General features: G+C 70.4%; 48 protein-coding genes and 1 riboswitch. Of the genes, 32 read left to right on the top strand and 16 right to left on the bottom strand.

Going from position 1 to position 57,671, the window contains the following annotated elements; translation table 11 throughout:
• The coding region (locus ADK86_RS17545; protein WP_234345906.1) for an Ig-like domain-containing protein at positions 1 to 591 on the bottom strand (591 nt) is incomplete at its 3' end.
• Between the two features lie 308 nt (positions 592 to 899).
• Here ADK86_RS17545 and ADK86_RS17550 point away from each other — a divergent pair.
• The gene (locus ADK86_RS17550; RefSeq protein WP_107088497.1) at positions 900 to 1,811 is read left to right on the top strand and encodes a glycoside hydrolase family 19 protein; all 912 of its coding nucleotides are present in this window, start codon (positions 900 to 902) and stop codon (positions 1,809 to 1,811) included.
• A 134-nt stretch (positions 1,812 to 1,945) separates the two neighbouring features.
• On the opposite strand, the gene ADK86_RS17555 is transcribed toward ADK86_RS17550, so the two are convergent.
• A complete protein-coding gene (locus ADK86_RS17555) occupies positions 1,946 to 2,845 on the bottom strand; it encodes an aminoglycoside phosphotransferase family protein (RefSeq protein WP_053697418.1) in 900 nt (299 codons plus the stop codon).
• A gap of 212 nt (positions 2,846 to 3,057) precedes the next feature.
• Between ADK86_RS17555 and ADK86_RS17560 the strand changes: the two genes are divergently transcribed.
• The 7 genes from ADK86_RS17560 (at position 3,058) to ADK86_RS17590 (ending at position 13,495) form a co-directional block, all read left to right on the top strand.
• The gene (locus ADK86_RS17560) at positions 3,058 to 5,286 is read left to right on the top strand and encodes an ATP-binding protein (RefSeq protein ID WP_053697466.1); all 2,229 of its coding nucleotides are present in this window, start codon (positions 3,058 to 3,060) and stop codon (positions 5,284 to 5,286) included.
• A gap of 470 nt (positions 5,287 to 5,756) precedes the next feature.
• Complete coding sequence (sbnA, locus tag ADK86_RS17565) at positions 5,757 to 6,722, top strand: 2,3-diaminopropionate biosynthesis protein SbnA (protein ID WP_199834428.1); 966 nt, start codon at positions 5,757 to 5,759, stop codon at positions 6,720 to 6,722.
• A gap of 16 nt (positions 6,723 to 6,738) precedes the next feature.
• Entirely contained in the window at positions 6,739 to 7,740 is a 1,002-nt protein-coding gene (sbnB, locus tag ADK86_RS17570) for a 2,3-diaminopropionate biosynthesis protein SbnB (RefSeq protein WP_053697419.1), read from the top strand.
• Positions 7,737 to 9,608, top strand: coding sequence for an FAD/NAD(P)-binding protein (locus ADK86_RS17575; protein WP_234345908.1), 1,872 nt, complete (start codon positions 7,737 to 7,739; stop codon positions 9,606 to 9,608). The genes sbnB and ADK86_RS17575 overlap by 4 nt, the downstream gene beginning before the upstream one ends.
• Positions 9,608 to 10,822: a trans-sulfuration enzyme family protein gene (locus ADK86_RS17580; RefSeq protein ID WP_053697421.1), complete on the top strand. Its 1,215-nt coding sequence runs from the start codon at positions 9,608 to 9,610 to the stop codon at positions 10,820 to 10,822. The genes ADK86_RS17575 and ADK86_RS17580 overlap by 1 nt, the downstream gene beginning before the upstream one ends.
• On the top strand, positions 10,819 to 12,141 hold the full coding sequence (locus ADK86_RS17585) for a benzoate/H(+) symporter BenE family transporter (protein ID WP_053697422.1): 1,323 nt from the start codon (positions 10,819 to 10,821) through the stop codon (positions 12,139 to 12,141). Before ADK86_RS17580 ends, ADK86_RS17585 begins: the two co-directional genes overlap by 4 nt.
• Before the next feature lie 145 nt (positions 12,142 to 12,286).
• Positions 12,287 to 13,495 (top strand): M20 metallopeptidase family protein, encoded by a 1,209-nt coding sequence (locus ADK86_RS17590; RefSeq protein ID WP_234345909.1) that lies wholly within the window; start codon positions 12,287 to 12,289, stop codon positions 13,493 to 13,495.
• Positions 13,496 to 13,591: 96 nt separating this feature from the next.
• Here ADK86_RS17590 and ADK86_RS17595 read toward each other — a convergent pair whose 3' ends face one another.
• A complete protein-coding gene (locus ADK86_RS17595; protein WP_107088501.1) occupies positions 13,592 to 14,170 on the bottom strand; it encodes a TetR/AcrR family transcriptional regulator in 579 nt (192 codons plus the stop codon).
• A 204-nt stretch (positions 14,171 to 14,374) separates the two neighbouring features.
• Between ADK86_RS17595 and ADK86_RS17600 the strand changes: the two genes are divergently transcribed.
• The 6 genes from ADK86_RS17600 (at position 14,375) to ADK86_RS17625 (ending at position 18,607) form a co-directional block, all read left to right on the top strand.
• On the top strand, positions 14,375 to 14,839 hold the full coding sequence (locus ADK86_RS17600; RefSeq protein ID WP_053697425.1) for a nuclear transport factor 2 family protein: 465 nt from the start codon (positions 14,375 to 14,377) through the stop codon (positions 14,837 to 14,839).
• An 11-nt stretch (positions 14,840 to 14,850) separates the two neighbouring features.
• Positions 14,851 to 15,759, top strand: a complete 909-nt coding sequence (locus tag ADK86_RS17605; protein WP_053697426.1) for an NmrA family NAD(P)-binding protein — start codon at positions 14,851 to 14,853, stop codon at positions 15,757 to 15,759.
• 95 nt (positions 15,760 to 15,854) lie between these two features.
• Positions 15,855 to 16,409, top strand: a complete 555-nt coding sequence (locus ADK86_RS17610) for a GNAT family N-acetyltransferase (protein WP_053697427.1) — start codon at positions 15,855 to 15,857, stop codon at positions 16,407 to 16,409.
• 370 nt (positions 16,410 to 16,779) lie between these two features.
• Entirely contained in the window at positions 16,780 to 17,517 is a 738-nt protein-coding gene (locus tag ADK86_RS17615) for a dienelactone hydrolase family protein (RefSeq protein ID WP_053697428.1), read from the top strand.
• Positions 17,518 to 17,974: 457 nt separating this feature from the next.
• Positions 17,975 to 18,166 (top strand): hypothetical protein, encoded by a 192-nt coding sequence (locus ADK86_RS42345; protein WP_107088498.1) that lies wholly within the window; start codon positions 17,975 to 17,977, stop codon positions 18,164 to 18,166.
• 138 nt (positions 18,167 to 18,304) lie between these two features.
• Positions 18,305 to 18,607 carry a hypothetical protein gene (locus tag ADK86_RS17625; protein WP_107088499.1) on the top strand — a complete coding sequence of 101 codons (303 nt, stop codon included), beginning with the start codon at positions 18,305 to 18,307 and terminating at the stop codon, positions 18,605 to 18,607.
• A gap of 703 nt (positions 18,608 to 19,310) precedes the next feature.
• Here ADK86_RS17625 and ADK86_RS40945 read toward each other — a convergent pair.
• Both ADK86_RS40945 and ADK86_RS17630 read right to left on the bottom strand, forming a co-directional pair.
• A protein-coding gene (locus ADK86_RS40945) for an IS5 family transposase (protein ID WP_107088500.1) occupies positions 19,311 to 20,191 on the bottom strand; the annotation gives its coding sequence in 2 pieces (ribosomal slippage) (positions 19,311 to 19,723 and positions 19,723 to 20,191; 882 coding nt in all).
• 195 nt (positions 20,192 to 20,386) lie between these two features.
• Positions 20,387 to 21,250: a helix-turn-helix domain-containing protein gene (locus tag ADK86_RS17630; protein WP_053697430.1), complete on the bottom strand. Its 864-nt coding sequence runs from the start codon at positions 21,248 to 21,250 to the stop codon at positions 20,387 to 20,389.
• Positions 21,251 to 21,447: 197 nt separating this feature from the next.
• On the opposite strand from ADK86_RS17630, the gene ADK86_RS17635 reads away from it, so the two are divergent.
• Entirely contained in the window at positions 21,448 to 22,347 is a 900-nt protein-coding gene (locus ADK86_RS17635; RefSeq protein ID WP_053697431.1) for an alpha/beta hydrolase, read from the top strand.
• A 125-nt stretch (positions 22,348 to 22,472) separates the two neighbouring features.
• Here ADK86_RS17635 and ADK86_RS17640 read toward each other — a convergent pair whose 3' ends face one another.
• Complete coding sequence (locus ADK86_RS17640) at positions 22,473 to 23,783, bottom strand: S1 family peptidase (protein WP_234345910.1); 1,311 nt, start codon at positions 23,781 to 23,783, stop codon at positions 22,473 to 22,475.
• Between the two features lie 234 nt (positions 23,784 to 24,017).
• Positions 24,018 to 24,716 (bottom strand): alpha/beta fold hydrolase, encoded by a 699-nt coding sequence (locus tag ADK86_RS17645; RefSeq protein WP_053697433.1) that lies wholly within the window; start codon positions 24,714 to 24,716, stop codon positions 24,018 to 24,020.
• A 90-nt stretch (positions 24,717 to 24,806) separates the two neighbouring features.
• Between ADK86_RS17645 and ADK86_RS17650 the strand changes: the two genes are divergently transcribed.
• Entirely contained in the window at positions 24,807 to 25,706 is a 900-nt protein-coding gene (locus ADK86_RS17650) for an alpha/beta fold hydrolase (RefSeq protein WP_420718859.1), read from the top strand.
• A gap of 36 nt (positions 25,707 to 25,742) precedes the next feature.
• On the opposite strand, the gene ADK86_RS17655 is transcribed toward ADK86_RS17650, so the two are convergent.
• The 3 genes from ADK86_RS17655 to ADK86_RS17665 all read right to left on the bottom strand — a co-directional run bounded on the left by ADK86_RS17655 (position 25,743) and on the right by ADK86_RS17665 (position 28,295).
• The gene (locus ADK86_RS17655) at positions 25,743 to 26,171 is read right to left on the bottom strand and encodes a nuclear transport factor 2 family protein (protein WP_053697435.1); all 429 of its coding nucleotides are present in this window, start codon (positions 26,169 to 26,171) and stop codon (positions 25,743 to 25,745) included.
• A gap of 168 nt (positions 26,172 to 26,339) precedes the next feature.
• Positions 26,340 to 26,996: a maleylpyruvate isomerase N-terminal domain-containing protein gene (locus ADK86_RS17660; protein WP_053697436.1), complete on the bottom strand. Its 657-nt coding sequence runs from the start codon at positions 26,994 to 26,996 to the stop codon at positions 26,340 to 26,342.
• Between the two features lie 174 nt (positions 26,997 to 27,170).
• A complete protein-coding gene (locus ADK86_RS17665) occupies positions 27,171 to 28,295 on the bottom strand; it encodes a DUF5954 family protein (protein WP_053697437.1) in 1,125 nt (374 codons plus the stop codon).
• A gap of 772 nt (positions 28,296 to 29,067) precedes the next feature.
• Here ADK86_RS17665 and ADK86_RS17670 point away from each other — a divergent pair.
• The 3 genes from ADK86_RS17670 (at position 29,068) to ADK86_RS17680 (ending at position 34,471) form a co-directional block, all read left to right on the top strand.
• The gene (locus tag ADK86_RS17670; RefSeq protein WP_053697438.1) at positions 29,068 to 30,624 is read left to right on the top strand and encodes a hypothetical protein; all 1,557 of its coding nucleotides are present in this window, start codon (positions 29,068 to 29,070) and stop codon (positions 30,622 to 30,624) included.
• 131 nt (positions 30,625 to 30,755) lie between these two features.
• Positions 30,756 to 30,983: riboswitch (cobalamin riboswitch) on the top strand.
• A gap of 189 nt (positions 30,984 to 31,172) precedes the next feature.
• Positions 31,173 to 33,491: a 5-methyltetrahydropteroyltriglutamate--homocysteine S-methyltransferase gene (gene metE / locus ADK86_RS17675; RefSeq protein WP_053697439.1), complete on the top strand. Its 2,319-nt coding sequence runs from the start codon at positions 31,173 to 31,175 to the stop codon at positions 33,489 to 33,491.
• Between the two features lie 272 nt (positions 33,492 to 33,763).
• Positions 33,764 to 34,471, top strand: coding sequence for a lysophospholipid acyltransferase family protein (locus tag ADK86_RS17680; protein WP_053697440.1), 708 nt, complete (start codon positions 33,764 to 33,766; stop codon positions 34,469 to 34,471).
• 170 nt (positions 34,472 to 34,641) lie between these two features.
• Here ADK86_RS17680 and ADK86_RS17685 read toward each other — a convergent pair whose 3' ends face one another.
• Entirely contained in the window at positions 34,642 to 37,575 is a 2,934-nt protein-coding gene (locus ADK86_RS17685; protein ID WP_053697441.1) for an AfsR/SARP family transcriptional regulator, read from the bottom strand.
• A gap of 794 nt (positions 37,576 to 38,369) precedes the next feature.
• Here ADK86_RS17685 and ADK86_RS17690 point away from each other — a divergent pair.
• The 8 genes from ADK86_RS17690 to ADK86_RS17725 all read left to right on the top strand — a co-directional run bounded on the left by ADK86_RS17690 (position 38,370) and on the right by ADK86_RS17725 (position 47,366).
• Positions 38,370 to 39,782 (top strand): aldehyde dehydrogenase family protein, encoded by a 1,413-nt coding sequence (locus ADK86_RS17690; RefSeq protein WP_234345911.1) that lies wholly within the window; start codon positions 38,370 to 38,372, stop codon positions 39,780 to 39,782.
• 64 nt (positions 39,783 to 39,846) lie between these two features.
• Positions 39,847 to 40,863, top strand: coding sequence for a C-terminal binding protein (locus ADK86_RS17695; RefSeq protein WP_053697442.1), 1,017 nt, complete (start codon positions 39,847 to 39,849; stop codon positions 40,861 to 40,863).
• Between the two features lie 26 nt (positions 40,864 to 40,889).
• Entirely contained in the window at positions 40,890 to 42,155 is a 1,266-nt protein-coding gene (locus ADK86_RS17700) for a phosphonoacetaldehyde reductase (protein WP_053697443.1), read from the top strand.
• 82 nt (positions 42,156 to 42,237) lie between these two features.
• A complete protein-coding gene (locus ADK86_RS17705) occupies positions 42,238 to 43,596 on the top strand; it encodes a histidine kinase (RefSeq protein WP_234345912.1) in 1,359 nt (452 codons plus the stop codon).
• 48 nt (positions 43,597 to 43,644) lie between these two features.
• Complete coding sequence (gene aepX / locus ADK86_RS17710; protein WP_078952095.1) at positions 43,645 to 44,616, top strand: phosphoenolpyruvate mutase; 972 nt, start codon at positions 43,645 to 43,647, stop codon at positions 44,614 to 44,616.
• The gene (gene aepY / locus ADK86_RS17715) at positions 44,613 to 45,761 is read left to right on the top strand and encodes a phosphonopyruvate decarboxylase (RefSeq protein WP_053697444.1); all 1,149 of its coding nucleotides are present in this window, start codon (positions 44,613 to 44,615) and stop codon (positions 45,759 to 45,761) included. The genes aepX and aepY overlap by 4 nt, the downstream gene beginning before the upstream one ends.
• Positions 45,761 to 46,585, top strand: coding sequence for a sulfite exporter TauE/SafE family protein (locus tag ADK86_RS17720; RefSeq protein ID WP_053697445.1), 825 nt, complete (start codon positions 45,761 to 45,763; stop codon positions 46,583 to 46,585). Before aepY ends, ADK86_RS17720 begins: the two co-directional genes overlap by 1 nt.
• A gap of 121 nt (positions 46,586 to 46,706) precedes the next feature.
• Positions 46,707 to 47,366, top strand: coding sequence for an NADPH-dependent FMN reductase (locus ADK86_RS17725; RefSeq protein ID WP_053697446.1), 660 nt, complete (start codon positions 46,707 to 46,709; stop codon positions 47,364 to 47,366).
• 77 nt (positions 47,367 to 47,443) lie between these two features.
• On the opposite strand, the gene ADK86_RS17730 is transcribed toward ADK86_RS17725, so the two are convergent.
• Both ADK86_RS17730 and ADK86_RS17735 read right to left on the bottom strand, forming a co-directional pair.
• Positions 47,444 to 48,769, bottom strand: coding sequence for a S1 family peptidase (locus ADK86_RS17730; RefSeq protein ID WP_234345913.1), 1,326 nt, complete (start codon positions 48,767 to 48,769; stop codon positions 47,444 to 47,446).
• A gap of 320 nt (positions 48,770 to 49,089) precedes the next feature.
• Entirely contained in the window at positions 49,090 to 49,710 is a 621-nt protein-coding gene (locus ADK86_RS17735; protein ID WP_053697448.1) for a DUF7691 family protein, read from the bottom strand.
• 146 nt (positions 49,711 to 49,856) lie between these two features.
• Here ADK86_RS17735 and ADK86_RS17740 point away from each other — a divergent pair, with 146 nt between their 5' ends.
• Complete coding sequence (locus ADK86_RS17740) at positions 49,857 to 50,306, top strand: hypothetical protein (RefSeq protein WP_324611397.1); 450 nt, start codon at positions 49,857 to 49,859, stop codon at positions 50,304 to 50,306.
• Positions 50,307 to 50,406: 100 nt separating this feature from the next.
• On the opposite strand, the gene ADK86_RS17745 is transcribed toward ADK86_RS17740, so the two are convergent.
• On the bottom strand, positions 50,407 to 51,369 hold the full coding sequence (locus tag ADK86_RS17745; RefSeq protein ID WP_053697450.1) for an NAD(P)-dependent alcohol dehydrogenase: 963 nt from the start codon (positions 51,367 to 51,369) through the stop codon (positions 50,407 to 50,409).
• A 99-nt stretch (positions 51,370 to 51,468) separates the two neighbouring features.
• On the opposite strand from ADK86_RS17745, the gene ADK86_RS17750 reads away from it, so the two are divergent.
• Positions 51,469 to 52,050, top strand: a complete 582-nt coding sequence (locus ADK86_RS17750; protein ID WP_053697451.1) for a TetR/AcrR family transcriptional regulator — start codon at positions 51,469 to 51,471, stop codon at positions 52,048 to 52,050.
• A gap of 209 nt (positions 52,051 to 52,259) precedes the next feature.
• Here the strand turns inward: ADK86_RS17750 and ADK86_RS17755 are convergent, their stop codons facing one another.
• Complete coding sequence (locus tag ADK86_RS17755; protein WP_053697452.1) at positions 52,260 to 52,721, bottom strand: GNAT family N-acetyltransferase; 462 nt, start codon at positions 52,719 to 52,721, stop codon at positions 52,260 to 52,262.
• A 133-nt stretch (positions 52,722 to 52,854) separates the two neighbouring features.
• Between ADK86_RS17755 and ADK86_RS17760 the strand changes: the two genes are divergently transcribed.
• Positions 52,855 to 53,235 (top strand): hypothetical protein, encoded by a 381-nt coding sequence (locus tag ADK86_RS17760; RefSeq protein WP_420718860.1) that lies wholly within the window; start codon positions 52,855 to 52,857, stop codon positions 53,233 to 53,235.
• A 168-nt stretch (positions 53,236 to 53,403) separates the two neighbouring features.
• On the opposite strand, the gene ADK86_RS17765 is transcribed toward ADK86_RS17760, so the two are convergent.
• A complete protein-coding gene (locus ADK86_RS17765) occupies positions 53,404 to 54,993 on the bottom strand; it encodes an alpha/beta hydrolase (RefSeq protein ID WP_063789027.1) in 1,590 nt (529 codons plus the stop codon).
• Positions 54,994 to 55,322: 329 nt separating this feature from the next.
• Between ADK86_RS17765 and ADK86_RS17770 the strand changes: the two genes are divergently transcribed.
• Positions 55,323 to 55,994, top strand: coding sequence for a histone deacetylase (locus tag ADK86_RS17770; RefSeq protein ID WP_234345914.1), 672 nt, complete (start codon positions 55,323 to 55,325; stop codon positions 55,992 to 55,994).
• A gap of 266 nt (positions 55,995 to 56,260) precedes the next feature.
• On the top strand, positions 56,261 to 57,592 hold the full coding sequence (locus tag ADK86_RS17775) for an MFS transporter (protein ID WP_053697454.1): 1,332 nt from the start codon (positions 56,261 to 56,263) through the stop codon (positions 57,590 to 57,592).
• The last annotated feature ends 79 nt before the right edge of the window (positions 57,593 to 57,671 follow it).

Here is a 57,671-nt window from a genome sequence, read left to right on the forward strand (position 1 = left end):
CTGCGAGCCGAACCAGTGGCCGACGACCTTCTGGCCGCTGCTGGAGGTCACCGTGATGTGGGACTGGACGTCCTTCTTGTTGGTGATCACCTTGTCGAAGTTGAACGACACCGGCATACCCACACCGACGGTCTTGCCGCCGTCCGGCGCGTAGGAGCCGATGAAGCTGTTCTTCGGCGAAACGGTGGTGAAGGTGGCGTTCTCGGTGGCCGGTCGCCCATTGCCGTCCTTCGCCTGGGCGACGATCTTGTACTTGGTGCCGCGCTCCAGCTCCGCCGACGGCTTCCAGGACGAACCGTCGGCGGCCATCGAGCCCTTGACCTCCGCGCCGTTGTCCGCCTGCACCAGCTTCACACTGGTCAGCTTGCCGCCACTGACCTGGACGCCGGGGTGCAGGCCGACGTTCATGGCGCCGTCCTCGGCCGCGATTTTGATCTTGGTGCCGGACGTGTCCCTGGCCTCGTCGCCGTCGGCGCCGCCCGGCCAGCCGCCTCCCCCACAGGCGGACAGCGTCAGCGCGCCCGCCGCACACAGCGCCGACACGCCGATCCGCAGGGCGCTGGGCCGAGCGGGCACAGGGGAATCCGGCATTCTCACGAGAGCTCCACAGCAAGAGTCGACATCGGACTGCCACAACGGCAGCCGCCGACCGTACGCACCTCTTCTAAATCCGCTTCTTACGTACGGGCGTCTCCTGTGGCCGCTTCGCGAACTCTGGTCAATCGTCTAGCAATCAATGACCCGTCCGTACATCACCTTGACTGGTTCATACCAAACGGGTTGAGTACCTGCACCTGTCGATTGCGTCCGCCAAGCGGAGCGTGATCCTCGATGCTCGTCGCGCGCCGGACCGTCCGTCGCCGATCTCACGCGGCCCTGCCGCACTGAGGAGTGATCAGGTGTTGCTGAAACAGCGTGTCGCCGCCGTGCTCTCGGCCGCCTCCTGCGTCGCCGCTCTGTCGGCCGCCGCGCCGCCCGCCGTCGCCGCGCCCGTCTCCGGCACCGCGGCATCCGCCGCGAGCTGCAACTTCACCATCTGGACGGCCGGTAAGCCGTATGTCACCGGCAACATCGTGAAGTACACGAACGGCCAGTACTACCGGGCCACGCACGACAATCCGGGTTACGACCCGGTCATCAGCACCTGGTACTGGGAGCCGTACAACTGCGACGGCGGGACCAACCCGTCCGGCGGCTTCGTGGTGAGCGAGGCGCAGTTCAACCAGATGTTCCCGAACAGAAACCGGTTCTACACGTACAACGGTCTGAAGGCGGCCCTGAGCGCGTATCCCGGCTTCACCAAGACCGGGAACGACACGATCAAGAAGCGGGAGGCCGCCGCCTTCCTGGCCAACGTCGGCCATGAGACGGGCGGTCTGGTCCACATCGTGGAGCAGGACACGAACAACTACCCGCACTACTGTGACTGGAACCGGCCGTACGGCTGTCCCGCCGGACAGGCGGCCTACTACGGGCGCGGGCCGATCCAGCTGAGCTGGAACTACAACTACAAGGCGGCGGGTGACGCGCTCGGCATCGACCTGCTGCACAACCCGAACCTGGTGCAGAACGATGCGGCCGTGGCCTGGAAGACGGGCATCTGGTACTGGATGACGCAGCGCGGCCCGGGCTCGATGACGCCGCACGACGCGATCGTCAACGACCGCGGCTTCGGCGAGACCATCCGCAGCATCAACGGCTCCATGGAGTGCAACGGCAACAACCCCGGCCAGGTACAGAGCCGGATCAACTCGTATAAAAGGTTCACCCAGATCCTGGGCACGAGCACCGGCGGCAACCTGAGCTGCTGAGCCCGTCCCGGCGCGGCTGACTTCCCGCCCGCCTCATCCGTCCCGGCACGGCTGGACGGACGGGGCGGGCGCGTGCGGTGCCTGCCGTGGCAGCCGGGTCGTGGTCCGGGCGCTGGCTCCGTGGCGGGGGAACCTCAGCGCTCCTCCAGTACGGCCCGGATCACATGCCGGGCGTTGCCCGCCATCGCCGGGTTCGTCTCCCGGTAGTACGGCAGCGCGATCAGCGCCTGCGAGAGCGTACGGGCCCGGCCGCGCGCCCACGTCGCGTCGTCCACGCCCAGCGCCTCGCGGAAGACCTCTCGTACCCCGGCCGGCAGCAGGTTCCACGCCGGGAACAGATCGCAGGCCGGATCGCCCGCCCCCATACACCCGAAGTCGATCACCGCGGTCAGCCTGCCGTCGTCCACCAGCAGATTGCCCGGCATCAGATCGGCGTGCAGCCACACCGGCGGACCGTCCCAGGCCGGGGCGCGCAGCGCGTCCTGCCACACGGCGGTCACGGCGTCGCAGTCGACGCCCTCCTCCGGGATTCCGCGCAGCTCCTCGATCGCCGCCCGCGTCGGCGCGTCGAGCACGGCGAGCGGCCCGCCGCGGTGGGCCGCCGGGGCCCCGGGCAGCGCGACGTCCCGCATCGCCGCCACGAACCCGGCCAGATCCTTGGCCAGGAGTACCGGTTCGTCCAGCGCCCCTGCGACCGGGTTCTCCCCGGCCAGCCAGCGGTACACCGACCACGGCCACGGATATCCCTCCGCGGGCTCCCCGGCGGCGAGCACCTCGGGGACGGCCACCGGCAGCCGGGGCGCGAGGCGGGGCAGCCACTGCTGTTCCAGCGATACGTCCGCGGCGCCACCCCGCGTCAGCGGCAGCCGTACCGCCATGCCGTCCCCCAGCCGGAACATCGCGTTGACCGTGCCCCCGGACGGGAACCGCCGCACCGGCAGTTCCGCCCACCGCGGGAACTGCCCGGCGACCAGCCGCCGTACGAGGCCCTCGTCGACGGGGTGCGGACCGGGAGGTGTCTGCCCTGGGCTCATGGGGCGCTACCCGACCATCGGACGTCCTCCCGCGTCAAACGTTTTTTCGGCCCATACGTGCAGCTCAGAAGCCGTAAAGGCCGGTCGCGGGCGCTCGGCGCGATCTTCACTCGCAAGGGTAAGAAAGCGCGCTGCCCGCATCCGCCGCTCCGGCACCTCGCGACACTGGGAACGGCCGCTCGGTGTGACGGCAGTGGAAAGTGGTGGCGACCGTGACGACGGAACAAGATTCGGACAACCGGGACCGGGGTCCGGTGGTGACCGGTGTGCGCAACGAGGTGTCCGCGCCGGTCGAGGGCCACGTGGTGCAGGCCGGCGTCGTCCACGGCGACGTGCATCTGCACCCCGTACGCGAGCGCGGGCCCGTACCGCACCAGCTGCCCGCCGCACCGCGCCGCTTCACCGGCCGGACCGGCGAACTGGCCGCGCTGACCGCCGCGCTGGACGAGGCGGCGGAGTCGGGCGCCACCGTGATGATCTCCGCGATCGGTGGCGCCGGCGGCATCGGCAAGACCTGGCTCGCCCTGTACTGGGCACATCAGCACGTCGACCGGTTCCCCGACGGCCGGCTGTTCGTGGATCTGAGGGGTTTCACCCCGCTCGGCGAACCGATGCCGACGACGGAGGCGGTCCGCGGCTTTCTGAACGCCCTCGGTGTGGACCCGTCCGGCGTGCCGCCCGACCTGGACGCGCAGGTGGGCCTCTACCGCAGCCTGGTCGCCGACCGGCGCATGCTCATCGTGCTGGACAACGCCCGCGACACCGCCCATGTGGCCCCGCTGCTGCCGGGCGGTCCGGCCTGCACGGTGCTGGTGACCAGCCGCCGTCACCTCGCCGGACTGGTCACCACCCACGGCGCCCGCTCCCTGGACCTGGACGTGCTGTCCGACGCCGAGGCCCGCCAGTTGCTGGCCGATCACCTGGGCGCCGAGCGGATCGCCGCCGAGCCCGAGGCGGTACGCGCCTTCCTGACGTACTGTGCCGGGTTGCCGCTGGCGCTGAGCATCGTGGCCGCCCGCGCCACCGCCCACCCCGGCTTTCCGCTGAGCGTGCTCGCCGAGGAGCTGCGGGACCACGCGACCCGGCTCGACGAGCTGGACGCCGGCGAGATCCCGCTGAACCTCCGCGCCGTGTTCTCGTCCTCGTACCACGCGCTCTCCCCCGAGGCGGCCGTGCTGTTCGGGCTGCTCGGCCTGGCGCCGGGGCCTGACATCAGCCTGCCCGCCGCCGCTTCCCTGGCCGGGCTGCCGGCGCCTCGGGTCCGCACGCTGCTGAGGGAGCTGGAAACCGCCCATCTGGTGTCCCAGCCGACGCCCGGACGCTACCGGCTCCACGACCTGATCCGCCTCTACGCCTGTGACCAGGCCCTCCTTCACCGGACCGAGGACCACCGCGACAGCGCACTGCGGCGGCTGGTGGAGTTCTACCTGCACACGGCCCACACCGCTGACCAACTGCTCGACCCGCACCGCGAGTCGGTCGTGCTGGACCCGCCCGCCCAGGGCTGCCTGCCCCACCCGCTGCGCGACAAGGCCAGGGCGCTGGCGTGGCTGGACGTCGAGCACCCCTGCGTGATGGCCGCCCAGCGCCTGGCCGTCGAGCGTGAGTGGCACACGCTGGTGTGGCAGCTGGCGCCGACCCTCCACACGTACCACTGGCGGCGCGGCCTGCTTCCCGATCAAGTGGCCGTCGCGCAGGCGGGGCTGACCGCTGCCCTGAGCCTGGGTGATCCGGCCGCCCAGGCGCCGGCGCACCGCCTCCTCGCCGAGTCCTGCGCGCTGGTGGGCCGGCACACCGAGGCGCTCGAACATCTCCAGGAGTCCCTGGCCTTGGCCGAGAGCGCCCACGACCTGCCGAGCCAGGCCCATACGCACCGCGTGCTCGGCTGGTCCTGGGGGCAGCAGGGCCGCATCGGGCCCGCGCTGGACCACGCGACCCGGTCCCTGGCCCTGTTCCAGACGATCGGCGACGACGAGTGGGAGGCCCGCGGGCTCAACCAGTCCGCCTGGTATTCAGCCCAGTTGGGCCACTACGAGCAGGCGGCGGCCTACGGCGACAAGGCGCTGCTGCTGCACCGCCGTCACGAAAACGGCAACGGCGAGGCGCTGTCGCTGAGCGTCCACGCCTACCTGGGCCTGTGCACGGGCCGGTACACCGACGTACTGGAGAACGGCCGGCGCGCCCTGACGCTCTTCCGCGAGATCGGCAACACCTTCCACGAAGCCGTGCTCCTCGAAGGCATCGGCCAGGCGCACGCCGCCCTGGGCCAGCCGGTGAAGGCCGCCGAAGCCTGGCGGCAGGCGTTAGAGCTGTACCGGACCCAGCGCCGTTCGGACGAGGCCGAGCATCTGCAACGCCGGCTCGCCGAGCTCGCCGAGCGGGAGTCCGGGGGCGGAAACGGGAGCGCTCCCGCAGACGACCGCCCGCCCCGGAGCACGTAAATCCGCCCCCAAAGCGTCAACAATGAGCAAAAATCCGGGCGGGGGCGGAGGGCGCCCCACCGGACCCACGCAACGCCCTGCCCCGCCGGGGACGATGACGGCGCAACCCCGCTCCTTCCTGGGCCGTACGCCTCCTTCCGCCGGGCACACCGCCAGGAAGCGGAGACTCCCCTCCCCGGCTGAACGTCCGGTTCCGCCACCGGAATTCACGGGAGTTGACTTTTCAAACACCGCAATCGCTGGAAAAGATCTTGTCTCAACAGGTATCTTTCCGGCAAGGCGTCGCCATCGCGGTTCTACGGGGGACAACGGGGCGGCCTACGGGGGAACGGAACGGGGGAACTTCCAACTCTTCTGCATGCCTTGATCACCACGTGTGACCACGACTCCGCATGCGTTTTCACCGGACGAATCCGGCAGCTGCGCATGCCCGCATTCCAGCATCTTGGATTCCAGTGATAGCAGAAGAAGTGTACGACCTGATCCTGGATGATCTCTTCATCCGGGCCGACGAACTGGTACCAGGAAGCTCGGTCTTCCTGAAAATCGAGGGCCTCAATCCGGCCGGCTCGGTGAAACTCAAGACGGCCGTGGCGCTCGTTGCCGAGGCAGAGAACACCGGCCGTCCCTTTCCCGCCACCCGGCTCATCGAGTCCACCTCCGGAAATCTCGGGGTGGCGCTCGCCATGGTGTGCGCGGCGAAAGGGTACGCCCTGACGTGCGTGACCGATCCCAACGCCAACGTCCAGTCCGTGCGCCTCATGGAGGCACTCGGCGCCGAGGTCGTGGTGATCGACGTACGCGACGGCAACGGCGGCTATCTGCAGTCCCGCATCAACTACATCCGCGAGCGCCTGCGCCGGGAACGGAACACGTACTGGCTGAACCAGTACGCCAATCCCGCCGGACCGCGCGCCCACCGGGAGCGGACCGGGCGCGCGCTCGTCGAGGCGCTCGGCCCGGTCGACTATGCCTTCATCGGCGCCGGGACGACCGGCACGCTCATGGGCTGCGCCGCGTACCTGCGCGAACACAGCCCGGCGACCCGCGTCATCGCGGTCGACTCCCTGGGGTCGGTCACCTTCGGCGGCCCCGCGGCACGGCGGCACATTCCGGGGCTGGGCACCAGCCGCCGCCCGGAGATCCTCGACGAGAAACACGTGGACGACGTGGTCCTCGTTCCCGAGGACGAGGCCGTGGAGATGTGCCGTCGCTTCGCCGGGGAGCGGGGGCTGCTGCTCGGCGGCTCGACCGGCACGGTACTGGCCGCGGTACGCAAAGCGGCCCCGGACATTCCGGCGGGCAGCGTCGTCGCGGCGCTCTCCCCGGACTTCGGGGAACGGTATCTCGAAACCCTCTACGACGACGCATGGGTGGCCGAACGCTGGCCGCATCTACTCGACCCGGAAACGGAAATGGACCAGGCGCGCGCCTGAGAACAGGACATTCGGCATGTTCACCTTCGACGTGGTGCCGGGCGACTCCGTACTGAAGATCCTGCGCGACCGGCGCGGCGAGGTCCTGGACCTCGTCGCCCGGACCTATCGCAGTCACGAGGCCGGTGCGACGGTCAACCCGGACAGTTATTTCCTGCGGTTCCCCGAGAAGCCGGACTCGCGCATCATCGCGCTGCCCGCCTTCCTGGGTGCGGACGTCCAGCTGGCCGGCATCAAATGGATATCCAGCTTTCCGCGCAACACCGAGAACGGGGTGCCCCGCGCCTCGGCCGTGCTCATCCTGAACGACTACGAGACGGGCTATCCGATCGCGGTCCTGGAGGCCGCGAACATCAGCGCCGCCAGGACAGCGGCCTCGGCCGCCGTGGCGGCGACGGCCCTGCGTCCGGACGGCTACGAGGGCAGCCGTATCGGCGTCGTCGGCGGCGGCGTCATCGCCCGCAACATCTGCGACTACCTGCACGCCGCCGGCTGCGCTCCGGACGCCTACGTGGTCCACGACCTGCACGAACCGTCCGCCCAGGCGCTCGCCGGGCACATCGGCGACACCCAGGGGCGCCCCGCGTCCGTCACCGGTGACCTGGAGACGGCGCTGGACGCGGAGACCGTGGTCTTCGCGACGACCGCGCTGGAACCGTACGTCCACCGGCAGTTCGAGGCCGGGCAGCTGGTGCTGAACATCTCGCTGCGCGACCTGGCCCCGGACGTGATCCTGGGCGCACAGAACGTCCTCGACGACGTCGAGCACTGCATGAAGGCCAATACATCGCCCCACCTGGCCGAACAGCTCACCGGCAACCGCGACTTCGTGGCCGGGACGCTGGCCGGGGTGCTCGACCAGCAGGTGAAGCTCGCCGCGGACCGGCCCGTGATCTTCTCGCCGTTCGGGCTCGGCGTCCTCGACCTGGCCGTGGGCGCCTTCGCCCTCCAGCAGGCACGCGCCGACGGTACGGCCGTCAGCGTGCCCAACTTCTTCGGGGAGACGCGCCGGTGGTGACTTCCGCACCCACGCAACGCCCGCCCGTCCTCGCCGTCGTCGGCGTGGGCCCGCGCGGCCTGGGCGTCCTGGAACGCCTCGTCAGCCACTGTACGGAACGGCCTTTCCCGGTCACCGTCCACCTCATCGACCCACAGCCGCCGGGCCCGGGGTTCCACCTCGCCGACCAGCCCGACCACCTGCTGCTGAACACGGTGTGCTCGCAGGTCACCGCGTTCGCCGATCCGCGCATGGTGGACGGCCCGACCGCGACGACCGGCCCTGGCCTGTACGAGTGGTGCCGGTCGCGCGACCTGCGCCTGGCGGCCGACGGCTACACCGTACGGGAAGGCCGGGGCCGGGAGATCGAGCCCAACGACTACCTGCCCCGACGGCTGCTGCACACCTACTTGACCTGGGCCACCGACCGGATCAGGGCCGCGGCGCCCGCGTGCATGCGGCTGGTGTGGCACCGGTCCACCGCGCTCGACATCCGGCCGGGCGCGGCTCAGCGAGAGAGCGTCCTGCTCGCGGACGGCACGGCCATCGACGCCGACGCGGTCTTCGTCACCGTGGGACACCATTCCCTGTACCACCCGGAGCGGACCATGGCGGAACCGCGCCTGGTGTCCCGGCCCTATCCGCTGCCCGAGGTGCTCGACGGCATCGCTCCAGGTGAGCGGGTGGCCGTCCTCGGCATGGGGCTGACCGCGATGGACGTCATCGCGTCGCTGACGCTGGGACGCGGCGGGCGGCACGAGCGGATATCCACTGCAAGCGCCGGTCTCCGGTACATCCCCGGCGGCCGGGAACCGCTGATCGTCCTGACGAACCGTACGGGCCTGCCGTCCCGCAGCCGCCCGCACCTCAACCCCGGCCGGCTGCGCTTCGTGCCGCTCGCACTGACCGAGGCGGAACTCGACGCGCGGCGCGCGGCCCGGCCCGGCGGCCGGCTGGACTTCGCCGAGGACGTACTGCCGCTGGTCGAGGCCGAGATGGAGCTCGCCTACTACCGCACGGTGGCCGGCGGGCAGCTGGACGACTTCGCCGCGGCGGGCGCCGAGTTCGCGCGCCGCGCCGAGCGCTCCGGCTGGCGGGCGCTGCTGGCGGAGTGCTCCGAGCGGTACGGGCCGTACCCGTTGCGGGGCGTGCTCGGTGTGCGGGCGGCGGAGGGCCCGTGGGCCGACGCACGGGAGTACGCGCGGTGGTTCGCCGGCCAGGTGGCGGACGATCTCGGCGAAGCCCGTACGGGTCTGGGCCGCAGCCCGCTCAAGGAATCCCTGGAGGTGCTGCGCGACCACCGCGACGTGCTGCGCGCCGTCGTCGACCCGCCGGGGCTGGACGACGCCTCGCTGGACCTGTTCTTCGGCACGTTCACCGCCACCGTCAACCGGCTGGTGATCGGCCCCCAGCTGGACCGCTCCGCCGAGCTGCTCTCGCTGCTCGACGCGGGGGTCCTGCGGCTGGGCCCCGGGCCGCGCCCCAAGGTCCTCGCGCCGTCCGGCAACGCCGCGTCCTGGCGGCTGGAGTCCACCTGCCTGGAGCGGCCCGAGACCGTCGAAGTCGATCACGTCGTGGCGGCGCATGTCGCCGAACCGCCCGCCGACCAGCTGCCCGGCTCGCTGCTCGGCACGCTCGTCGCGGCCGGCCGGGTCGCCACCCTCGCCCGGCGCGGGGGCAGCGCCACCGGCCTCCAGGTCACCCGGGACGGCCGCGGCATCGACCCTGCCGGAGGCGTGCAGCCCCGGCTGTACTTCCTCGGCCCGCACACCGAGGGCTCCAGCTACTACAACCACTACGTTCCGTCCCCCGGCGCCCCTTCGCGCGCGCTGCGGGACGCCGAACTCGCCCTGCGTACCGCACTCGACCAGCTGACTGCGAGGCCCTGATGAACGTCCGTGACACCTTCACCCCCTGGCGGCAGGACTACCGCCCGGCGACCCGCGCCGCCCAGGGCGACGGCTGGCGCTCGCCGGCCACCGGGTCCATTCCCCCGCCCATCGAGCTGGGCGCGACGTTCGCGCGCGACGAGCAGTACCGCTCGCCCGCCGGGCTGGCGTACCTCCGCGACCAGGGGACACCCGGCTACGAGCAGGTCGAACAGGTCGTGGCGGGCCTCGAAGGCGGCCGGGACGCGCTGGTCTTCTCCTCCGGCATGGCCGCCGCGACCTCGGTGTTCCAGGTGCTGCCCGCCGGTGCGCGGGTCGTGGTGCCGCGGACCATGTACTTCGGACTGACCAAGTGGCTCGCCGAGTTCGGCGGCCCGCGCGGGCTCGATGTCGTGTCCGTGCCGATGGACGATCTGGACGCGGTGGCCGCCGCGGTGGCGGCGGCGCCGACCGCGCTGCTGTGGGCGGAATCCCCGGCGAACCCGACGTGGCTGGTCACCGACCTCGCGGCGTGCGCCGACATCGCGCACCGCGCCGGGGCGCTGTTTGCCGTCGACAACACCGTGCCGACGCCGGTGCACACCCGGCCCTTCGAGCTGGGCGCCGACCTGATCATGCACTCGGGCACCAAGTACCTCAACGGCCACACAGACGTGGTGGCCGGTTTCCTCGTCGCCGCGCCCCGCCCCGACGGTGCGGCCGACGAGGCCCGGGAGGCGCTGTGGGAGCGGCTGCGCCTGCACCGCCGGCTCACCGGCCCGATCCTCGGCCCGCTGGAGACGTATCTGCTGATGCGCGGCATCCGTACGCTCTTCCCGCGCATGCGGCAGATATCGGCCACCGCGCAGGCGCTGGCCGAGCACTTCGCCGAACATCCGCACGTCAGCCGGGTCGCGTACCCGGGGCTGCCCACCGATCCCGGCCACGTGATCGCTTCCCGGCAGATGCGCGGCGGCTTCAGTGGCATGCTGTCCCTGCACGTCAACGGCGACTGGCAGCGTTCTCTGCGTACGGCGGAGAACTGCGAACTCTTCATCCGGGCCACGTCCTTGGGCGGGGTGGAGAGCCTGGTGGAACACCGTTACACCTTCGAGGGGCCGGGCAGCACCTCCCCGAAGGACATGATCCGCCTGTCCATCGGCCTCGAAGACGCGGCCGACCTCGTGGCCGACCTGGAACAGGCACTGGAACGCGCCGCAAAGGAAGAGCGTTGAGTTCGGACACCACAAGCCCGGGCACCACAGGCTCGGGCACCGCTGGTTCGGGCACCACCCCCCACGTCCAGCCGACCGGCGACGGGACCGCCACCACCGGTGGCCCGCCGCCGGACGGCGCACCACCGGCACGGCCGAAACTGTTCCGCGACGCCTCGCTGTCGGCGGTGCTCGCCGGATTCGTGGCCGTGGTGGTGTCCTACTCGGGGCCGCTGGTCATCGTGCTGGCGGCCGCCAACGCGAGCCACCTGGACCGCGCCCAGACCAGTTCCTGGGTGTGGGCCATCTCCATCGGCAGCGGCATCACCTGCATCGCGCTCAGCCTGCGCACCCGTATGCCGGTCATCACCGCCTTCTCGACCCCCGGCGCGGCGCTCCTGGTCACCAGCCTGGGCGCGTACTCCTACGCGGAGGCCATCGGCGCCTTCCTCGTCACCGGGGCCGTCATCACGCTCGTCGGGCTGACGGGCGTGTTCGGGCGGCTGATGCGGCAGGTGCCGACGGCGGTGGTGTCGGCGATGCTCGCGGGCATCCTGTTCTCGTTCGGCACCGGGGTGTTCACATCACTGAAGACCGCGCCGTGGATCGCCGGCGCGGTGCTGGTGGTCTACCTGCTGGCCAAGCGCTGGATCGCGCGGTACGCGGTGCTGCTCGCGCTGGCCGCCGGGGTGGTGTGCAGCGCGGTCACCTCGCGGCTGGACATCCATGTGGATCACATCGAGCTGGCCAAGCCGGTGTTCACCACCCCGGCATTCTCGGCCGGCTCGCTCATCGGCATCGCCGTACCGATGATCCTCGCCACCCTGGCGTCGCAGAACGCCCCCGGCATGGCGGTGCTCAGCGCGTCCGGCTACGAGCCCAAGGACCGGCTGCTGATCGGCTCGACGGGCCTGGCGTCCACGGCGCTGGCGCCCTTCGGCTCGCACGCGATCAACCTGGCCGCGATCACCGCGGCGATCTGCACCGGCCCCGAAGCACACCGCGACCCGCGCCGCCGGTACGTGGCCGGTGTCTCCTGCGGCTTCTTCTACCTCCTGATCGGCGCGTTCGGCTCGACGCTCGTGGTGCTGTTCGCGGGCCTGCCCAAGGAACTGGTCGCCGCCGTGGCCGGTGTCGCGCTCTTCGGCGCGCTGGCCGGGGGCCTGACCGGCGCGGTCAAGGAGGAGAAGGACCGCGAGGCCGCACTGATCACGTTCCTCGCCACCGCTTCCGGCGTCACGATCGCGGGGATCGGGTCGGCGTTCTGGGGGCTGGTCTTCGGCGTCGTGGCGCACTTGGTGCTGACGCGGGTGCGTACGGGGCGGAAGGCGGCGGCTTAGCCTACGGGGGTGCGTGGGGCATACGGGTGCGTACGGGGCGTGCGTACGGCCCGCGCACCACCGCCGTGCATCCGCGCACCCGGCCGCCGCCCTGGCCCGCGTGGCCCTCTGGCCGTATAGGCGGCGCGATCTCATCATGGGTCCCATGGGAGACGACCCCGACAGCACGCTCCTCGAAGACGCCCGGCGGCTCCTGCCGCGGATCACCGCCGTACGCCGCGAGATCCACCGGGCGCCGGAACTGGGCACCACCCTGCCCCGCACCCAGCAGACCGTTCTGCGCGAACTGTCCGGCCTGCCGCTGTCCGTCGTCCCGGGCGACCGGCTCACCTCCGTCACCGCCACGCTGACCGGCGCGCGGCCCGGCCGGACGATCCTGCTGCGCGCCGACATGGACGCCCTGCCGCAGACCGAGGAGACCGGGCTCGACTTCGCCTCCGCCACACCGGGCGTCATGCACGCCTGCGGGCACGACACCCACACCGCCATGCTGCTCGGCGCGGCCCGGCTGCTCGCCGCGCGCCGGGAGCGGCTGGCGGGCCGGGTGGTGTTCATGTTCCAGCCCGCCGAGGAGATCTGCGAGGGCGCGCTGCCCATGATCGAGGACGGGGTGCTGGAGACGCCGGAGGGCCGTCCGGTGGACGCGGCGTTCGCCCTGCACATCACCACCCGGCACCCGTCGGGCACCGTCCACCTGCGGCCCGGCCCGCAATCGGCCGCCGCCGACATGTTGCGGATCACCGTACGCGGCCGGGGCGCGCACGCCGCCGCGCCCTACCGGGGCCTCGATCCGGTGCCGGTGGCCTGCGAGATCGTCCAGGCGCTGCAGACGATGGTGACGCGTACGGTCAACGTCTTCGAACCGGCGGTGCTCAGCGTCACCCGCGTCACCGCCGGTACGGCGTCCAACATCATCCCCGACACGGCGGAGATCGCCGGCACCTTCCGCACCCTGTCCGACGCCACCCGCAAGACGGTCCGCGACGGCATCCTGCGGGTGGCCGACGGAGTGGCGGCGGCCCACGGCCTGACCGCCGACGTGGAACTGCCGGACGTCACACCGGTGGTGAGCAACGATCCAGACTTCACCGGCCTGGTCACCCGCGCGGCGACCACCCTGCTCGGCCCGGACCGGGTCCGCACGCTGCCGCACCCGATCATGGGCGCGGAGGACTTCGCCTTCGTACTGCAACGCGTTCCGGGCGCCATGGCGTTCCTCGGCGCCTGCCCACCCGGCCAGACGGCCGGCCAGGTGCCCGACAACCACTCCAGCCGGGTCGTGTACGACGAAGCGGCGCTGGCTGTGGGGGCGGCGGTGCATGCGGCGGTGGCTGTGGAGTGCCTGCGGGGGTAGGCGGTCGTAGGGCTCCCGTCGGCCGTACGGCTGTGATCGGTCGTACGGCTGTGGTCGGTCGTACGGCTCGCGTGCGGCCCGGCGGCCTTTACTCGCTTACTCGCTCAGCACCTTGGCCACGTGTGCCGCCAGGTCCGCCCGCATGCGTTCACCCGTCGCCCCTTCCGTACCGGCCAGGTGCTCGACCAGGTCGGCGCGGGTGGCGGCCAGCAGGGCGTGTGCGGTGAAGCCGCTGTCGGCGTGGCCGGGGAGGCGGTCCAGGGTCTGCCGCAAGATGGTGTGCCACCACCTGTAGTACTCCGTCTGGTACGGGCTGCCGCTGCCGGCCTCCTCCAGCGCCAGGGAGAGATGCCGGTTGGCCAGCTTGAATTCGAGGATGGCGTCGAGCAGGGCCGGAACGCGTTCGCGCGGCGGAGTGTCCGGCCCGAGCGGCGCCGGACCTTCCTCGACGGCCTGGCGCAGCGGCTCGATCCGCGCCTCGACCACCGCCCGGATCAGACCGGTGCGGTCGCCGAAGCGCCGGAAGAGCGTGCCCTTGCCCACCCCGGCCGCCGCCGCCACGTCGTCCATGGACACGCCGCGGGGGCTGTCGCTGCGGGCGAAGAGGTCGTCGGCGGCGGCCAGTACGGCTTCCCGGTTGCGTACGGCGTCCACGCGTTCCTTGCGTGCGCGCACGGCCTCGTTGCTGGTCACTACGTCACCCCTTGATAAGCGGACCGGCAGTCCGTATGTTGTTCCGCAGGTTGAAACGGACCCGCGGTCCACATCGTAAAGGAAGGGGCCATCATGCCCGATTCCACGCCCGTATCCGTATCCGCACCTGCACCTGCACCTGCACCTGCACCTGCACCCGACTTCGTACCCGCACCCGCACCGTCCGTGCGGCGCCCCGCATCTGACCGTCCCTACGGCCCGCTCTCCCCGGCCGACCTGTTCCACCACGCGACGCGCCTGCTGCTGGCCAAGGACATGGACGGCTGGATCGCTCTGTGCGCCGACGATGTGCTGGTCGAGTTCCCGTTCGCGCCGCCCGGTTACCCGACGGAACTGGTGGGCCGGGCGGCGCTGGCCGACTACCTGGGCGACTACACGGAGCACATCGACCTCCGCGACATTCCCCAACTGAAGATCCACCTGACCGACGCCCCGGACACCGTGATCGCCGAGATGCGGGCGACCGGCCGCATCGTGGCCACCGGCGATCCGTACGACCTCTCCTACATCGTCGTCATGACGGCCCAGAACGGCCGCATCACCCACTACCGCGACTACTGGAACCCGCTCGCCGTACCGGCCTCCATGAACGCGGTGAAGTCGTCGCCCACCGAGCCCACCGCACCGTGAGGAACCCTTTCATGATCACACCCCAGGCCGCGACGCACCGCCCCACCGTCCTGGTCATCGGGGCCTCCGGCACCACCGGCAGCCGGGTGGTGGCCCAACTGGCCGCACTGGGCTGCGAGGTCCGGGCCGCGAGCCGCCGGGCGATCCCGCGGGAGGTTGCGCGCCCGGAAACTCCGCAGGGCGGCATCCGGCCGGTCCGCTTCGACTGGTACGACCCGGCCACGTACGCCGAGGCCCTGCGCGGCGCGGATGCCCTCTACCTCGTACCGCCCGTCGGGGACCCGGACCCGGCGGCCGTCATGCTGCCCTTTCTCGACCAGGCCCGCGCGGCCGGGGTGCGGCGCGTGGTGCTGCTCAGCTCCTCGGCCATCCCCCGAGGAGGTCCGGCCATCGGCCGGGTGCACGACGCGCTTCCCGGGCTGTTCGACGAGTGGGCCGTGCTGCGGCCGTCCTGGTTCATGCAGAACTTCACCGGCGAACACCTGCACGCCCGCAGCATCCGTACGGACGGCGTCATCGCCACCGCGACCGGTGACGGCCGCGTCGGATTCGTGGACGCCGACGACATCGCGGCCGTCGCCGCACGCGCCCTGACCGACCGGACCGCACCCAACACCGACCTGGCACTCACCGGCCCGGAGGCCCTGAGCTACGACGCGGTGGCCACCGTCATCACCCAGGTCACCGGCAGACCCGTCACCCACCGGCGGCTCAGCGCCCAGCAGTTGCGCGACCACCTGGCCGCCGACGTGCCCGCGGACTTCGCCGCGCTGCTGGCCGATCTGGACCGCTCCATCGCCGAGGGGGCGGAGGACCGTACCACCGACACGGTCGAGCGCATGACTGGCCGACCGCCCAGGAGCTTTGCCAGGTTTGCCGAGGCGGAATTGGCGGAGGCGGCGGAGCCGAAGTTGCGGTAGGGAGGCAGGGGCGGGCTGGGCTCCGGCTCTACGGCTGGCCACCTACGTGCTTAATTGCATTGCCGTCGGCCGTCCCGGTCGGATAGGAAGCTCGCATGCTACGAGGCAACAAGGTCGGGCTGCGGGCCCGGCACGAGGACGACATACCGGTCCTGCGAACCGAGCTGTACGACGACGTGGTCAACGCCGCGCGGGCCGAGGGCGGGCCATGGCGCCCGATCACGCCCGGCTCGAAGGACCCACGGCTCGTGGTGGACGACAAGGAGCAGGGGCACGTCCCGTTCTCCGTGATCGAGTTGGACGGCGGCACGCTGATCGGCACGGCGACGCTGTGGGACATCGACAACCACAACCGGTCCGCGCACGTCGGGCTGGGACTGCTGCCGGCCTGCCGCGGCAAGGGCTACGGCACGGACGTGGTCGCGGTGCTGTGCCACTACGGCTTCATCGTACGCGGCCTGCAGCGCCTGCAGATCGAGACACTGTCGGACAACACCGCGATGCTGCGCTCCGCCGAACGCAACGGCTTCGTCCGCGAGGGCGTACTGCGCTCCTCGGCCTGGGTGATGGGCGAGTTCATGGACGAGGTGCTGCTGGGGCTCCTCGCCCAGGACTGGAAGCAGGACTGGCACCAGGACTCGAAGGCTTAACCTCTGGCGCGCACCCACGGAATCGGCATTCAGCCCGAGGCGTACGACCCGCAACCCGACGTCGACTTCACCCCGCTGAGTGAGCAGGACCTGATCGCTGCCGGTCTCGGCCAGGCCGCCTGAACCGTGAGGTGAACTAGTTGGTGACGCCCTTCACGGGAGCGGGCCGGTAGACGCCGGCATCCTGCCGCGAGGGTCAGCCTCCAACACCGTAGCTGGGCAGGTGATCCGTCAGCGCTGCCGTGGAAACGGGTTTGTGACGGTTCTTGTCTTGTGAGCCCTCGCCGTATTTCAGAAGGGCACCAGCGCTGTTCTGCCAGCGGCAGAACAGCGGCCGGACCGGGCTAGGCGATCACTACAGTCCAGTCTCATGACGACGATTACGACGCGTACGGTCGAGTACCCGGCCGACGGTTTGACGATGTTCGGACACCTCGCGCTCCCGGCCGGTGACGACCGCCGGCCCGCGGTGCTGCTCGGACCAGAGGGTACGGGGCTCAGCGATGTCGAACGCCGCCGGGCGGATGCTCTCGCCGAGCTGGGATATGTGGCGCTGGCCTTCGACCTTCACGGCGGGCGCTATTTGAGTGACCCCGAGGAGATGCTGGCCCGTTGCATGCCACTGCTCGCCGATCCCGACCGGATGCGGGGCATCGGCCATGCGGCGCTCGACGTGTTGCGCACCGAACCACGGACCGACCCCGACCGGATCGCCGCCATCGGCTACGGCACCGGAGGCGCCATCGGGCTGGAACTCGGGCGCGACGGCGTCGACCTGCGCGCGATCGGGACAGTGAATGCACTGACCACGGGCCGACCGGGCGAAGCGGCACGCATTCGCTGCCCGGTATGGGCCGGGGTCGGGTCGGAAGACCCGATCATGCCGCCCGCGCAACGAGAGGCGTTCACCGCTGAGATGCAGGCCGCGGGCGTCGACTGGCGCCTCACGGTCTACGGCGGCGCCCTTCACGCCTTCCACCACCCATCGGTCGACCACACCGTGCGCCCCGGCGTCGGCTACCACCCGCGCCACGCACAGCGAGCCTGGCGCGATGTCGTCGACCTGCTCGCCGAGTGCCTGCCCGTGACGGAGGAGCCGGAGGCATGACCCAGGTAAGCATGCTGGCGCCGGGCCTGGCCGGCGTCGGGCACTGACAGTCGCCTCCCCGCAAGTCCGCACAGCAGAACCGCATTCGGGCGGTGCTCGATCGCGGAGACGTGTTCGCAACTGCCGCAGTAAATACCGGATTGACTGCGGCAGGGCCTCTACGGTGATCACCGCGACCTGCGGCGGGCCACCCCGGCCTCCGGGGTCAGGTGTACGCGTTTACTGCGGCAGCAACGGAGGGGGACGGACATGACTATCGAACCAGTGACCGAGTCCGGGAATGGGGGCGCGCTTCGGCTGCCGCGCGCCCGGGTGGTGCCGCTTTCCGCCCCACCGTCGTCGTACACCGCGGCTGTCGGGCGGTCCTCACCGGCGCGGGCGTGGCGAAGTCCTCTGCGTGGACCTACACGAAGTCCTCCGCGCGGACCTACCGGATCTCGCTGACGACGGGGGGTGGATGCTCGCCAGCGAATCGGCCCCGACCGGCCCCGCCCGTCGGGGCGCGAAGCCGCCCGTCTTCCCTGTCGCCGCGATCGATGACCCGGAGCTTCCGGAGGTGCTGGCCGAGTTGACGGAGGCGCGGGCGGACGAGATGGACGCCGACACCGCCAACCGGGAACTGTCCATCGCGCACAAGGCGCTCGGCTGATGGCAGCGGCAGGGCTGGAACGTCGGCGATCCGACGATCGGCACCGCCCAGCTCCTGCCCCGCCTCATCGCCCGCCGCACCCGTGGCCCGCTGTTTCTCACCGACCGCAAGGCCCCGGCCGGAACGCCGACGCTTGACGTGTGCCCGGAGACCGGCCGGACCCGGCTCTCCAACCACCGGGCTGAGGAAATCTTCGAGGAGCACACCCGGCTCCTGGCCAACCTGCTCGCCTCACCCAAGGACATCGAGGACCTGGACGGCTTCACACTCCACCACAGCGCCCTCACACACGACGCCGAAGACGACACCTCCATTCCAATGCTGCTGACCCGCTCCCGCCACGCCTCCGTCCGCTCCCTGGAGCGGTACGCCCGCCCCGGTGGCGAAGTGGTCGCCCGGCACGTCTCGGAGCGCGAGCCTGCCGCCCGCCGACGCAGGTGAGTCCGAGCGCATCAGGGCTTCTAGACCATCTCGGTGCCCCTGGCGCGTATCTCGGTCACACCCCTTGAGGACCGGCAGAATCTGGTCCGAGGCGCGCTTACCCGCCATCTGGAACAAGCTGTAGGGCCTGTCCGACGAGTCTGCCGCGCGACCTGTCAGAGCAGGCCTGAAGCTCGGTATCCGGCAGGGACAGGGACGGCGGGGACGGGCAAGGGGATTCATCCACTTGGGGGCATGGATGTGCGGGTGTGCACCTGGTTGCGTGATGCCGCCTGGTACGTCTGTGTGATGAGTCCGGTCGGTGGTGTTCTGGAGGCCGCTCTTCTTCTCGCCTCACAGGTCGATGGGTGAGGCCAGGCGCTATGGAAGGTCTCGGATGAGTCCGTGGAGAGCCTGGAAGAACATCGTCGCCACGGCGGCAGCAGCCTTGACGTTGGTGCTGCCGACCGTCTCGGCCTCAGCAGCTCCCAGCAGTTCAAAGCCGGGCGTCGTCGCCTCGGGGTACCTGAATCTGCATCAGTGCAGCTACGTGCACCCCAGCACCGGTGGGCGCTACACGAACGTCGTGCCCAACACGGCCAACAGCCCCTTCAACACCGGCACCAAGGTCTCCAGCACGGCCGACACCCAACCGGACCGAGCTTACGCAAGCTCGGTCCGGCCGAGGCAGGAGCACCCACCTGGCCCGAGAGTGTCCGGCGAGTCACGGGCGGAGCCAGAGACGCATGGCGGCAACGGTCACCGTGCCATGAAAGACGTACGCTCGCTTGTCAAAGCGCGAGGCGACAGCACGGAAGCCCTTGAGGGCATGGATCGTTCGCTCCACCTCGTTGCTGCGCTTGTACATCGCTGGGTCGAAGCCGGTGGGTCGGCCGCCTGCGCTGCCTCGACGTCGGCGGTTGGCCCGCTGGTCTTTGCGTTCGGGGATGGTGTGCTTGATCTGGCGACGTCGTAGGCAGCGCCGGTTACGGCGGGAGCTGTACGCCTTGTCGCCGCTGACGTGATCGGGTCGAGTCCGCGGGTGGCCGCCGGCAGGGCGGGGAACACGGATGCGTTCGAGCACCGGGATCAGCTGCGGGGCATCACCCCACTGTCCCGGCGTGATGACGATGGCGAGGGGCGTTGGCCTCCCTCGCCGGCCAGATGGATCTTGCAGGTCAGACCGCCTCGGGACCCGCCCAGGGCCTCGTCCTCGCGGTGTTGAGCAGGCCGGCCGTGCCGCCCCGGAACGCGGGGTGGGCGTGCACGGGCGCCGGCGGCGTGCTGGTGGGCTCGGCAGGACGTCGAGTCGACGCCGACCATGGTCCAGTCGATCCGGCCCTCCGCGTCGGCGTCAGCCTGGACGGCTCGCAGGAGCCTGTCCCAGGTGCCGTCCGCTGACCAGCGGCGATGACGGTCGTACACCGTTTTCCACTTCCCGAACCGTGACGGCAGATCCCGCCACGGGATACCGGTCCGCTGGCGGAAGAGAATGCCGTTGATCACTCTGCGGTGACTCTTCCATCGGCCACCCCGCCCAACGTTCCGCGGCAGGTGCGGCTTCAACCGAGCCCACCCTGCGTCAGATAGATCACCCCGTCCCACGAGGGGCGGAACGATACGAACACCGACCGGTCACGCGACCCATCAGACACGACCTAGTCCTGACCACGGGCTACCCGCCGACGGGGCACATGAGGCGGCCGGGAGCGGCTCCCTGCGGCTGCAGCGGGTCGACACGGTCTCGCTTTCTCGCGCCCCGGCCTTCGTCGTAGGCGAGACGCGCTGCACCGACTCCGGCTACGAGTTCACGGCGCTGCCCGAGTGATCGGCGGCCCAGGAGGCGAGGACGCGGAGTGCGTCGTGGCTCGGGCTGCCCGCCTCGGCGGTCCAGATGACGAGTTGCTGGTCGGGGTCGGTGCTTGCGGTGAGGGTGTCCCAGTCGAGGGTGAGGTCGCCGACGACGGGATGACGGAGGGTTTTGGTGCCGACGTTGCGGGTGGCGACGCGGTGCTCGCCCCACCACTGGCGGAATTGCCGGTCCTGGACGGACAGCTCACCGACCAGTTCGGTCAGTCCGGGATCGGTGGGGTATTTCGCCGCTTCCATGCGCAGCTGCGCGACACAGGTACGGGCGACGGTTTCCCAATCCGCGTAGAGTCGCTTCATCGCCGGGTCCGTGAACAGAATCCTGGCGTAGTTGCGCCGCTTCTCGGGAATGGCCGCGAAATCCGTGACGAGGGCGGCGGCCAGCGTGTTCCAGGCAAGGATGTCCACACGGCGGCCCAGGACCATCGCGGGCGTCGAGCCGAGGTCGTCCAGCAGACGCCGCAGCTGCGGCTGGACCCGCTGCCGTGCTCGGCGGCGCGGGCGGGCGTGGTCCTTGCCGGCGAGTTCGTACAGGTAGGCCCGCTGGTCGTCGTCCAGGTGCAGGACACGCGCCAGGACTTCCAGCACCGAGGCCGATGCCTGCATACGGCCCTGTTCGAGGCGCGTGTAGTAGTCGGTGCTGATGGCGGCGAGCTGGGCGACCTCCTCGCGGCGCAGGCCCTTGACCCGTCGCGGGGCGCCGCTGTCGGGCAGGCCCACCGCGCGGGGAGTGAGTTCTCCTCGGCGGGCCTTGAGGAATTCACCCAACTCGTTGCGGTGTGCGCTGCTGGTCATGCACCCAGTGTGGCAGGTGACGCGACCTTGTTGAGGGGGAAGGTTTTATCCCCGGATCATTTTCTCCGGGGATGAAATTCTCCTCTTTGCGGGCCCTTCGGCCGGTGCCAGAGTCGATGACGTGGCCGGCGGCGACCGGCCGCCGAAACCAAGCCGTACTGCTATCCGCACCGCGCGTCAAAGAAAGCGAAGAGGGCATGAAAACGAGCGTCACCTTCCCCAGCAACGGCCTCACTCTCGCCGGGCACCTGTACACCCCGGACACCCCGCCGGAGGGCCCCTCGCCCGCCGTCGTGGTGGGGCACCCGGCCACCGGCGTCAAGGAGCAGACCGCGGCAGTCTACGCCGGGCGTCTCGCGGCGCGGGGCTTCGTCGCCCTGACCTTCGACGCCGCCTACCAGGGTGAGAGCGAGGGCGAGCCGCACGGGCTGGAGAACCCGTTCCAGCGGGCGGACGACTTCCGCAACGCGGTCTCCTACCTGACCACGCGTGACGACGTCGACCCGGAGCGGATCGGGGTGCTCGGTATCTGCTCCTCCGGCGGTTACGCGCCCTTCGCGGCGCAGACCGACCACCGGATGAAGGCGATCGCCACCCTCAGCGCCATGGACCTGGCGGGTTTCTTCAAGAGCGGCGACCCGGCGGGCTTCGCGACGATGGTCGCGGAGGCCGGGCGCCGACGCAGCGAGGAGGCGGCTGGCGAGCCGGCCACCCTGGTCAGCGTGCTGCCGGGGCCGGACCAGATCGACGCGTCGACCCCGGCGCTCGTCCGGGAGTCCGTCGAGTACTACAAGACGCCCCGCGGCATGCATCCGCGTGCGACGAACCTGTGGGTGGCGCGCAGCGCGGACCAGCTCGACCAGTACGATTCCTACGCCCACGTCGACAAGATCGCACCGCGCCCGCTTCTGATGATCGCGGGCACGGAGGCCGCCACCCGTCCGTTCAGCGAGCAGGCGGTCGCCAGGGCCGGCCGGACCGCGGAGCTCTTCGACATCGAGGGCGCCACCCATGTGGACCTGTACGACAAGGACGAGTACGTCACCCGGGCCGTCGCGAAGCTGACCGAGTTCTTCGGCGCGCATCTGACCGCCTGACCCGATCCGCGGTGCGCGCTCGGACCTCGCCCGCCGGGAGCCGAGCGCCCTCGCGGGCGCCGGCAGCGGATCTCAGGTCGACGCCTGGACGATGCGCACGTGTGTGGCGATCCATCGGACAGTCCCTAGCTGCCGGCGTTGGACGCCCCGATCTCGGCGCCCGTCGCCTCCAGAGCCTTGGTCACCGGCTGGAAGAAAGTCTCCCCTCCCTGTGTGCAGTCGCCATTGCCGCCCGAGGTCAGCCCTACGGCAGCGTCCTCGGAGAACATCGCCCCGCCGCTGTCTCCGGGTTCCGCGCACACGTCTGTCTGTATCAGCCCGTTGACGATGTCGCCGTTGCCGTAATTCACCGTGGCGTTCAAGCCGGTGACGGTTCCGTCCGACAACCCGGTCGTGCTGCCGGACCGCTGCACCCGCATCCCCACGGCGGCATCCGCGGCCCGCGATATTCGCTGTGTGCTGCCGTTCTGGAGATCCACCGCGCTCTCCGGCCGGGCGCCCGGATCGTCGTACTTCACCAGGGCGAAGTCGTTCTCGGGGAACTGGGCGTCGGCCACCGTACCCAACCGCTGCGTCCCCGCCTGATCGGCCGACCAGGTCGCGGAACTCTTCCCGCAGTGGCCCGCCGTCAGAAACGCAGGAGCGCCCTGGACGGTGACGTTGAACCCCAGCGAGCACCGAGCATTCCCCCCGAAGATGGCACTGCCCCCTACGGGCAACGCACCGCCCGCACCCCCGCCACCACCCCCCCCACCGTCGCCGCCACTTCCACCGGCCCCACCACCATCGCCCCCTCCAGCCCCACCGTCGCTGCCTCCGATGACCCCACCGCCCTCGCTACTCCCGCCGTCTCCTCCGTCGCCGCTCCCTCCGGCCTCGCCAACTCCCCCCACGCTTCCGCCGCCGTCATAGCGCCGGAACTCCCCCGACGACCGCTTCACACTCGCCACACCACTGCCCAGCTTCTCGACGGCCTTGGTGAGGGTGGCGAGCTTTTCGCCGGTGACCGTGCGGTCGGCGGTCACCGAGACGCGGTTCGTACGTGGGTTGATGGACCACGCGGTGCCGGGTATGGCCGCGCTGTTGCTCAACGTCCGTGTCGCTGCCTGGAGTTCGCTCATGCTGTTCCGTACGACCTTCGCCACCGCCCCTTCCGCCTCGACACGCCTCGCGTCCTCCGCCGACAGGACGTTCATGACGAGTCGCCCCTTCCCGGCGTCCAGGTACCAGCCCGCTGTCCGGTCAGCGCCGAGGTCCGCCTTCAGCGACGACGCGACCCGCGCCGCCGACTCGGAGGAGAAGGTGCGCAGTGACCGCGGCTGCTCCGGGCTCGCGTTGGCCTGCGGCAGCACGATCGCCGCCGCCAGGAGGGCGGTCGCCGCGCCGCCGACGAGAACGCCGGTCCGTTTGTTGACGTGCCGATGGCTCTTGCTCACGTATCGGTGGCTCACTTCGCTGACCTCCAGCTGGACCGCAGGGGGAGCGCACAGGAGAGAGCGCGGAGATGGCGCGTGGTGCCGCGGTCGGCTCCCGTGCACGGTGGGCACCCAGTTCTACGGAGGCCGCAGTGGCCCGGCTCAACCCTCCTCGTAACGCGAGGAATTCCGCTCCTCCAGCACACCGCCCCCTTACACTGCCCCGCGCCCCAAGCCCTCCCCCTCGCCAAGCGCCTACCGCTCAGCGGCATCCAGAAGTATTCGCGCCAGCTCGCCCGGCGCGGAGAGCATCGGCCAGTGTCCCGTCTCCAGTTCGACCAGCCGCCGCTTCTCGCTGGTCAGAAGCTTGGCCACGGCCGGGATCGGCTCGGGGCCGTCCAGCACGCACTTGATGTACGTCGCCGGAAGCTCGGCGAGAGAGCCGGCCAGTTCGGCGGGCTCGGTCAAGGTGGCGCCCGGATGCGGCGTCGCCTCATCCACCATGTGCTCGATCTGCTCGTCCGTAAGGCCGTGGCCGGCGTACCCGGCCGCAGCCGGCGGGGCCCAGAATCCTCCGGTCTCGGCTATCGACGCCTCCACCGCGGCCCGGACGTCCGGCCAGCCGGAGACGAACGACTTGCCGTCGACCGGTACGTCGGAGTCGACGAATATGACGCGGCTCAGCCGGTCGCCGATCTGCTCGGCGGCCTGGCCGACCGGAATGCCCGAGTAGCTGTGTCCGACCAGAACGACGTTGTCGAGGCCGAGTCGATCGACCTCACCGACGATGTCCTCAACATGCGTCTGCTGACCGGCCGGTACGCCCTGCTTGTCCGCGAGGCCCGACAGTGTCAGCGGATACGCGCCGTGGCCCGCCGCGCGCAGCAGCGGGACCACCTCGTCCCACACCCACGCTCCGAGCCACGCTCCTGCGACAAGTACGTAATTCACCATGCCCGAACCGTAGCCGAGGGGTCTGACAATCCCCTGTGACCTGAGACCCTTGAACAGCCTGAGCACTCCCCGGCAGGCATGATTACAGGCGTGAAGACGCCAAAAGCTCTCGTCGCCCCACCCGTTCGTACCGGCGCGGAACGGCTGCCCGACGGCAGGTTTCTGGGCTGGGCCGAGTGGGGCCCTGCCGACGGCACGCCCGTCCTGTTCTCCCCCGGCGCGGCCACCAGCCGTCATCTCGGCTTCGGGGCGGAGGCCGTGCACGACCTCGGAGTCCGCTTGATCTCGCTGGACCGGCCCGGGCTGGGCGTCTCCACTCCGGCCCCGGGGCGCACGCTCCAGGATTTCGCCGAAGACACCCGCATACTCATCGAGCGCAAGGGCCTCGACCGGCCGCCCGCCATGGTCGGCAATTCGCAAGGCGCGCCGTTCGCCCTGGCCTGCGCGGCCGCCCGTACGGTCAATGCCCTCGCGCTCGTCTCCGCGGCCGACGAAATCGCCGAGCCGCGCTTCAGCGACGTATTGCCGCGGGACCTCCAGCAGTTGACGGACCTTTGCGTACGAGCACCGGAAGAGGCCGGGGATTCCTTCGCCGGATTCGCCCCGCGGATGATGTGGGACATGGTCATGGGCAACAGTCCCGCCTGCGACCTGGCCGTCTACCAGCGGGAGCCGTTCGCCGGCGCGTACCGGAAGGCGCTGGAAGAGGGCTTCGCCCAGGGGGCGGCCGACGGTTACGCCCGGGACGCCGTCCTGGCGATGGGACGGTGGGGGCTCGACCTCGCCGCGATCGGAATTCCGGTGGATGTGTGGTACGGCGCGGAAGACCGCAGCCACTCGCCCGACCAAGGAGCTGGTTTGGCGACGCAAATCCCCGGATCCGTACGGCACATCGTGCCCGGGATCGGCGGCGCCGCCCTGTGGACGGCAGCCGACCAGATCCTCCGCACTCTCCTGGACCGCTCCGGGAAGCCGACCCGACAGCAGTGACACCCCATGATTCAGAGTGGTCAGGGGCCTCCGGACTTACAAGTTGTCGCCCCATCCACCCTGAATCATGGTCTGGAACGCCCATTTCCCGTTCCGGCGGATCAGGATGTCGGCATACCGCAACTGCGTGGACTGCCCCGCCTGGGTCATGGTCGAGTCCGTGAAGACCACGGCCATCGAGGCCGAGAGGAATACGGGCGTCCGGGTGGACTCGAAGGTGATGTCCTCGTTCCCCTCACCCATCACCTGCGTCATCGTCGCGACGAATTGTTCGCGGTCCCACTGCGCCGAGCGCCCGTTGCCGGCCGCATCGTCGCTCACGAGGTTCAGGGGAAACACCGCCATGTCCGCCATGCGCTCGACATTCCGCTTCGCACTTTGCGCGTCGTACTCCGCGAACCAGTCATCCAGGCTCGTACGGTCCTCATCGGTCGGCACGTACCCGGTGTCAGGCAGAAAGGTCACGCGAACGTCTCCTCAAGTCCTCGGTCGCACACCCATCGGACATGGCTGCGCGAAGAAGAAGGTACGCGCCAAGGCGCCACTAGTCAAGGTTGATTAGTTGGGGCGCCGAGGGCCGGTCCGGCCAGCGTCACACGGCCCTGCCGACGGCAGGAGCCTACGAGAGTCCGGTCACCCGATGACGAACGGCAATTTCGCGGCCAGCTCTCCCAGTTCGGCCTTCTCGGTCTCGGTCGGCGTGCGTCGTCCGGTCCCGATCAGCAGTGCGTCCTTGTCGGAGAACGACGAGGGGAATGCGGCGCCGGCGATCTTTTCCAGCATTTCCCGCGTTCGGGCCAGACCCTCGGTGGGCGGTTCCGCCGCGTTCGGCACGTGCGCGATCAGGTCGAGGTGGTGCAGCGTCCACTCCAGAACGTACGCGGAAAGGTAGTCGCCCGTGGTGAGTACGACGTCGCGGGTACTGACCCTGACCGTGGGGTCCGCGAGTTCGGCGGCGCGGCCGGCGGCGGAACCGAGGTCGTCCAGATGGAACTTGAGCAGCCCCGGGTCCTCGTACGCGGCGGCCAGGCGGACGATCAGCGCGTCGAGCGGGTCGTCACCGGTCGGCGGCGTGTCGGCGACCTCCCAGTACGTCACCGCGTCGCGGGTCGGTTCCGTGTCGGCGGGGGTGACGAGGGTGATCAGGACGTCCTGGGCGTCGATGATCAGGTGACACACCAGGTCCCGTACGAGCCAGCCGGCGCAGCCCGACGGCCGCGCGAAATCCTCGTCCGAAAGCTCGGCGACCGCGGTGCGCAGCGCCGTCCAAGAGCGTGAGAAGAGATCCACGGCCGCAAGCTAGCAGCGCCCGGCGTCGGCCGCGACCGGATTTCGTCCGCCCGGGCCATGCGGGACGGGGCAGTGGTGGCAGGAGTGTGCGTATAGATGCAGTTGAGCTCGGCTCCGTCGGGGCGGAGCCGAGCTCAACAGTGATTCACCGAGCACAACAGCGACTTACTGCGTTCAGGTGCGCTTCTTATTCGTCTTGCGCTCCTTGGCCGCCGCTCGGCGAGCCTCTTCCTGCTCCCACAATGCCTTGAACTCCAGCGTCCGTGCGTCGAGTTCGAGCGGCTCGTCCTCTTCCTTCCACAGCCCCTGATCCTTCAACTGCTGGGTGTGGACCTCCACGGGAGGCTGGGGGTCGAAATCGCTGGGCCGCGGGCCCTCCGGTCCGCTGGGGCCGATCCGGACCAGCCGCTCCACCCGCGTAATACGGAACCGGCGCCCATCGACGCTCAGACCGTTGCTCCGCTTCTCGTCCAGCGCATCGGCCGCTCGCGCATACTCCGCCCGCTTCTCTTCCGACAGCCGCAGATTGAACGGGGCCATCACCCGGAGCCATGCGGCAAGCCCGTCCCTGGCCCCTTGCGGAGTGGAATCCGACGCCCCCGGATTCTGCGCCCTCCACTGCCCGTCCACCCGTTCCGAGGTCATGAACACCGCCGGCAGCAGCACACCGCCCGGGTATTTCTCGGCGGCGCGCAGGGCGTCGATGCGTACCTCCGCGGGCGCATTGGGGGAACCGCCGACGAAGTGGACGAGATCGAGTTTCAGAAGGCCGTCGGACAGGCCGGTACTGACGTAAGGATCAACAACGAATCCCTTGGTCCGGGACGGCACGCGAAGCGCTTCGCCGACCTCCGCCGGATCGGGGTCGGAGGGGCGGGGCGGTTCGGGACCGCTGCGGCCCATGCGGATGAATTTCGACGCCCGTACGATACGGAATCGCTCGCCACGGACGCAGATCTCGTCGACGACCTCCCGGTCCATGCGCAACGCCGCCGCCATCCACACCTTCTGCGCCGCCGCGTCACCGGATTCGTCGGCCCGTTTGGCCCGCAGGCGGAAGTGCGACCCCAGGGAATCCCTGGCGCCCTGCGGTTCGCTGGCGCCGTGCTCGGACAGTTCCCAACCGCCGGCATCGCGCTCCTTCGCGTGGAAGAACTCCGCCAGCCCCACCCCCAGAAGTTCCGGGTAGCGCTCGCGCGCCTGCCACGCCTCCAGGTCCGCCAGGGCGGCAATGGGCCCGTCCTGCGGAGCCACCCGGAAGGTGAGGTAGCCGGGCACCCTGTCCTCGTAACCGTTCATGCACCGAATGTGCCGGAAGCGGTGGCGGCTCCGCCGGAAAACCGGGGAAACAACCCGGTCGCGCATGGTGAGCGTGCAGGTGTGTGATATGGGCACAAAGCAGTTCGGGGCGATGGGCCGCATCGTTCGGCTCGGAGGCCAGATGCCCCAGGGAGACGGGGAGGTCGCGCAGGGGCCGGGGGCCCTCGCCGCGACGGGCTGCGTGGGCACCAGATCAGACAGACGGGCCACAACCCGGCGCCCGCCAATCGGGCAACTCAGGCCGGGCGGCGCCCCTTCGGCGCGCTCGCTCAGGCCCGTACCGTACGGATGGACGCGTCACGCCTCGCACCGCAAGCGACACGCCCCGCCCCTCGAAGCGCAGCCTCTCGAAGCCCCACCCCTCGAAGCGCGACCTCTCGAAGCGCGCCCCCACACCCCTCCCCCACGCCCCTCCCCGGCACCACCCCACCAAGACCACCAAGACCACCAAGAACACCCCCGCAATCCCACCACCCCATTTCCGTTGCCCCCTCAACCATTCAGCAGACCGGACCACCCATCGCGGAATCCCCCGCACCCCCGAGATAGTTCACCGCGAAATCATCATTGGTCCATATCAATGCCCCGGCGTACAGCCCGAATTCGCCCCGGACCACCGGTCATGGCATGATCACCCAGCTCCCTTTCCGCACATCCGCACTTCTTCGCAACCGTCCCATTGTTGTGAGGCGCCGTTGCCGGAGGCGACTTCGTCACGGCGTGCCCCACCCCACATTCTCTAGGGCTCACCTTGCGTACGATCACCAAGCAGGCACTCATACCTGCCCTGACCGTCATCTCCCTGCTGGCTTCCGGCTGTTCGTCGGGCAGTGGCGCCGGCCCCGACGCCGGCACCGGCGGGTCCGGCGAACCCGGCGCCGGGGCGACCGCCGCCCAGGCCGCCGAGGGCCATGACGCCGCCGACGTCACCGCCGGCAAGGGCGGCAGCGGCGGGCAGCGGCTGGCCGTCGGTGCGGCTCCCACGTCGTCCGGCCCCGCCGGTGCGGCGGCCGTGGCCCGCCCGTCCGGCGACGGACGCCCGCAGTACAAGTCCGCGGTACGGGTCGCCTCGTACGACCGCCGCAGCGGCCGCGCGGTCGTCGTCAGCCCGGCGAAGCACCTCCCGAACCCGTCCTCCTCGGCCTCCGCATCCACCGCCCCCTCCCCCACTCCCTCCGCCTCCGCTCCCGCGAAGAACTCGGCCGTGGCCGTCGGCGACGTCATCGCGAGCGCGCCCGCTCCCGGCGCCCCCAGCGGCGTCCTGGCCAAGGTCACCGCCGTACGGGGCACGACGGCGAAGGGCACCGAGGTCAACACCGCGCCGGCCACGCTCGATGCGCTGCTGGGCAAGGGCAAGGCCGATGGGAAGGTGCCCGTCGATCCGGCTGCCGTCTCGGTCGAGCCGCTGGTCAAGGGGGTGAAGGTTTCCTGGGCGAAGAATGGCGAGCGCCGCTTCGGGCCGCACGGTGCCACGCTGCCCCTCGGCAGTCTGCGCCTGGACGTCGGTGCTTCGGTCGCCACCGCGGAGGGCGCCCCGGCGAGTGCCTCCGCCTCGGTTGGCGGCTTCGTGCAGCTGTCGCCCAAGGTGGAGTTCGCTTACGACGGCAGCCGAGCGCACGCCACGCCCTCTCCCGCCTCCGCCAACCACACGGCACCCGGCGGCGCGTTCATCGGGCTGTCCGGTGACTGGTCCTCCCAGTGGCGCTTCAAGGGCCAGGCCGCTGCCTCCACGGGTAAGCCGCTGCGGATGCCGTTCGCCAAGCTCCACGCCGATCCGGTCATCCAGGTCGGCCCGGTGCCGGTCGTCGTCAACCTCGACCTCACGTGCTACCTCGCGGTCGAGGCGGACGGCCGGGTCAGCGTCGACATCAAGCAGGACCTCAAGGGCGACTTCCGGGTCGGCGGCAGCTACTCCTGGGCCGGGGGCTGGAAGCCCGTCAGCGAATCCGGCATGCACTCCACCCCCGTACAGGCCGCTGTGACGGCATCGGGCCAGGCGAAGGCCACGCTCGGTACCGAGGCGAGCGTCGGCCTGTACGGTGCGGTCGGTGTGAGCGCCGATGTCGCTCCGTATCTGCGCGGCGAGGCCAGTGCCGCGGCCATCGGTTCCTCCGACGGGAAGGGTTCCGTCACGGCCGACTGGAAGGCTTTCGGAGGGCTGGATCTGAGCGGCTCGCTCCAGGCCCAGCTGACGATCTTCGGCACTCCGCTCTTCCAGAAGCGCATTCCGCTGGGCACCTTGCACCGCGAATGGAAGCTCGCGTCCGGCCGGTTCTCCTCCGGCACGTCGCAGCCGTCTGCCGGCTGAACCCTCCGTCACGTAGCGCCGAAGCCGTACGGGCCGGTCCCTGCCGGATCCCGTACGGCTTCGACGTCCCCCCATCTCATTTCCCGTCCCGCCATATGAACAGGTCTGTCCGCTCGGGCCCCGCTCGATCTACTGTGTCCGGTGCAGCTGGTTCGCCCTGCCCGCCAGGCAGGCGCGTCGTAAGAGGGAACCCGGTGGGAATCCGGGACTGCCCCGCAGCGGTGAGCGGGAACGACCGCCGTCATACGCACTGGATCCGGGCCGCGGATCCGGGAAGCGACGGCCAGTAGGTGCCCGCCGGGAGAGCCCGGCAGGCGTGCCCGCGAGTCCGAAGACCTGCCCGTTGCCCGCGCGCGTCCATGCGTGCGCGGTCTTCCCGGAGACCTCGAGGGCGGGTTGGGAGCGTTCCGGACTTGGTCCGGAACCGTACATGTCAGGCGGGCAGGAGCGTCGGCGTACGCTTCGCGGCTCGTCCGACGCGTCGTTCCTTCGCGTTCTCGTCCCGTTTCCGGGACGTACTCAAGAACACATCCGCGAAGGAGAGTTCCGTGACAGCGAAGCCCGCAGCCGCGGCAGCACGGGCCACCGTGTACGGCTACCCCCGCCAAGGTCAGCACCGGGAACTGAAGAAGGCCATCGAGGGCTACTGGAAGGGCCGCGTCACCGCGGACGCCCTGGTGGAGACCGCGCGGGGCTTGCGCCGTGCGAACTGGCAGCAGCTCGTGGACGCCGGCGTGCACGAGGTGCCGACCGGTGACTTCTCGTACTACGACCACGTCCTGGACACCAGCGTCATGGTCGGAGCCGTCCCGGACCGGCACCGCGCCGCCGTCGAGGCCGGCGCCCTGGACGGCTACTTCGCGATGGCGCGCGGCACTCAGGACGTGGCGCCGCTGGAGATGACGAAGTGGTTCGACACCAATTATCACTATCTGGTGCCTGAACTGGGGCCCGACACGGTCTTCGCCGCGGACTCCGCCAAGCAGGTCGGCGAGCTGAAAGAAGCGCTCGCCCTCGGGCACACGCCGCGTCCGGTGCTCGTCGGCCCGGTCACCTACCTCCTGCTGGCCAAGCCCGCCCCCGGGGTCGCCGCCGGCTTCGACCCGCTGATCCTGCTCGACCGGCTGCTGCCGGTGTACGCGGAGGTCCTGGGCGATCTGCGCGCGGCCGGGGCCGAGTGGGTGCAGCTGGACGAGCCCGCCCTCGTCCAGGACCGCACCCCGGCCGAGCTGAACGCCGCGGAGCGCGCGTACCGCGACCTCGGAGCCCTCACCGACCGCCCGAAGCTGCTGGTCGCCTCGTACTTCGACCAGCTCGGCGAGGCCCTGCCGGTCCTGGCCAAGGCTCCCGTCGACGGCCTGGCGCTGGACTTCACCGAGGCCGCCGCCGGCAACCTGGACGCGCTCGCCGCCGCGGGCGGCCTGCCCGGCAAGCGCCTGGTCGCCGGTGTCGTCAACGGCCGCAACATCTGGATCAACGACTACGAGAAGTCGCTGGCCACGCTCGGCACCCTGCTGGGGCTGGCCGACCGGGTCGACGTGGCCGCCTCCTGCTCCCTGCTGCACGTGCCGCTCGACGCCGCCGTCGAGCGCGACATCGACCCGCAGATCCTGCGCTGGCTCGCGTTCGCCAAGCAGAAGACGGCCGAGATCGCCACCCTCGCCCGCGGCCTCGCGCAGGGCACCCACACGATCGCCGCCGAACTGGCCGCCAACCGCGCCGACCTGGCGTCCCGCGCCGGTTCCGCGATCACCCACGACCCCGCCGTACGCGCCCGCGCCGCCGCCGTCACCGACGCGGACGGGCGCCGCTCGGCACCGTACGCGAAGCGCGCCGCCGCCCAGCGGGCCCACCTGGGCCTGCCCCTGCTGCCGACCACCACCATCGGCTCCTTCCCGCAGACCGGTGAACTGCGCGCCGCCCGCGCCGATCTGCGGGCCGGGCGCATCGATACCGCCGGCTACGAGGAGCGCATCAGGAACGAGATCCGCGAGGTCCTCGCCTTCCAGGAGAAGGCGGGCATCGATGTCCTGGTGCACGGCGAGCCCGAACGCAACGACATGGTGCAGTACTTCGCGGAGCAGCTGACCGGCTACCTCGCCACACAGCACGGCTGGGTCCAGTCGTACGGCACGCGGTATGTGCGTCCGCCGGTCCTGGCCGGTGACATCTCGCGGCCCGAGCCGATGACGGTGCGCTGGACGACGTACGCCCAGTCCTGCACCGACCGGCCCGTCAAGGGCATGCTGACCGGCCCGGTCACCATGCTCGCCTGGTCCTTCGTACGCGACGACCAGCCGCTCGGCGACACCGCGCGCCAAGTGGCCCTGGCCCTGCGCGACGAGGTCGCCGACCTCGAAGCGGCGGGCACCTCGGTCATCCAGGTGGACGAGCCCGCCCTGCGCGAGACGCTGCCGCTGCGCGCCGCCGGTCACGCCGCCTACCTCGCCTGGGCCACCGAGGCGTTCCGCCTCACCACGAGCGGCGTGCGGGACCGGACCCAGATCCACACGCACATGTGCTACGCCGAGTTCGGCGACATCGTCCAGGCCATCGACGATCTCGACGCCGACGTCATCAGCCTGGAGGCGGCCCGCTCCCACATGCAGGTCGCCCGCGAACTGGCCGCACACGGCTACCCGCGCGAGGCCGGCCCCGGGGTGTACGACATCCACTCGCCCCGCGTGCCCAGCGCCGAGGAGGCGGCGAGCCTCCTGCGCAAGGGCCTCGACGCGATCCCGGCCGAGCGCCTGTGGGTCAATCCGGACTGCGGCCTGAAGACGCGCGCCTGGCCCGAGACCCGCGCTTCGCTGGAGAATCTGGTCGCCGCCGCGCGGACCGTTCGGGCGGAGATTCCTTCTGCCTGATGTCGAGGGGCTGTGACAGCCGGTGATTGCTTATGGCGAGAACCGGTGACGGCCGGTGACTGATTGCGGCCGGAACCCGTGACGGCCGGGAGGGCGCACGCCCGAGCGTCCTCCCGGCCGTCCACCACCGCCTTCCGGCGTCACGCCCCACCGGTACCCCCACGAGTGGTTACGGACGCTCCCCCCTGCATCTACACTACGTCCTCCTGCACCTCGTCTGACCTGCGTAAACAGCGTCGTTGAGCCGGTTCCGGAGAGTGAGGAGAGGCCCTGTGTTCTATCAGGTGCTCAAGTACGTGATCCTGGGGCCGTTGCTGCGGCTGATCTTCCGGCCGCGGGTGGAGGGGCTGGAGCATGTGCCCTTGCAGGGCCCGGCGATCATTGCGGGCAACCATCTGTCGTTCTCGGACCACTTCGTGATGCCGGTGATCGTGCCGAGGCGGGTCACGTTTCTGGCGAAGTCCGAATACTTCACGGGACCCGGTCTGCGCGGGCGGCTGACCGCGGCGTTCTTCCGGGGAATCGGACAGATTCCGGTGGACCGCTCCGGCGGCAAGGCGGCCCAGGCCGCGTTGCGGTCCGGGCTGGCGGTGCTGCGCAAGGGGCGGGTGCTGGGGATCTACCCGGAGGGGACGCGGTCGCACGACGGGCGGCTCTACAAGGGCCGTACGGGAGTGGCCGCGATGGCGATCAAGGCCCAGGTGCCGGTGATCCCGTGCGCGATGATCGGTACGTTCGAGGCACAGCCCACCGGCCGCCGCCTGCCGCGAGCCATGCGCATCACCATCCGCTTCGGCAAGCCGCTGGAATTCGAGCGGTTCGCGGGCCTGGACGGCGAACACGCCGCGCTGCGCGCCGTCACCGACGAGATCATGTACGAGATCCTGCAGCTCTCCGGCCAGGAGTACGTGGACGAGTACGCGAACGAGGCGAAGGCGCGGCAGCAGTCGCAGTGGGGGTTGGTGCGGCGGTTCCGGTGAGCGCGGGGGTGGTCGGGACGGAAAGACTGCCGCGCCGATTTCCATCGTGCTCGACGCCGCACAAGGCGCGGGCAGGCACCGGTGCGGAGGCCAGGACCGTCCGGGCCGCGTCGGGCGTCTACGGCTCGTCTCCGGACCGCGCGCTCCGGCGGATTCATGGGCACGCGGATCTACACGTCCGCGTCGCCTACCGGCGCCGGCCTGCCCGCGGGCAGCAGCCTCCGTACGGCGGGTGCCTCCGGGGAGTCCAGCGCCTCGTACGTCTCCAAGGCTTTGTGCCAGCAGACGCGGGCGCGGTCCGCGTGCCCGGTCCGCCGGAGGGCGTGCCCGAGGGCGGTGAGGGCGTTGGCGCGGGCCCATTGGCCACTGGGGCCACACAGGATGGCCAGGGCCTCTTCGGCCCGGCCCGCGGCCTGCGCCGGACGGTCCGCGGCGAGGTGGGCTTCTGCCATCCGCCAGTACGTCATCGCCTCCCACAGGCACTGCCTGCTGTCCTGGTAGAGGGCTACGGCTTGTTCGAGTTGCCGCAGGGCGTCCTCCGGGCGCCCGGCCTGTGTCAGGGCCACGCCGAGTGTGTAGTGGCCGGCGGCCAGCCGCGTCGTCGCGCCGATTGCCTGGTAGAGGGCCAGGCACTGCTCGGCCAGGCCCACCCCTTCGGCGATGCGTCCGGTGTCCTGGTAGAGGAGGGCAAGGTTGGCCAGCGCGCTGGCCACGCTGTTCTGGTTCCCGTAGCCGCGAAACGCGGCAAGAGCCTGCTTCAGGAGAGATTCCGCGTCTTCATGGCGGCCCCGCAGACTCGCGATGATGCCGCTCTCGTTGAGAGCGTTCGAGGAGAGAACGGGGTCCGCGCAGTGGCGCCGGAGCGCCATGGCGGCCTGCGCCTGCCGGTCCGCCTCCGCGAGACGGCCGGCCATGATGTGGAGGTGGATCATGAGCAGGCGCAGCCGCCCTTCGGCATGGGTGTCCTGCGCTTCCAGCGCGGCCGTCAGCAGGTGCTCGATCGTCTGCTCGTACTGCCGGGCGCCCGTGCCCGAATCGGCCAGATCCTTGGTCACCAGCATGAGGTCCGCCGCACGACGCAGCGTGGGCCCGCGGGCCGAGGCGCGGGCGCAGGCCAGCAGGTTGCCGGCCTCCGTGTACAGCCATTCCAGCGCGCGTTCCCGGTCCTCGAAGGCCAGGCCCGGGTACTGGGTGGGCTCAAGATGATCCAGCAGGGGTTCTCCGGGCCGGTTCATCGTGTACACGCGGGCGGCCGTGGCCAGGTAGTGGTCCAGCAACCGCGAGCGCGCCGCCTCGCGCTGCTCCGGGGGATCGTCCCGTTCGGCACGGGCACGGGCGTAGAGGCGCAGGAGGTCGTGGTAGCGGTAGCGGTCCGGCGCGGGGGATTCCAGCAGCGAGGTGTCCACCAGGAACTCCAGCGTCTTTCCGGCCTCTTCGGTGTCCAAGCCGAGTACGGCCGCGGCGGCGCCCAGCGAGATGTCCGGCCCGCACGGCAGGGCCACCAGCCGGAAAGCGCGGGCCTGCCGGGCGGCGAGCTGCCCGTATCCCAGCTCGAAGGTGGCCTCGATGCCGAGGTCGCCGGCCTGGAGTTCGTCCAGCCGATGGTGTTCGTCGGCCAGTTTGCGTACCAGGTCGGCGGCGGTCCAGGCGCGGCGTGCCACCAGGCGGGCGGCGGCGATCCGGATGGCCAGCGGCAGCCGGCCGCACGCCGCCACGACCGCCCGGGCGTCCTCGCCTCCTTCGCCGGTGATGCGGGTGAACAGGGCGAGGGCTTCTTGGGGCCGCATGACGTCCAGGGCCACCGCGTGGGTCCCCGCCGGGTGGGCCAGCCGGTTGCGGCTGGTGACCAGGGCGGCACAGCCGTCCGTGCCCGGCAGCAGAGGACGGACCTGGGCGGCGTCGCGGGCGTTGTCCAGCAAGGCCAGGACGCGGCGGCCGTCGAGTACGGACCGGTAGAGCGCGGAGCGCTCGCTCACCCCCTCGGGGATGGCACAGTCCGATACCCCCAGGGCCCGCAGGAAAGCCCCCAGTACGGACTCCGGGTCGGCCGGGCACGGTCCGCAGCCCCGAAGGTCGACGTACAACTGCCCGTCCGGGAAGAACGGCCGGACCGCGTGCGCGACATGCACCGCCAAGGCGGTCTTTCCGACGCCACCGATCCCCTCGACCGCGCACACGGCCACCCCGCTCCCCCTGCCCGGACCGAGGTACGCGACCAGCTCCTCGACCAGCGCGGCCCGCCCGGTGAAATCCCGGGTGTCCGGGGGAAGCTGAGCCGGCCGGATCCGTGCCGTGCCCCCACCCGCATTGCGCGGGCGTCCCCCTTCGGGAGCGGGCAGGCGGGGATCGGCCCGCGCGATACGCCGATGCAGTTCGGAGAGTCCGGGTGAGGGGGCGACGCCCCGCTCCTGGGCCAGCAGGCGCCGGGTGTCGGCGTAAACGGCCAGCGCCTCGGCCCGCCGGTTGGCACGGTAGAGCGCGAGCATCAGAAGTTCCTGGAGTCGCTCGCGCAGCGGATGCCCGGCTGTCAGCGCCGTCAGCTCCGCCACCACCTCCGCGTGCTGCCCGGCCTCCAAGTCCAGGGCGAGGCGGGTTTCCACCAGACTCAGGCGGTGCTCTTCCAGACGGGCGCGCCAGGCCGCACCGTACGGGCCCGGCACACCCGCCGGCGGCTCACCGGTCCCCAGCTCCATGGCCCGGTCCAGCAGTTCGCGGGCACGGGCCGGGTCGCCTGTACGACGTGCCTGCTCGGCATCGGCCACGAACCGTTCGGCGCGTTCGAGATCGAGCCCGCCCTCGCCGACGCGCAACGCGTAGCCATCGGCCTCGCTCACCAGCATGCCGGCGTCCGGCCCCAAGACCGCGCGCAGCCGGCATACATACGTGTGCAGGACGGCCCTCGCATCCGGCGGCGGATTCTCACCCCACAGGGCGCGGATCAGCTCCGGCGCCGATGCGCCACGGCCGCCCTGGATCAACAGAACGGCGAGCAGCGCCCGCTGCCGCGGCGAACCGGCATCGAGCTGCCGTCCCCCGCGCCAGACCGCGACCCGCCCCAGCACCGTGAACCACAAGTGCCGCTCGTCCCCCGCAGCGTCGGCCATGGACGCCTCACATCCCGCATTCAATGCTTGACTTGCCAGTCTTCCACGCCAGCACCCGAGAAGCCACATAACGGCAGCCGATATGAACAAGATGTGAAGAAGAGGCCGAAGCTCTCCGGCGGACACGCCACTGCCCATAATCGGCGGCGCCCTGGTTACGTGGCTTACACAGCAGCCGCCCGCGTCGCCGACACGCTTCTCGGCGAGCCGGTGGTGCTCTGCACCCAGGCCGCCAACGACCACTCGATGCGCCTTGCGGGGAATCCGGGATTCACCGCGGTGACACGGTACGAAGCGTGGGGCGCCGAACTATGGATGCGCATGCGCCCGCCGACCGAGCCACCCGTGCAGCGCTTTCCTCCGGCCGGAATACCGTGGGCGGCCGCGCGAAACGAGATTCCGTCCGGCCTGCCGGCCGATTCACGAGGCGGCGTAGTCTCCGCACCCCCTCTCCCACCCCAGCATCACGCGAACGAGTGAAGCCTTCCCCAACTCCCCCAGCCAGATCAGCCAGCCCGTAAAAACAGCCCGAGGCACGATCCCACCTGTTGCCATTGAGGCGGGAGAGCATTTCAGCGACTGCCGGTGCTTATCTCCGCCATTAACTCCAACCCCCCGCCGAAATGGAGGCATATAAACCTACCGCCCACCTCCCTCCGACAACCATCCACCAGCCACACATCACCCACATTCAAAGCAAACTTTACTTGACGTTGAACGCCGGGTTACGCATACCCTGAATTCAAGTGATGTGGCGAAGTGTCCACGGGAAACACCCCAGGCAAGGGAAGGCGATGAGCGCTGCCGTGAATGCGATTTTCAGCGAAGGGCGCTGGTCGTCGGTCGACCGGGTGGCCGATGTGCTCAACCCGTACACCGGGGAAACGGTGGGGCACATGGCGCGGGCCGAGGCGGGGCAGGCGGTGGCTGCCGCGCGGGCTGCCGGCAGGTTTCGGTGTGAGGCGTCGGCCCATGAGCGCGGTGCCGTTCTTCTGCGTACCGCGGATGAGATCCAGAATTCTGCCGAGGTTTTCGTCCGGTCGATCGTCGAGGAGACCGGGAATACCCACAAGGACGCGGTGAGCGAGGTGCGGCGCGCGGTCGCGCAACTGCGTTTCGGTGGCGAAGAGGCGAAGCGGCTGACCGGCGAGAGCATCGCGACGGATGTCACGGATTACACGGCCCGCAGACTGGCCGTGACGCTGCCCGAACCGCTCGGGCTGATTTGCGCGATCACTCCGTTCAACCGTCCGCTCAATCAGGTCGTCACCAAAGTGGTGCCCGCCGTGGCGGCAGGCAACAGTGTGATCGTCAAGCCGTCGGAGAAGGCGCCGTTGACCGCCGGGCTGTTCGTCCGGGCGCTGCTGGACAGCGGGCTGCCGCCCGGGATGATCGCGCTGGTCACCGGGGACCCGCTGGAGGTCGGCGAGGCGCTGGTGAGCTGCGAGTACATCGACATGGTGACATTCACGGGCAGCGCCGCGGTCGGGCAGCGGATCGCCCGCCGTATCGGCATGATCCGCAGCGCCTTCGAGTTGGGGGACAGCGGTGCGCTGATCGTGGCCGACGATGCCGATCTGTCCGCGGCGGTCAGCGCCGCCGCTGCGGGTGCGTACGCGACGGCAGGGCAGTCGTGCCGCGGAGTGAAGCGGATTCTGGTGCAGGAACAGGTCGCCGACGAGTTCGCCGACATGCTGGTAGAAGCCACCGAGCGGCTGGTGGTGGGCGATCCGCGCGACCCCGGTACCGACATCGGCACACTGATCGACGAGCCGGCGGCCGTACGGGTGGAGCGGCGGGTGGCGGAGGCGGTGGGCGGCGGTGCGCGGGTGCTGGCCGGGGGGCGGCGCCGTGGGGCGCAGTTCTGGCCGACGGTGCTGGATCACGTCGACCGCGGCGCACCGCTGGTGTGCGAGGAGACCTTCGGACCCTGTGCCCCGCTGGTGCGGGTCAAGGACCTTGCCGACGCGGTCGACTACCTGAACGCCGGCCGGGTCGGCCTGCAGGCCGGGGTGTTCACCCAGCGGATCGACGACGCGATGCGGGCCGCCCGCGAGTTGCAGGTCGGCGCCGTCATCGTCAACGGCGGCCCGCAGTTCGAGTCGCCCAACATCCCCTTCGGCGGGGTCAAGGACAGCGGCCACGGGCGCGAGGGCGTGCGCTACGCCATGCGGGAGATGACCCGCCTCAAGACCCTGGTGCTGTAACCGGCGCCGCCGCATCACCGGAGACATCCGTCTTCGCGCCAACGCTCAGTGAGGTGATGCCGTCATGCCTGTCGTCCTCTATACCGACCCCGCTTGGGTGATCGGCCCCGATGGTGCCGTGGACAGTGATCGCGCCGACGTCGAGCGCGAGGTGTACGGCACGGACATTCAGATGCGGTTCGGTCCGTACCGGGACGGTGCCTTCGATGTCTCCGGCGACGCGTTCCTGGAGGCCCTGCACGGGGCCGACGCGGTCGCCATCTATCGCGCGCAGATCACCCAAGAGGTCGTCGACCTGCTGAAGCCTGACTGCCGGGTCGTCGCCCGCCAGGGCGTCGGTACCGACAATCTCAACGCCGGGCTGCTGGAACGCCACGGCATCCTCGGTTTTAACGTGCCCGACTACTGCGTCGATGAGGTCAGCAGCCACACCGTGGCGATGCTGCTGGCGCTGGAACGCAAGCTGATCGCCCAGGACGGCCTGGTCAGAGCGGGGCGGTGGAGCATCCACGCCGGTGGCGTTCCCCGGCGTACCGGTGACCTCAGTGTCGGCATCGTCGGCTTCGGGCGCATCGGCCGGGCCACCAGCCGTAAACTCCAGCCCCTCTATCAGCGGGTGCTGGCCTACGACCCCTACGTACACGACGATCTGATGCGCGGCTACGGGGTCCAGGGACGGCCCTCGCTGGACGAGCTGTTCTTCGACGCGGACGCCGTCGTGCTGCACGCCCCGTTGGACGACAGCACACGGCACATGATCAACGACGTGTCGCTGCGACCCTTGCGGCACGGCGCCTTGCTGGTCAATACCGCGCGGGGCGGGCTGGTACAGCCCGAAGCGGTGCTGGAGCGCCTGCGGGACGGGCGGCTGGGCGGCTACGGCTCGGACGTGTTCACCCCGGAGAATCCCTGCGACCACCCGGTGAACAAGGAAATCCTCACCCTGCCCCACACCGTGGTCACCGCGCACCGGGCGTTCCTGTCGGACGCCTCGGAGCGCAGCCAGCGGCTGCGGGTCGCCGAGGAGATCCGGCGCGTCCTGCTGACCGGACAGCCGCCGCTGTTCGGCCGCCTGGCCTAGCGGGCGCTGGTGGCGAGAGGAGCATCGTGGCGATCACCGAACTGCCCCACCGGGAAGCGGATGTCCGGCAGCTGCTGGGGGCCGCAGACCACTCCGTGGCTCTTCCCGTGCCCTGCTACGTACCGACGCGAGTGGTCTTCGGCCGCGGCGCCGCCCACACGCTGGATACGGTGATCCGGCACCGGCTGGGAGTACGGGAATTCCACCGGCCCATGGTGCTCACCGGCCGGGAGGCGGCCGTCAAGCCCTGGCTGGCGGCGGTGGTCGCGGCCTGCCGGCGTCTGGGTACGGCGGTGGTGGTGGAGAATCCGCGCGCCAATCCGACGCCGGAGAGCATGCAGCACGTACTCGATATCGCGCGGCAGCACCGGGTCGACGGTGTGGTGGCGATCGGCGGCGGAAGCGTACTGGACACCGGAAAGGCCGTGGCCCTGCTGGCGGGCGGTGAGCGGTCCGTTGCCGAGGCGGTGGACCCGAAATCAGGCCCCGTCGCAGCTCCTCCCGGCGGGCCGCGCGGTACCGGACTGGTCGCCGTACCGACGACGGCGGGCAGCGGTGCGGAGGTCACTCGTACGGCGACCGTGTGGGACGAGCGTGAGCAGCGCAAACGGGCGCTGGACCACGAAGCGCTCTTTCCCGATCTCGCGATCGTCGACCCGCTGCTGACGATGAGCTCGCCGGACAGCGTGTGGCGCAGCTGCGGCCTGGACGCGCTGGCCCAGGCGATGGAGTCCAGTTGGGCGGTCGCCGCCGACGCCGAATCGCTGCGCTTCAGTGTGCCCGCCGTCCGTTTGGCCGCCGAGGGGCTGGAGGCCGTTCTGGTGGATCCCGGCGACGAGGCGGCGCGCACCGTACTGAGCTGCGCGAGCGTCTTCGCCGGACTGGCCATCGCCGGCACCCGGACCACCGTCCCGCACGCCGTCTCGTATCCGATGACCCTGCGCCACGGCATCCCGCACGGCCACGCCTGCGCTCTCACCCTCGGTGCCGTCCTGAGGTTCAACGTCGCCGTCACGGCGCAGGACTGCCGTGATCCCCGGGGCCCGGAGCACGTGACGAGTGTGCTGCGCTCCGTGTGCCACCGGCTCGACGCGCGGGATCCGGCCGAAGCACACCAGCGCCTGGACGTACTCCTGGGACGGCTAGGCCTTCCCACCTTGCGCGGGCTCGACCACATCGACGTACACGCGCTCGCCGACGACGTGGTGACGTACAACCGCTTCGACAACAACCCCCGGCACATGAGCCGTGAACAGCTCACCGCCTTGCTGCACGCGGAGAGCACCCGCTGACCGGGAAACAGCGACCGGTAACAGCAACCAGGACCCAAGACTCAGGAAACAAAAAACAGGACACAGGACCCCGGAGGCCATCGTGCCGAATCCGCCCACCATCGATCCGTACAAACTCATGCACTGGCTCAACGCACGCAAACTCACCCCGGAACATGTGCAGGACCGTACCGGCATCGCGCTCGATCTGCGCCCGGACACCGTGGAAGAGAGCCTGGAACTCTCCGGGGCCGAGATCCGTAAACTTGCCGAGTCTTTGGATGTCCCTGTCGAAGAGCTCGCCGTGGGACGGGCGCGGCAGCCCGCCGCCCTTTTCCAGAGCCGTGCCGACACGGCTGCGACCCGGCGCGCGGTGCAGCGCGACGGCTTTCATTTCTACAACTACTATTCGCTGCCGGCTCCCTCGGGGTACATCGCTCCCGTAATCCTGGACATTCTGTGTCCCGCAGGACGGCTGCCGAAGCTCAACAACGGCCATCTGGAACCGGCCATCACCGTGAACATCGGGCCCGGCGACATTCACGGCCGCTGGGGCGAGGAGATCAACGAGCTGACGTGGGCCGTCCTGAAGGCCAACCGGGACCCCGAACACGCCTGGATCATCGGCGACTCCTACCTCGAACCCTCCTACCGGCCGCACAGCTACTCGCTGGCCGGCCAAGAGCCCGCCCGGATCATCTCCTACACCTGCAAGTCGAACCTGCACGCGCTGCTGTCGCGGGCCAACGAATGGACCGACGCCTCCTACGACCGGTTCGTCGAGGACTGGTCCGCCGACGGGCAGGCCGCCGTGCTCGCCATCGCCCTGCGCCGCCGGGCGCACACCGCCGCCTCGCTGGCCGCCGCCACCGGCGTCCCGAAACGGAAGATCGCGGCCTGCCTGTCCGGTGACGGCGACGCGCTCGGCCTGGCCGACCTGCGGCGCATCGGTCCCGTACTCGGCGTCGACCACCGGCTGCTGCTGCCCGCCGAGCCGGTGCACGACGAGATCGGCAAGACGTGGTGCTCGGTCGAGGACGGTATCGCCTCCATCCGGGAATTCGGCGCCTACCGCGCCGCTTCCATGGCCGGCGCGCCCCAACTGCCCGACATCATGGGGCTCTACCTCTCCGTGGACCGCGCCGACACCCGCGCGCTCGACCTGTTCGACCACGGGGCCGCCCACTATCTCGCGACCCGCGGGGCCCCGACCGCCTGGTGGGCCGACGAGCACGGCACCGTACACGAGCAGCAGCTCGCCCCCGACGACAGCCTGTGGGTCGGACCGTGCGTGCCCCACGGGTTCAGCGGCACCGGCGCGCTGATCAAACTCGGCAACGGGGAGGGCTACGGCTACCTCGAACACCTGGAGCTGACGCAGACCGTCCGGCGGCCGCAGACCCTGCGCCGCGCCCGGCGGGACCGCGCGGACTGGGGTTACGAGCCCACCACGACCACCTGAGACCCCCTGGCACCACAACCACACAGGCGTCCGCAGGCGCTCCGGCCCGTGGGCGACATCGAAAGCAGCATCCAACGGGAGTACCTCGTGCACCACAATCACCACACGCCCACCACCGCCAAGACCACCATGATGCGCGAACTCCTGCGCTCACGGAGCCTCGGCTTCCTGATGGAAGCGCACAACGGCCTGTCCGCACGCATCGTGGAGGACGTCGGGTTCTCGGGGATCTGGGCCTCCGGCTTCTCCATCTCCACCGCGCTCGGCGTACGGGACAGCAACGAGGTCAGCGCGGGCGAAGTGCTCGACACCGTCGCCTACATGGCCGATGCCACCCGCATCCCGATCATGGTCGACGGGGACACCGGGTACGGCAACTTCAACAACGCCCGGCGCTTCGTACGGCAGCTGTGCCGACTGGGCGTAGCGGGGGTCTGCATCGAGGACAAGCTGTTCCCCAAGACCAACTCGTTCATCGGCGACCGCCAGCCCCTGGCGGACACCGACGAGTTCCGCGGGAAGATCGCCGCGTGCAAGGACAGCCAGACCGACGACGATTTCTGTGTCATCGCCCGGGTCGAGGCGCTGGTGTCCGGCTTCTCGCTCGCCGAGGCGCTCGGCCGGGCGGAGGCGTACCGGCAGGCCGGGGCGGACGCCGTCTTCATCCACTCCAAGCGCAAGGACGGCAAGGAGGTACTGGCCTTCGCCAGGGAATGGGGACGCAGGTCCCCACTGGTCATCACGCCCACCACCTACCACCGGTCGGTCGGCGTCGACACCTTCGAGCGGGCCGGCATCTCGACGCTGATCTGGGCGAACCAGAACATGCGCGCCTCGATGCGCGCCATGCGCGAGGTCAGCGAAGAGGTCTTCAGGAAGCAGCGGGTCAGCGACGTGGAGCAGGACCTGGTCCCGGTGCAGGAGGTCTTCGACTTCCTGGACTACGGCGAACTCGACGACGCGTCCCGCCGGTACCTGCCGGCCGACCCTGCCCCGGCCCCCAGGAGGAACGCCTCATGATCCGGGCCGGGCAGTTCCTCGACGCGGCCCGGCGCCGCGGGCTCGACTTCTACACCGGAGTCCCGTGCTCCTTCCTCACCCCGCTGATCAACGGTGCGATCAGCCGCCGCGAGCTGCGCTATCTGGGCGCCACCAGCGAGGGCGAGGCCGTCGGGCTCGCCGCCGGCGCCTGGCTGGCGGGGCGGCAGCCGGTGGTGATGTGCCAGAACTCGGGACTCGGCAACATGGTCAATCCGCTGACCTCCTTGTGTCACCCGTTTCGCATCCCGCTGCTGCTCGTGTGCACGTGGCGCGGCCGGCCCGGCGTCAAGGACGAGCCCCAGCACGAGGTGATGGGCCGCGTCACGCACGACCTGCTGAGCGTGATCGGCATCTCCCACCGTCCCTTTCCCGACCGGACGGAGGAGATCGAAGGCTCGCTGGAGGAAGCCGGGAAGCTCATGGCCACCACCGAGCTGCCCACCGCGCTGATCATGGAGAAGGGAACGGTGGCCGCGGACGGACCACTCGACCAGACCCCGCCCGCACGCCATGGCGACGGGGCCGCACCGGCGGACCACACCCGCGGTGCCCGGCGTCCGACCCGCGCGAGCGTGCTGGAGTCCGTACTCGCCGCCGTTCCGCCCGAGGCGGCGGTCATCGCCGGTACCGGCAAGTGCGGACGCGAACTGTTCACCCTGGCCGACCGCGAACAGCACTTCTACCTGGTCGGCTCCATGGGGTGCGCCGGCGCGCTGGGCCTGGGCGCCGCACTGAACACACCGCGGCCCGTCGTCGTCCTGGACGGCGACGGGGCGGCGCTGATGAAACTCGGCGCCATGGCCACCATCGGCGCCGCCCGACCCGATAACCTCGTCCACGTGGTGATCGACAACGAGGTCCACGACTCCACCGGCGGCCAGGCCACCGTCTCCGCCGGTGTCGGCTTCGCCCGCATCGCCCTCGCCTGCGGCTACCGGCACGCCGCCGTCAGCGACGACCTGCGGGGCTTCGCCGAAGCGTTCTCCCGCGCACTGGCCTCCCCGGGCCCGCACCTGATCCACGCGCGGATCAGCCCGGGCTCCCGCACGGATCTGGGCCGCCCCACCGTCACACCGTACGAGGTCGCCCGGCGCTTCCGGCGCTTCCTCGGCACGGCGGCCTGATGACGGTCAGCGCACTGACCGTGACCCTGGTGCTGACCAGCGGCGTTCTCGCCGGAATCATCAACACCATCGTCGGTTCGGGCACCCTGCTGACCTTCCCCGTGCTGATCGCCTGCGGTCTCCCGCCCGTCCTGGCGAACATGTCGAACACGGTGGGCCTGGTCGCCGGCAACTTCAGCGGAGCCTACGGATACCGCCACGAACTCAAGGGCCAGCGCCACCGGATCACGCTGTTCGGCGCCGTATCGCTCCTGGGGGCCGTCGTCGGTGCGCTGGGACTCGTCGTCCTGCCTGCCGCCGCGTTCAACGCCATCGTCCCGGCCCTGGTGCTGATCGCCAGCCTGATGGTCATGGCTCAGCCTTGGCTCAAGAAGAGACTCGCCCGGTCCGCACGGACGGTGGACCGCGACGGGGGCGAGACCCGTAACGGTGACCGGGGAAAGTGGCGGGCCGTCGCCGCCGAAGGCGGGCCCTTCCTCTGGGCGGGCATCTTCGGCGCGGGCGTGTACGGCGGCTACTTCGGCGCCGCGGCCGGTGTCGTCCTGCTCGCCCTCTTCGGCCTGCTCCTCGACGAGGACATCCAGAGCCTCAACGGCATCAAGAACATCTGCATCGGCGTGATCAACGCCGTCGCCGCCCTCCTGTTCATCCTGATCGCGCCGATCGCCTGGCTGCCGGCCCTGCTCCTGACGGCCGGGTCCCTCCTCGGCGGCCAGATCGGCGCCCGCGTCGCCCGGCGGATGCCGCCCACGGTCCTGCGCGCGTGCGTGGTGGTCATCGGGCTGACCGCCGCCACCGTGCTGATCGTGCGGTACTGGACGTGATGCGACGCATTCGCCGGTGACGATCGGTGCGATGTCCTTCGGCCTGGCCGGCGCTTATCCGGCGGAGCCGGCCGGGCCAGACTGACTGACGTGACCGGCGCCCGACGGAAGGGACCACGTGATGAACGCAGACCTCGCACCGGCTGCCATTCGGGTCCTGGTCTTCGGTGCGGCCCTGCGCACCGACTCCACCAACGCGCGGCTGGCCTCCCTGACGGCGGGCCTGGTCGCCGACGGCGGTGCCGAGGCCGACCTGGCCAGGATGCGCGATTTCGCCATGCCCCTGTACGACGGTGACGTGGAGGACGCCGAAGGGCTGCCCCCGGGGGCCCTGGCCCTGTCCGAGCGGATCAGGCAGTGCCACGCCTTCGTCATCTCCTCCCCCGAATACAACGCGTCGGTCCCGGGACCGCTCAAGAACGCCATCGACTGGGTGTCGCGGGTGCGACCACAGCCGTTCAAGACCAAGCACGCACTGCTGCTGTCGTCCTCGCCGTCGATGATCGGCGGCAACCGTGGCCTGTGGGCGTTACGGGTCCCGCTGGAACATCTGGGGACGCGCGTCTATCCCGACATGTTCAGCCTGCCCCGCGCGCACGAGGGCTTCACCGACGACGGCCGCCTCGCCCACCCCGGGGCCCAGGAACGGCTGGCCGAGACCGTCTCCGGCTTCATGCGCCTGGTCTGCGCCGATGTGCGGTTCGTCTGCCTGCATCGCCGCTGGTACGAGTTTCCCGGCGACCGTACGGATGCGGCGGTGACTCAGCGCGCCGAGGACTGAATTGGGTTAGGGCAGGCCCGTACGGCCGTGAGGTATTGGGTCGCCTCATGGCCGTACGGGATACTGCCGGCCCGCGATTACGTCTTCGGGTTGAGCTTCAGGCCGAAGTGGTTGAAGATGTCCGTCGCCTCGGTCCAGTACATGTAGCTGCCGGCGTTGGTCTGGTACGGGCTTGCCAGTGCCGAGACGATGCCGCGTGCCTGGCGTGCGGAGCCGTTTGACGTGTAGACCATCGAGCCGCTGTCGCCGTGCGCCACGGTCCAGGGATTGCCGGGCAGCCGGGTTCCCTCGACGCCGCGGACCTTCCAGCCGGTGTCCAGGGTGTAGGTGATGTCGTCGTTGACGACCTTGATGCCGCAGACGGTTTCCTGCTTCATGAAGAAGGACGCGGCGCCGTTCTGGCAGACGAAGTCGCCGTTGTGCGAGTAGGCGACGCCGGTGACGGGCTTGTAGCCGGTCGTCTCGCTCACGTCGGCGTTGTTGTCGGTGCCGATGAGCTGTTCGGCGTCCCAGTTCGTCGATACGCCGTTGACCGTGCCGACGTAATTGCCGCGCTGGCCGTTGAGTCCGTCGTAGAACTTGCCGAACGTGGGGGTGGTGCCCGACCCGGTGTATATCTTCAGGCCGTTGGCGAAACAGTGGGCGGCGGTCACCATGACCGGCTTGTTGTCGCTCTTGCGTACGGCCGGGAGCCCGGCCGAGCAGTACTGCGAACCGTCGGTGAGCACATCACCGGCGATGAACGGCGTGCCGTCCTTCCACCTCACGTCGGCCCAGGTCCGGGCGGCGGGGGATATGCGCTGTCCCTGTTTGAAGGCCACCGGGACGTCGGTCGCCGGGGCGAGGCTGCGCGCATGGGGATTCCGTCGCGCGGCGGCCGACGTCTTGGCCGCCACGTCGGGCTTGTCCACCGCTACTTCCAGCGTCGAGGCGTCGGCCGCGACCGCCACCGTGTGGATTTTGTACGGCAGTTCCCCGGCCTTTTCCTGGGCGAGCAGCCGGTCACGGACTTCGTGCATCTCCTGCCGGGTGTGGCCGGCTTTCACGATGGTGATTTTGCCGGTGTCGATCCGGCGGTCCAGGGCCGACGCGGCTTTGATGAACTTCGCGGCCCGGGACAGGTCGGTCAGGTAGACGTGGACGGTTTCCCGGGGAGCGTCGATGCGTACTCCGGCGTAGATGTCCGCCTGACTGCCCGAACCGGCGCGGTCGGCCGCGTCGGCTATCGCGCGCAGGGGCGCGAGCAGTTTCGCCTGCTTTTCCGGGGCCATGGCGGCTATGTGCGCTTCGGTGTAACGCGCGTGCGGTGACGCCGGGGCGGCGTTTGCGGCGGGCGCCATGGTGGCGAACAGCGCGATTCCTGCCGTACCCAGCGTCAAAGCGGTCTTCGTGGGTCTCTTCACTGGCCCCCCAGCTCGATGACGTGACCGACTCACCTCATGCCCCGGCACCGTGCTGCGTCACGGCGGGGACGGAGGTGGTCGCGTGGTGACAGCGGGAGCATATAGCAACAAAAGAACTTACGTTCGAGCATTTCCGGGGGAAAGGGAGACCGGTGGACGGGCGCACCGGGAGGCGACTGTCTTGGCGCACCTCATCTGCACGGGGCGCCTGGTGCGTGCGTCACCGTTGGTTCTGATCAGCGCCGCAGAGGTCTTCGAGCCCGGGAAGAGCGGCCTGGGGGTGCTCGGGCTGTGAGGGAAGCGGGCGGGAGGGCGTGCCGTCAGGAGCGGAAGCCGATGATGCCGAAGCCGGGCCGTGCCTCTGCGTGCCGCATCCAGCCGAGGCACTGCATGACGGCATCCACGACCTCGGGCTCCAGCGGCGGGGCCTGCCCCGATTCATCGACCGCGCGCTTGGTGGTCTCGAACTGCTCCAGCGCCTGGGCTATGTGTTCGGGCGTCCACTCGCCACAGCTTGGGGTGAAGGCGTAGGGCAGTGGAGCGGGCGGGGCGCCGTGGCTGAAGGCTTCCACGGACACGGCGGTGATGCCCAGAGCCTTCAGGCCCTGGTCAACGACCGACAGCCAGTCGCCCTTGTGCGGTGTGAAGCAGTCGTTGGGCAGGAACGCGCCGGTGAGCGAGCACAGCCGCTTGTAGGCGTAGCCGTACTGGAAAGCGTGGTCCCGGTTCTCGCTGAAGGGCCCACCGTGGATGACTGCGCGCAGGGCCTCGTCCGAAGTGGGGGCGCCTTGTTCGATCGCGTGGCTGTGATAGTCGTCGTCGCGCGCCAGATCGTCGCCGAATTCGGCGCGTATCACCTCCAGCAACTGGTTGTCGCCGGATCCGACCAGGGCACGCGTAGCGGTCACGTCGAGCAGGTGGACGCTCAGGGAAGAACTCATGCGACGAACTTAGGGCAGGCCACTGACACAGCCCCGCGCTGACGCCGGTCGGCGAGCGTACGGACCGGCGGCCACACCCCGCTGGCCTGCCGTCGTACGGTGTCCTCGTGGGGAACGTTTTCAGCGGCGGGAAGCAGAGTCTGTACTTGACCAACGGCGGCACCGAAGCGTTCATCGACGTGCTGATGCTGGCGGTGACCGACCTCGCCGACGCCATGTGGGACTTCCGCTTTGCGGCTCTTTTGACGCTCCAGGACCAGCAGGTGATGGGACGAGGGGCTGTCGGGTTCGACCTGCAGGACATCGCATGGGGCGCAACCGCGCGGGAGCGAGCCCGGTCGAAGGGCTTCGTGCTGCGCGCCACGGCCCTCGCGCTGAGCCGTCACCGCTGGAACGAGCTGGGGTACACCCCTTCCTCCGTCCACGGCCATCTGCGCCGGTTCGAGGCCATGGCCGAATCCTTCGCGCCGGTCCACGGCCCCGACCTCGCCGCAGGCTTCCCCGGGCCGGACGAGCGCGCGATCGCCTCATGCTCACGGCACCGGATCCTCAGCGCGCTTCCGCTCTGGGACGGGTGCTTCCTCTGCCACCGGTGAGCATGGCCGACGCCGGCCGCCCTCCTATGTCGGCCGCGCGTATCCAAGGCCCGCCAGTGGTGTTCGCGTCGGCAGCAACGGGTTTCGGGCGTTCGCGCGGCTACGGGCGTTCGCGTTCCATGTCGATCACGTACTTCCCCCGGACGCCGCCGGCTTCGAGCCGCCGGTGGGCCTCCGCGATGCCGGCCATGGGGAATACCGCGTCGATCACCGGTCGGACGCGGCCGGTCTCGGCGAAGCGGGTCAGCTCGGCAATCCGGTCCGGCGAGGGGTTGTTGCTGAAGAGTTTGAACCGCCGGGGTGCGACGGCCGCCCGCAGCCCGGCCCCGAGCACGGAGGTGAGCATGCGCTCCGTGTCGAAGGCGAGGGCCACCATGCGCCCCTGCCGGGCCAGTCGGGCCTGATAGGCGCCCAGGTCGGTGCCCACGAGGTCGACGATGACGTCGAAGCGGCCGAGATCCTCGGGCCGGGTGGCGCGGTAGTCGAGGGCCGCGTCGGCTCCGAGTGCGGTGATCCAGTCGAGGTTGTGGGCCGAGGCCAGGGCGGTGACGTGGGCCCCGAGGGCCTTGCCCAGCTGTACGGTGACACTGCCGACGCCCCCGGTCGCACCGCGGACCAGCAGCCGCTCACCGCTCGCGAGCCGGGCCTTGTCCGTCAGCGCGGTCAGCGCGGTGGTCCCCGAGACGGGAAGAGCCGCGGCTTCGAGGAGGCTCAGGTTCTTCGGTGCGCGGGCCAGCCTCTCCTGGGGGACGCGGACGTAGTCAGCGATGGCGCCGAAGGTGAAGTGGGGCATCAGCCCCCATACCGCGTCTCCGGCTCGCCAGGCGTGGACGCCCGGTCCGGTCGCCGCGACGCGGCCGGTGAAGTCGCCGCCGATGCCGCGGGGAAAACGTGCCCGGTTGATGTGGCGCATCCGTCCCGAACGGAAGGTGATCTCCCCCGCGTCCACGCCGGCGGCGTGGACTGCGACGAGCACGTCTCCCGGGCCCGGCTGCGGGACGGGCACCTCGTGGACGCGTAGCACCTCGGGCGGACCGAAACGGTCGTACTGCACGGCACGCATGTTGTCTCCCGTCGCTCACCAAAAAGCGGAGAAGCCCTCCGCTTGGCTGGGTTACAGTAACCGGAGGCCCACCCCATTTCGCAACCCCCGGAGGTCACCGTGACCGAGTCCGCCCGGCAACGCCCCCTGCGCGTGGACGCCCGGCGCAACTACGCGCGCATCGTCGCCGCGGCGCAGGAGGTGTTCGCCGCGGACGGCGTCGGGGCCTCACTGGAGGAGATCGCCCGCCGGGCCGGGGTGGGATCGGCGACCCTGCACCGGCACTTCCCCTCCCGGCGCTCGCTGCTCGAAGTCGTCTTCCACGACCGCGTCGAGGCGCTGTGCTCCAGAGCCCGGGAACACGCCGCGCGCAGCAGCCCCGGCGACGCGCTCCTCGCCTGGCTCCGCGACCTCAACGCCTACGCCGCGGCCGGCCGCGGACTGGCGGCCTCGCTGCTGCACGACGGCCGGGACACCGACCTCCTGCAAAACAACGAGAGTTGCCGGGCGGCCGTCTCGGCCGCGGCCGGAGAACTCCTGCACCGCGCGCAGCAGGCAGGCACCGTACGCCCCGACGTACGCGCCGAAGACCTCCTCACCCTCGTCAACGCCATCTCCCTCGCCACCGAACACCACGATGACGACGCCCAGGCGAACCGACTGCTCGGCATCGCCATCGACGGCATCCGCCCGCCCCGGTGAAGCACCGCCTTCACGGCTCGGGAACGCCCCGCCTGTTCTCCGAAGCGCCGTGGTTCCGCGCGGCCTCGCGCCCCATCAGCCACGTGGCACGAACTCTCAGTGGTCAACTAAAGCGTTCGGCCACGAATAGCGAGAGACCGGTTGAGAACGCGTGAGGCCGCCGACAACCGATCGGTGACTTCGTGGTTCCGCGCCGTGGAACCACGAGTTCAGCCGGATGACGCGGCCGGGGACCATATGCCCATCCACTGTTCGGCACCCCACGCCTCGTACCGCTGCACCTCGGTGAACCCCAGCTTCGCCGCCAGGCGCATCGAGCGGATGTTGGCGGTCTGGGTGCAGAGCACCACCGGCTCGCCGGGAAGCGCGTCGGCGAACCAGCCGAGCACCGCCGCGCACGCCTCGGCGGCGTACCCGTATCCCCATGCCTGTGGCAGGAGCAGGTAGCCGAGTTCCGCCTCCCCGGCATCCGGACGGACATGGCTCCGGCGCTCCGCGTCGCGCCGGTTGAGCTCGATGGTGCCGATCATCGCGCCGTCGAGCTCGATCACGAAAAGCCCGACGCGGCGTTCGGGTACTTCAGGCAACGTGCGCTCGCACTCATCACGTGGTCGGGGGCGCTCCGTCTTGATCGGGGCAGGAGGCCAGGCGACGTGTGCAAGTTCCGACATGGCGGCAACCTACCGCCCGTCAAGATCGAAGCCGATGACGGGACGGGCGATGCACTTGCTTGCGACCTGAGCCCCGAGCGGGCGGCGGCTCGCCGCGGCGGGGCTGCCGAACAAGCCGGCCAAGCCGTTGCGGGTGTGGCTCAATCCGGGCCACGGGGCGGCGCTGGCCGCGCTTCCCTTCGAGCTGGTCTGGGCGACGACGTGGGAGGAAGAGGCCAACGACTTCGTCGCGCCGGTCCTGGGGCTGCCCGTCCTGCCGTTCATACGGTGGCTCTCGCCACGGCCCGAACCCGAGCCCGGCAGCGGTGTGTTCTGGAAGACGCCGGAGATCGTCGCGTGGGCGAAGGGCCGCGCGTTCGCCTGGGTCGACGACGAGATCACCAACGCGGACCGCGCGTGGGTAGTGGAGCACCACGGCGGTCCCGCCCTCCTGCACCGGGTCGATCCCCGACGCGGTCTGACGGCCGACGATTTCGGCGCACTGGAACGTTGGGCAGCGGCGCTGCCGAGGTAACGAGCGATGCGCCTGAGGCTCGTGGGGCGCCATTGAACAGCGCCGGGCCCCGTAAGCCCGCCCAGCATCAGCTGGTGACGGACTCGCGGGGCCCGGGGTGCCGGTACGTGGCCGAGCCGTAGGACCGGCTGGGCCACGGGACCGGCTAGGCCGTGGCGCGGCTTTCGGTTACGCCTTGCTCGGCTGCGGGGTGGCGTGCGGGGTGCACGTCACGTCCTTGGGGTCGGTCTTGCCGGTGAGGAAGTACGTGTCGACCCGGTTGTTGATGCAGGGGTTGACCAGGCTGGTGACACCGTGCGAGCCGGCGCCCTCCTCGATGATCATGCGCGAGCCCTTGAGGCGCTTGTGCAGCTCGACGGCGCCCTCGAACGGGGTGGCCGCGTCGCGGGTGCTCTGCACGATCAGCACGCTGGGCAGGCCCTTGCCGGTCTTGACGTCGACGGGGGTCAGCTGCTTCTCCGGCCAGGTGGCGCAGGGCAGGTTCATCCAGGCGTTGGCCCAGGTCATGAACGGGGCCTTCTGGTGGACGCGGGTGTTGTCCCGGTCCCACTTGCGCCAGCTGGTGGGCCACTTGGCGTCGTTGCACTCGACGGCCGTGTAGACCGCGTTGCTGTTCTCGGAGGCGATGTTGCCCGCGATGTCGCTCATGTCCGGGCCGGCGCCCTGGATCAGCGGCTTCTCGTCACCCTTCAGGTACGCGCTCCACGCCTGGGCGGTCGGGGCCCACGAGGAGTCGTAGTAGGGCGCCTTCTGGAAGAAGTTGATCAGCTCGGCCGGGCCGACGACGCCACCGATCGGGTTCTTCTTGGCGGTGGCGCGCAGCTGCTCCCACTTCGCCTGGACCTTGGCCTCGGTGTTGCCGATGTGGTAGGCGGCGTCGTTCTTGGCGACCCACTTCTTCCAGTCGCTCCAGCGCGTCTCGAAGGCGACGTCCTGGTCCAGGTTGGCCTGGTACCAGATGCTCTCGCGCGAGGGGTTGACGACGGAGTCGACCAGCATCCGGCGGACGTGGTCCGGGAAGAGCGTCGCGTACACGGCGCCGAGGTAGGTGCCGTAGGAGACGCCGAGGTAGTTGAGCTTCTTGTCGCCGAGGGCGGCGCGGATCACGTCCAGGTCACGGGCCGTGTTCGGCGTCGTCATGTGCTTCAGCAGGGCGCCGCTGCGCTCCTTGCAGCCGAGCGCGTACTCCTTGGCCAGCTTGCGCTGGGCGCGCTTGTCGGCCTCGCTGTCGGGCACCGGGTCGGCCTTGGGCGCCTTGGCGAACTCCTGCGGGTCGGCGCAGGAGATCGGGGCGGAGTGGCCGACGCCGCGCGGGTCGAACCCGACGAAGTCGTACGCCTTGGCCATGTTGGCGTACAGCGGGTTCTTGCCGGTGACGCGGGTCGGGAACTTCATGCCCGAGCCGCCGGGGCCGCCGGGGTTGTAGACGAGGGAGCCCTGTCGCTCCGTCTTGCTGCCGGTGTTGCCGACGCGGTCCACGGCGATCTTGATGGTGGGACCGTTGGGCTTGGCGTAGTCGATCGGGACGGTGACGTAACCGCACTGGATGGGAGCCTTCAGCCCCCAGTCGGCGGGGCAGGTCTGCCAGTCGATGCCCTTCTTGGCCGCGCGGTCGGCGGCGATCTGCACGCCGCGGTCCTCGGCCGACCCGCGGTGGTGCTGCTGGCCCGCGCTGGCGGGTGTGGCGGCGATGGCTCCGGCTATGAGCGTGCCGGTCACCAGGGTGCCGGCAGCGCCGAGCGCTGCTGTTCTTCTCACGTGGGGGTCCCCCTGCATAAAGCGCCGCGCGAGGGCGGCGGTGATCACAGAGCTGCACGGGGGATCCTGTCGTCTGTCACCCCACTCTGAACAGGGCTCACAGCCTTTTCTTTACCAAACCGCAGGATTCGTTCAGCGATCTGCGGTAGCGGCGGGCGCACCATGGCGTACGACTCGGCTTTTGCCCTGAGGTGCGGCATGACGCACGGATCGCCCGGGTCATGTGTCTTGGTCGGTTGATGTGGGTCGGGAAGGTTGCGCGGCTTGTCCCGGGCCCGCGGTGAGGGGATGAGACGGTGCAGGTCTGGTACGTGTCCTATGGCTCCAACATGCATGCCGCACGGCTGCGGCACTACTTGACGGGCGGGCGTCCGCCGGGCGGCATGCGGACCTGTCCGGGCTGCCGCGATCCCCGGCCGCCGGCCCGCTCGGTGCCGGTCGTCCTGCCGGGCGTCATGTACTTCGCGCTGGAGTCGCTGAACTGGACGGGCGGCGTCGCGTTCTACGACCCGGACGGGCCCGGCGAGGTGTGGGGCCGCGCCCATCTGGTGACGCGTGGCCAGTTCTCCGACATCGCGGCCCAGGAGATGAACCGGGCCCCGGCGGGCGACCTGGACCTGTCCGAGGCGCTGGACCGGGGCCGGGCACAGCTCGGTCCCGGCCGCTACGAGACGCTGGTGCACCCGGGCACCCTGGAGGGGCTGCCGCTGCTCACCTTCACCGCGCCGTGGCACGTGGACGAGGTTGCGCGCACCCAGCCGACCGACGCCTATCTGGCGCACTTGTGGTCGGGGCTGCGGGAGGCGGGCGGGTGGGACGACGAGGAGATCACGGACTATCTGGACCGGTGCCGGACGGGGCTGCCGGTCCACCCCGGTACGGGTCTTCGGCGACGCCGTCTCCGGGGCGCGGCGCCGGGGCCCCGGGCTCTGGAGCCGGACCGCCGGGAGCCGGGCACGGCCCCGCGGAACTCCGCGCAACCCCGGGTTCACGGCCTGTAACACATTCCGCGGCGTACGTCAGCGGTCCTTACGGGTCCCGAACACACCCGGCCATGCGAATCAGACATTCACTCGACGGCCGAAAATATGGTCGCGCGGTGAACGTTTGGTGAGGGCGTAGCAGGTCACCCCACGCGTGGGTGGACCGGAGAGAACGGACGGTTTACGACAAAACTTGCGATCAGCGTCCGGAATGCGGAGCAAGCTGTCCGGAAAGCCTCCGGTCGTTTTGACCCGCCCCCTCTTCATCACCAAATGTCAGCCATGTGACCACCACACGAGCCTCCGGCCGCGGCGCCGGCGACGGGCTCCTCCGCCATCGCGACTTCCGGCTGCTGCTCGCCGGGGCCGCGGCCAGCCAGGCAGGTACCCAGGTAGCCCTGGTCGCCCTGCCCCTGGTGGCCGTCGTCGGGCTGCACGCCTCGGCCTTCGAAGTGGGCCTGCTCACCGCGGCCGAGACCGCCGCGTTCCTGCTCATCGGCCTGCCGGCGGGCGCCTGGGTGGACCGGGTCCGGCGGCTGCCGCTGCTGATCCGTACGGACGTGGTGCGCGCGGTGGCGATGGGCAGCGTGCCGCTCGCGGCGCTGTGCCACGTCCTGACGATGGCGCAGCTGTACGTGGTGGCCTTTGTCACCGGCGTGGCCACCGTGTTCTTCGACGTCGCCCACCAGAGCTACCTGCCGCGGGTACTCCCCGGCCCGCGGCTGGTGGCGGGCAACGGGGCGCTGGAGACGGCGCGTTCGGCCGCGCAGGTGGCCGGGCCCGGGCTCGGCGGGGGCATCGTCCAGCTGCTCGGCCCGCCGGTCGCCGTACTGGCCAACGCGGCCGGATACCTCGCCTCGGCCCTGTTCCTGCGCGGCATCCGCGTCCGGGAACCGGAGCCGGAGGCGGCCGCGGGCGGGTCGCTGGGCGCCCAGGTCAAGGAGGGGCTGGCCTTTGTGCTGCGGCATCCCGTCCTGCGCATGATCGCACTGACGACCGGGGTGGCGAACTTCTTCTCGGCGATGCTCGTCGCCGTACAGACCGTGTTCCTGACGCGGGAGCTGGGGCTGCCGCCCGGCGTGCTCGGCCTGATGCTGTCCGCGTCCGCCGTCGGCGGACTGGCCGGGGCGCTGTGCGCCGGACCGGTGGCACGGCGGCTGGGGCAGGCCCGCATCATCTGGCTCGCTCCCGTGGTCACCGGGCCGTTCGCCCTGCTGTGGCCGCTGTCCGGCCATGGCGCAGCCGCCGGGTGGTTCGCGCTGGGCTCCGGTGCCGTCTTCTTCGGTGCCGTCGTCTACAACGTCGCCCAGGTGAGCTTCCGCCAACTGCTGTGCCCCGACGCCCTGTTGGGCCGGATGAACGCCACGCTGCGGTTCATGGTCTGGGGGACCATGCCGCTCGGCGCGCTGGCCGGCGGCGCCGTCGCGGAGGCGGCCGGTTCGCGGGCCGCCGTGTGGGTGTGCGCGGCCGGGTTCCTGCTCGTACCCGTGCCCCTGCTGCTGTCTCCGCTGCGGAAACTGCGGGACCTCCCTGCCGGGACAGGGCCCGCGGCGGCGGACGGAACGGCCTCCGGACCGGCTCCCGAGGCAGCTGATGCGCCCGGAGCCGCCGTCTGACCCCGGTTGACGAGCCGGAGAGCTGAGCTTCCGCTCGGCCCCGGCCCCGCGAAGAACATCTCCGATCACCGGTGGCGCC

Origin of the sequence: Streptomyces sp. NRRL F-5755 (assembly GCF_001279365.1) — a bacterium.
Classification (GTDB): domain Bacteria; phylum Actinomycetota; class Actinomycetes; order Streptomycetales; family Streptomycetaceae; genus Streptomyces; species Streptomyces rimosus.

Bases quoted from the DNA above. Each gene is read 5' to 3' on its own strand.
- ADK86_RS17555 (WP_053697418.1), bottom strand. From the start codon at position 2,845: ATGAGCCCAGGGCAGACACCTCCCGGTCCGCACCCCGTCGACGAGGGC.
- sbnB (WP_053697419.1), top strand. From the start codon at position 6,739: ATGTTCACCTTCGACGTGGTGCCGGGCGACTCCGTACTGAAGATCCTG.
- ADK86_RS17580 (WP_053697421.1), top strand. From the start codon at position 9,608: ATGAACGTCCGTGACACCTTCACCCCCTGGCGGCAGGACTACCGCCCG.
- ADK86_RS17590 (WP_234345909.1), top strand. From the start codon at position 12,287: ATGGGAGACGACCCCGACAGCACGCTCCTCGAAGACGCCCGGCGGCTC.
- ADK86_RS17605 (WP_053697426.1), top strand. From the start codon at position 14,851: ATGATCACACCCCAGGCCGCGACGCACCGCCCCACCGTCCTGGTCATC.
- ADK86_RS17610 (WP_053697427.1), top strand. From the start codon at position 15,855: ATGCTACGAGGCAACAAGGTCGGGCTGCGGGCCCGGCACGAGGACGAC.
- ADK86_RS17615 (WP_053697428.1), top strand. From the start codon at position 16,780: ATGACGACGATTACGACGCGTACGGTCGAGTACCCGGCCGACGGTTTG.
- ADK86_RS42345 (WP_107088498.1), top strand. From the start codon at position 17,975: ATGCTCGCCAGCGAATCGGCCCCGACCGGCCCCGCCCGTCGGGGCGCG.
- ADK86_RS17630 (WP_053697430.1), bottom strand. From the start codon at position 21,250: ATGACCAGCAGCGCACACCGCAACGAGTTGGGTGAATTCCTCAAGGCC.
- ADK86_RS17635 (WP_053697431.1), top strand. From the start codon at position 21,448: ATGAAAACGAGCGTCACCTTCCCCAGCAACGGCCTCACTCTCGCCGGG.
- ADK86_RS17645 (WP_053697433.1), bottom strand. From the start codon at position 24,716: ATGGTGAATTACGTACTTGTCGCAGGAGCGTGGCTCGGAGCGTGGGTG.
- ADK86_RS17665 (WP_053697437.1), bottom strand. From the start codon at position 28,295: ATGAACGGTTACGAGGACAGGGTGCCCGGCTACCTCACCTTCCGGGTG.
- ADK86_RS17685 (WP_053697441.1), bottom strand. From the start codon at position 37,575: ATGGCCGACGCTGCGGGGGACGAGCGGCACTTGTGGTTCACGGTGCTG.
- ADK86_RS17690 (WP_234345911.1), top strand. From the start codon at position 38,370: ATGAGCGCTGCCGTGAATGCGATTTTCAGCGAAGGGCGCTGGTCGTCG.
- ADK86_RS17695 (WP_053697442.1), top strand. From the start codon at position 39,847: ATGCCTGTCGTCCTCTATACCGACCCCGCTTGGGTGATCGGCCCCGAT.
- aepY (WP_053697444.1), top strand. From the start codon at position 44,613: ATGATCCGGGCCGGGCAGTTCCTCGACGCGGCCCGGCGCCGCGGGCTC.
- ADK86_RS17720 (WP_053697445.1), top strand. From the start codon at position 45,761: ATGACGGTCAGCGCACTGACCGTGACCCTGGTGCTGACCAGCGGCGTT.
- ADK86_RS17725 (WP_053697446.1), top strand. From the start codon at position 46,707: ATGAACGCAGACCTCGCACCGGCTGCCATTCGGGTCCTGGTCTTCGGT.
- ADK86_RS17735 (WP_053697448.1), bottom strand. From the start codon at position 49,710: ATGAGTTCTTCCCTGAGCGTCCACCTGCTCGACGTGACCGCTACGCGT.
- ADK86_RS17745 (WP_053697450.1), bottom strand. From the start codon at position 51,369: ATGCGTGCCGTGCAGTACGACCGTTTCGGTCCGCCCGAGGTGCTACGC.
- ADK86_RS17755 (WP_053697452.1), bottom strand. From the start codon at position 52,721: ATGTCGGAACTTGCACACGTCGCCTGGCCTCCTGCCCCGATCAAGACG.
- ADK86_RS17770 (WP_234345914.1), top strand. From the start codon at position 55,323: ATGCATGCCGCACGGCTGCGGCACTACTTGACGGGCGGGCGTCCGCCG.